At 44.9% G+C, this 57,671-nt stretch carries 42 protein-coding genes and 1 pseudogene (1 of these 43 running past the window's edge); 15 read left to right on the forward strand and 28 right to left on the reverse strand.

Translation table 11 applies throughout. From position 1 onward, the window contains the following. From ABIO93_RS13745 to ABIO93_RS13815, 15 genes and pseudogenes are all read right to left on the reverse strand, one after another. Positions 1-326 (reverse strand): annotated as a pseudogene (locus ABIO93_RS13745) (hypothetical protein); the annotation flags it as partial. Between the two features lie 111 nt (positions 327-437). Further along, a complete protein-coding gene (locus tag ABIO93_RS13750) occupies positions 438-1,514 on the reverse strand; it encodes an aldose 1-epimerase family protein (protein ID WP_348068535.1) in 1,077 nt (358 codons plus the stop codon). Between the two features lie 58 nt (positions 1,515-1,572). Beyond that, on the reverse strand, positions 1,573-2,376 hold the full coding sequence (locus ABIO93_RS13755) for an alpha/beta hydrolase (RefSeq protein WP_348068738.1): 804 nt from the start codon (positions 2,374-2,376) through the stop codon (positions 1,573-1,575). A gap of 107 nt (positions 2,377-2,483) precedes the next feature. Continuing rightward, positions 2,484-3,311 (reverse strand): sugar phosphate isomerase/epimerase family protein, encoded by an 828-nt coding sequence (locus ABIO93_RS13760; protein WP_348068537.1) that lies wholly within the window; start codon positions 3,309-3,311, stop codon positions 2,484-2,486. Positions 3,312-3,350: 39 nt separating this feature from the next. After that, a complete protein-coding gene (locus tag ABIO93_RS13765; RefSeq protein WP_348068539.1) occupies positions 3,351-4,412 on the reverse strand; it encodes a ThuA domain-containing protein in 1,062 nt (353 codons plus the stop codon). Between the two features lie 100 nt (positions 4,413-4,512). Beyond that, complete coding sequence (locus tag ABIO93_RS13770) at positions 4,513-5,364, reverse strand: sugar phosphate isomerase/epimerase family protein (RefSeq protein ID WP_348068541.1); 852 nt, start codon at positions 5,362-5,364, stop codon at positions 4,513-4,515. A gap of 98 nt (positions 5,365-5,462) precedes the next feature. Further along, entirely contained in the window at positions 5,463-6,182 is a 720-nt protein-coding gene (locus tag ABIO93_RS13775) for a DUF1080 domain-containing protein (RefSeq protein ID WP_348068740.1), read from the reverse strand. A gap of 313 nt (positions 6,183-6,495) precedes the next feature. Continuing rightward, positions 6,496-7,041, reverse strand: a complete 546-nt coding sequence (locus ABIO93_RS13780) for a fasciclin domain-containing protein (RefSeq protein WP_348068742.1) — start codon at positions 7,039-7,041, stop codon at positions 6,496-6,498. Positions 7,042-7,130: 89 nt separating this feature from the next. Continuing rightward, positions 7,131-8,285 (reverse strand): glycoside hydrolase family 130 protein, encoded by a 1,155-nt coding sequence (locus ABIO93_RS13785; protein WP_348068543.1) that lies wholly within the window; start codon positions 8,283-8,285, stop codon positions 7,131-7,133. Positions 8,286-8,385: 100 nt separating this feature from the next. Next, positions 8,386-8,997: a YceI family protein gene (locus tag ABIO93_RS13790; RefSeq protein ID WP_348068545.1), complete on the reverse strand. Its 612-nt coding sequence runs from the start codon at positions 8,995-8,997 to the stop codon at positions 8,386-8,388. Positions 8,998-9,076: 79 nt separating this feature from the next. After that, positions 9,077-9,658, reverse strand: a complete 582-nt coding sequence (locus tag ABIO93_RS13795) for an alpha/beta hydrolase (RefSeq protein ID WP_348068547.1) — start codon at positions 9,656-9,658, stop codon at positions 9,077-9,079. Positions 9,659-9,678: 20 nt separating this feature from the next. Next, the gene (locus tag ABIO93_RS13800; RefSeq protein ID WP_348068549.1) at positions 9,679-10,767 is read right to left on the reverse strand and encodes a formylglycine-generating enzyme family protein; all 1,089 of its coding nucleotides are present in this window, start codon (positions 10,765-10,767) and stop codon (positions 9,679-9,681) included. An 11-nt stretch (positions 10,768-10,778) separates the two neighbouring features. Beyond that, entirely contained in the window at positions 10,779-12,236 is a 1,458-nt protein-coding gene (locus ABIO93_RS13805) for an NAD(P)/FAD-dependent oxidoreductase (protein WP_348068551.1), read from the reverse strand. Positions 12,237-12,252: 16 nt separating this feature from the next. Next, positions 12,253-13,815 carry a sulfatase gene (locus ABIO93_RS13810; RefSeq protein WP_348068553.1) on the reverse strand — a complete coding sequence of 521 codons (1,563 nt, stop codon included), beginning with the start codon at positions 13,813-13,815 and terminating at the stop codon, positions 12,253-12,255. Positions 13,816-14,010: 195 nt separating this feature from the next. Further along, the gene (locus tag ABIO93_RS13815; RefSeq protein WP_348068555.1) at positions 14,011-14,574 is read right to left on the reverse strand and encodes a DUF4142 domain-containing protein; all 564 of its coding nucleotides are present in this window, start codon (positions 14,572-14,574) and stop codon (positions 14,011-14,013) included. A 156-nt stretch (positions 14,575-14,730) separates the two neighbouring features. On the opposite strand from ABIO93_RS13815, the gene ABIO93_RS13820 reads away from it, so the two are divergent. From ABIO93_RS13820 to ABIO93_RS13840, 5 genes are all read left to right on the forward strand, one after another. Further along, the gene (locus ABIO93_RS13820) at positions 14,731-15,174 is read left to right on the forward strand and encodes a response regulator (RefSeq protein WP_348068557.1); all 444 of its coding nucleotides are present in this window, start codon (positions 14,731-14,733) and stop codon (positions 15,172-15,174) included. A gap of 27 nt (positions 15,175-15,201) precedes the next feature. Further along, complete coding sequence (locus ABIO93_RS13825; protein ID WP_348068559.1) at positions 15,202-15,807, forward strand: biliverdin-producing heme oxygenase; 606 nt, start codon at positions 15,202-15,204, stop codon at positions 15,805-15,807. Positions 15,808-15,823: 16 nt separating this feature from the next. After that, positions 15,824-18,112: an ATP-binding protein gene (locus ABIO93_RS13830; RefSeq protein ID WP_348068561.1), complete on the forward strand. Its 2,289-nt coding sequence runs from the start codon at positions 15,824-15,826 to the stop codon at positions 18,110-18,112. Positions 18,113-18,261: 149 nt separating this feature from the next. Next, a complete protein-coding gene (locus ABIO93_RS13835; RefSeq protein ID WP_348068563.1) occupies positions 18,262-19,362 on the forward strand; it encodes a DNA topoisomerase IB in 1,101 nt (366 codons plus the stop codon). Between the two features lie 159 nt (positions 19,363-19,521). After that, complete coding sequence (locus tag ABIO93_RS13840; RefSeq protein ID WP_348068565.1) at positions 19,522-19,992, forward strand: PA2169 family four-helix-bundle protein; 471 nt, start codon at positions 19,522-19,524, stop codon at positions 19,990-19,992. Positions 19,993-20,086: 94 nt separating this feature from the next. Here ABIO93_RS13840 and ABIO93_RS13845 read toward each other — a convergent pair whose 3' ends face one another. From ABIO93_RS13845 to ABIO93_RS13875, 7 genes are all read right to left on the reverse strand, one after another. Then, on the reverse strand, positions 20,087-20,737 hold the full coding sequence (locus ABIO93_RS13845) for an outer membrane lipoprotein carrier protein LolA (protein WP_348068567.1): 651 nt from the start codon (positions 20,735-20,737) through the stop codon (positions 20,087-20,089). Positions 20,738-20,874: 137 nt separating this feature from the next. Further along, on the reverse strand, positions 20,875-23,376 hold the full coding sequence (locus ABIO93_RS13850) for a DNA translocase FtsK 4TM domain-containing protein (RefSeq protein WP_348068569.1): 2,502 nt from the start codon (positions 23,374-23,376) through the stop codon (positions 20,875-20,877). A gap of 48 nt (positions 23,377-23,424) precedes the next feature. Beyond that, on the reverse strand, positions 23,425-24,456 hold the full coding sequence (locus ABIO93_RS13855; protein ID WP_348068571.1) for a quinone-dependent dihydroorotate dehydrogenase: 1,032 nt from the start codon (positions 24,454-24,456) through the stop codon (positions 23,425-23,427). 85 nt (positions 24,457-24,541) lie between these two features. After that, positions 24,542-25,033 carry a DUF6036 family nucleotidyltransferase gene (locus ABIO93_RS13860; protein ID WP_348068573.1) on the reverse strand — a complete coding sequence of 164 codons (492 nt, stop codon included), beginning with the start codon at positions 25,031-25,033 and terminating at the stop codon, positions 24,542-24,544. Next, a complete protein-coding gene (locus tag ABIO93_RS13865; RefSeq protein ID WP_348068575.1) occupies positions 25,024-25,227 on the reverse strand; it encodes a hypothetical protein in 204 nt (67 codons plus the stop codon). Before ABIO93_RS13865 ends, ABIO93_RS13860 begins: the two co-directional genes overlap by 10 nt. Then, positions 25,224-25,424, reverse strand: a complete 201-nt coding sequence (locus ABIO93_RS13870) for a hypothetical protein (RefSeq protein ID WP_348068577.1) — start codon at positions 25,422-25,424, stop codon at positions 25,224-25,226. Before ABIO93_RS13870 ends, ABIO93_RS13865 begins: the two co-directional genes overlap by 4 nt. Positions 25,425-25,534: 110 nt before the next feature. After that, positions 25,535-27,163, reverse strand: coding sequence for a beta-N-acetylhexosaminidase (locus ABIO93_RS13875; RefSeq protein ID WP_348068579.1), 1,629 nt, complete (start codon positions 27,161-27,163; stop codon positions 25,535-25,537). Positions 27,164-27,412: 249 nt separating this feature from the next. Between ABIO93_RS13875 and ABIO93_RS13880 the strand changes: the two genes are divergently transcribed. From ABIO93_RS13880 to ABIO93_RS13895, 4 genes are all read left to right on the forward strand, one after another. Beyond that, positions 27,413-29,839 (forward strand): TonB-dependent receptor, encoded by a 2,427-nt coding sequence (locus ABIO93_RS13880; protein WP_348068581.1) that lies wholly within the window; start codon positions 27,413-27,415, stop codon positions 29,837-29,839. 273 nt (positions 29,840-30,112) lie between these two features. Beyond that, complete coding sequence (locus ABIO93_RS13885) at positions 30,113-30,826, forward strand: hypothetical protein (protein ID WP_348068583.1); 714 nt, start codon at positions 30,113-30,115, stop codon at positions 30,824-30,826. Between the two features lie 135 nt (positions 30,827-30,961). Continuing rightward, complete coding sequence (locus ABIO93_RS13890) at positions 30,962-35,905, forward strand: translocation/assembly module TamB domain-containing protein (protein WP_348068585.1); 4,944 nt, start codon at positions 30,962-30,964, stop codon at positions 35,903-35,905. Beyond that, the gene (locus tag ABIO93_RS13895; RefSeq protein ID WP_348068587.1) at positions 35,895-38,324 is read left to right on the forward strand and encodes a BamA/TamA family outer membrane protein; all 2,430 of its coding nucleotides are present in this window, start codon (positions 35,895-35,897) and stop codon (positions 38,322-38,324) included. Before ABIO93_RS13890 ends, ABIO93_RS13895 begins: the two co-directional genes overlap by 11 nt. 9 nt (positions 38,325-38,333) lie before the next feature. Here ABIO93_RS13895 and ABIO93_RS13900 read toward each other — a convergent pair whose 3' ends face one another. The 3 genes from ABIO93_RS13900 to rsgA all read right to left on the reverse strand — a co-directional run bounded on the left by ABIO93_RS13900 (position 38,334) and on the right by rsgA (position 40,536). Beyond that, complete coding sequence (locus tag ABIO93_RS13900) at positions 38,334-39,083, reverse strand: hypothetical protein (RefSeq protein WP_348068589.1); 750 nt, start codon at positions 39,081-39,083, stop codon at positions 38,334-38,336. A gap of 100 nt (positions 39,084-39,183) precedes the next feature. Next, the gene (gene mce, locus ABIO93_RS13905; protein ID WP_348068591.1) at positions 39,184-39,588 is read right to left on the reverse strand and encodes a methylmalonyl-CoA epimerase; all 405 of its coding nucleotides are present in this window, start codon (positions 39,586-39,588) and stop codon (positions 39,184-39,186) included. Between the two features lie 15 nt (positions 39,589-39,603). Next, positions 39,604-40,536, reverse strand: a complete 933-nt coding sequence (gene rsgA / locus ABIO93_RS13910; protein WP_348068593.1) for a ribosome small subunit-dependent GTPase A — start codon at positions 40,534-40,536, stop codon at positions 39,604-39,606. Positions 40,537-40,888: 352 nt separating this feature from the next. Between rsgA and ABIO93_RS13915 the strand changes: the two genes are divergently transcribed. Beyond that, on the forward strand, positions 40,889-42,112 hold the full coding sequence (locus tag ABIO93_RS13915; protein ID WP_348068595.1) for an ROK family transcriptional regulator: 1,224 nt from the start codon (positions 40,889-40,891) through the stop codon (positions 42,110-42,112). Positions 42,113-42,155: 43 nt separating this feature from the next. Here ABIO93_RS13915 and ABIO93_RS13920 read toward each other — a convergent pair whose 3' ends face one another. Then, complete coding sequence (locus ABIO93_RS13920; protein WP_348068597.1) at positions 42,156-43,412, reverse strand: glycosyltransferase N-terminal domain-containing protein; 1,257 nt, start codon at positions 43,410-43,412, stop codon at positions 42,156-42,158. Positions 43,413-43,629: 217 nt separating this feature from the next. Here ABIO93_RS13920 and ABIO93_RS13925 point away from each other — a divergent pair, with 217 nt between their 5' ends. The 4 genes from ABIO93_RS13925 (at position 43,630) to ABIO93_RS13940 (ending at position 48,144) form a co-directional block, all read left to right on the forward strand. Then, a complete protein-coding gene (locus tag ABIO93_RS13925) occupies positions 43,630-44,403 on the forward strand; it encodes a hypothetical protein (protein ID WP_348068599.1) in 774 nt (257 codons plus the stop codon). A 60-nt stretch (positions 44,404-44,463) separates the two neighbouring features. Then, entirely contained in the window at positions 44,464-45,342 is an 879-nt protein-coding gene (gene lipA / locus ABIO93_RS13930; RefSeq protein ID WP_348068601.1) for a lipoyl synthase, read from the forward strand. A gap of 222 nt (positions 45,343-45,564) precedes the next feature. Then, positions 45,565-46,845 carry a methionine adenosyltransferase gene (gene metK / locus ABIO93_RS13935; protein WP_348068603.1) on the forward strand — a complete coding sequence of 427 codons (1,281 nt, stop codon included), beginning with the start codon at positions 45,565-45,567 and terminating at the stop codon, positions 46,843-46,845. A 216-nt stretch (positions 46,846-47,061) separates the two neighbouring features. After that, on the forward strand, positions 47,062-48,144 hold the full coding sequence (locus ABIO93_RS13940; RefSeq protein ID WP_348068605.1) for an acyl-CoA desaturase: 1,083 nt from the start codon (positions 47,062-47,064) through the stop codon (positions 48,142-48,144). A 20-nt stretch (positions 48,145-48,164) separates the two neighbouring features. On the opposite strand, the gene ABIO93_RS13945 is transcribed toward ABIO93_RS13940, so the two are convergent. Both ABIO93_RS13945 and ABIO93_RS13950 read right to left on the reverse strand, forming a co-directional pair. After that, positions 48,165-51,275, reverse strand: coding sequence for an efflux RND transporter permease subunit (locus tag ABIO93_RS13945; protein WP_348068607.1), 3,111 nt, complete (start codon positions 51,273-51,275; stop codon positions 48,165-48,167). Between the two features lie 22 nt (positions 51,276-51,297). Continuing rightward, a complete protein-coding gene (locus tag ABIO93_RS13950; RefSeq protein ID WP_348068609.1) occupies positions 51,298-52,368 on the reverse strand; it encodes an efflux RND transporter periplasmic adaptor subunit in 1,071 nt (356 codons plus the stop codon). Between the two features lie 302 nt (positions 52,369-52,670). On the opposite strand from ABIO93_RS13950, the gene ABIO93_RS13955 reads away from it, so the two are divergent. Further along, on the forward strand, positions 52,671-57,671 hold the 5' portion of the coding sequence (locus ABIO93_RS13955) for an alpha-2-macroglobulin family protein (protein ID WP_348068611.1). The gene runs 1,035 nt beyond the window's last position; the window shows 5,001 of its 6,036 coding nt (coding positions 1-5,001); its start codon is at positions 52,671-52,673; its stop codon lies beyond the right edge, outside the window.

Consider the following 57,671-nt stretch of genomic DNA (forward strand, 5'->3'; position numbering starts at 1 on the left):
CACAGACGGTCGCCGATCAGCGCGCCTTTGAGTTCGTCCACTGCATCTTTCAGCAATATTTGCTGCTCTCCATTTCCATCGTCATATACAATGGCACTTAATCCCTCATTTTCACCGGTTAAGGGGCCATTTTTTGCAGGTGTTGTAGAAGATAACCAACGTTCGTCAATACCTCCACGCACGCCTCCCAACACGTAATAGTCGTCCGGGTGCAATTTGATCCTGCGGCCGGGAACACAAAATGAACGCGGTACCCAGGTCGGTGCCAAACGTAAAATTCCTTTTCCCTGCTCTAATGCCTTTTCAGCTATACTTGAAAGTCCCATTGCTATTGTTTTAAAAAAATTGGTTTAGTTAATAATCGTTTTTGCCTTGTCACACTGAGCGCAGTCGAAGTGCGCTTGTTCTCCCTTCGACTCCGCTCAGGGTGACAACTATTATGACACATTCAAAATAAATTCTTCTATTGCTTCCTTACCTGTCAATACATTCAATTCCAACTCATACGATTTCGATGCTCCGGGCTCGATAAAGATCAATGTCCCATCTTCCCGAGCTTTCGCCTGACCGGACAATGGATGCGTGCTGGGCTCAATACCGGTTACGTATTCTCCTTTTCCCCAATGCTGCCAGTTGGCCAGCCAGGGTAGTTGCTCTTTTTTAAATTTCAATGCGACGGCTAACCCCAGTTTGGAGTTATGCAGACCGCAGATACTATCGCCAAAAATATTAGCCTCCACATCAATCAATGCTACCTCTTCTCCTGAACCCAAATGACTTTCCAAAGGCGCAGGGCATTTTTTGAAATTACTCCCTTCTTTGAAAATCTTCGCATTCTCCTCACCGTGACGCGGAAACCATTTACCGTTCCATACTATATCAGTGCCTTCATCGACCAGCGGCCAGCCGAAGTTGAAATGATATAGCAGCATGTGCGGCGACGGTGTATTGGCTTTGTTACTCACCTCATCATGAATGCGCAGACCGGGCTCGCCCAATGTGGCCGAGATTGTTCTTCTCAATTCCAGACTTGGACCAAATGGTTTTGTTTCCCGAATAATGCCCGTAATACTCATTTCCAGCTTTCCAGCGCGTGGATCCGGCTGAATAACTGATACAATTTCCGCTGGCGTATTACTGATCAATCCATGCAGGCCGCGGTCTCCATAACTATCCGATTCCGGTCCACCTACGTGGGTCAGTCCACAGGTAGTGAGCAGTCCGCCGCCAAAAGTTCTTAACCAGTCAATACCCTTGTCCGAAAATGGCTGTGGGTTAGTGATCCCGCCGTGACTCAGCCACGCCAGACTATGCTCATTAAAAAATGCGTCTGCAATGTCCATCGCCCTATCGATCACTACCTTGAACCGCAAACCGGTACCAGTGTTAATCCAGGCGATCCTTGTGCCTCTTCCAGCTCCGTTGTCAATGACCGAGGTTTCTATTCCTCCCAATTGCAAATGATTGGATACTTTATCGACCCAGTCGGGATTTATTGCTTCGGCACGCTCCATTATTTTTTATTTAACCAATTAATAATCTAAACTTAAAAAAGGCATAAACAGACCTGTTTTAATGTGTAAATAGCCAGTTTCTTACTCTTTCATTAAAATCTTCCGTGTTTTCAAAGTGAAACGCATGTCCCAGCTTTTCGTATAAAAACAACTCCGAGCCCGGGATACCGTTCGCTACTTCCTCTGCCATCCAAACCGGTGTAAAAATGTCTTCTCTACCTCCGATGACCAATGTCGGCTTGTTTATTTTACCAAGATCAGGCAGTGCATTATGATTGATACAAGCTGCTGCCTGGCCTTCCAGCCCGTGCAATGGTTGCGGGTAAGGATTAAAGGCATCCTGCTTTCTGCCTGTTTCCATTTCCGCATGTTTTTCCTCATTGTCCCAAGATGATTTGGAATAAATAAGCAGCTGAATGTACAAGCTGAACTCTTCCGGCCTGAACCGCGCCTTACTATTCATGATATGCTGAAAAAGCGCCTTGGCATAATTGTCGCAACGTGCCCAGGGACACATTAATACGAGCGATTTCACTTTATCCGGGTGCCGGATCGCCAGTTGCTGGGCGATCGTACTGCCCATGGAGCAACCCACCACACGTACATTGTCCAAGCCCAATGAGTCCAGCAGACCGGCATAGTCATCAGCCATTTGCTCCGAAGAGTATGGTCCTGCTGGCTTATCTGACTCACCCACACCCCGGTTATCCCCGATAATGCAGCGAAAATGGTGCTTCCAGTCAGCAACGTGTACATTCCAGACAGCTCCCGCAGCGGTAATGCCCATAATCAGAAGAAGCGGCTCGCCTGAACCGCGTTCTTCATAGTACATGTTAATTCCGTTGGTTTTGATCGTGGGCATAATAAACAGGTAGCCCCTTCGGGGCACAATCATTTTCGTATCTTTTTTTCTATAAACAGGTGGTCCCGCTGGGACCATTGTTTGCCTTGATGGCCGACAGCCGAAGTCTACCTCAATGCTGGAATCAGGTCTTGCTGAATCCATTTTCCGTCGTGTAATGTTACAAAGTCGGGATCTTCGCGTGCTTCTTCTCCTTCATCCTCACAAATGATCCAGCCACTGTAATTGATATCTTTCAGCCATTGCGTTACGCCCAAAAGATCTACTTTTCCTTTACCCATCAATGCAAATTCCGGGTTGCCGTCCCAATCTTTGAAATGCACGTGATTGATCAGCGACTGATATTCCTTCATTTTGGTGAGCGGGTCCATACCTCCGTTGATAATGTGGCCCACATCCGGCGTCCAGCCGGTAACCGATGAATCCAGTGATTCAAGCACTATTTTGTAGTCTTCCTCAGTACGGATAATGGAGCTGTGGGGGGAATTGGGATGGTAGCTGCATGCTACACCTTTATCTGCTGCCCTTTTGGAAACTGTATTGACAATATTGATCAATCGCTTTTGTCGTTCGGCGAGATCATGACGACCGGTAGGGATTTGAACTGTATTCAAAACTGCTCCTGGAAAGCGTTCGAGCACCCGGATCGCATGATCGGCTACCTCACGCTCCCGTTCTGTTTCTTCCGCCTCATTCCAGTCCAATGCCAGGGCCAGGGCAGCCAGTTCTATTCCTTGTTCTTTCAGCTTGGCTTCCAGCTTGTCAGGATCTATCAAATCACCCATCCAGGTAAAAATCGGCTGAATGCCTGTGAAACCTGCTTTTGCGATGACTTCGATCATGTGGCCTAGTCGCCCCTGGTGCGTTTGACCGCTGTTACTCATAAACCAGGTGTAAACCTCGGAACCAAAACGAAACGGAATATTTTGTGACATTTAAAATACTGTTACTATGTTAATCAATTCATTAAATGGTCATTTGGACTTCTTTTTCACAACTTCGCCGGGCATGATCAGTGCATCCCATCCGGCTAGGTCGGCGGGTTTTACATTGGCTTTGTAGCCGCTGAAATTGAATGTAGTAGGCTTATACGGACCGACAAATGCAATGTCGTTGTCAGGCTTGATGTTCTTTTCCATACCCATCGCCCAGAACGCTGCATTCAGTACCATTCTTCTGAAACCTTCATTCAAAATGTCTTCGGAAGCGCCATGAGTAGTGGTGAATGCCCGGCCTTTTTTGCCTGATTCCACCTGGTAGTCTTTTATCCAGGCTACCGGAAGTAGTTCTTTTGTTTTGTCAGGCTCGGAAGTTACCGTCATACCATTCAGCACTTCACCCCTTGCCAGTACAGTGCCTTTTGGCTCGGCAGTATACCCGCCCGACTGTACCCACATGTCCTTTACGCCTCGCATAATCGGATGCGTAGCCTGCGGTTTTTCAATGATCAGTTTTGATGATTGTTTGTGGTTGGTACCATAATGCGAGACCCAGGTTTCACCCAGTACATATTCCCCGAATCCATCTTTCCAGTCCGTTTTAGGGCCTTTGTAGTCCCAGCTGTAATGCTCCCATTTAGGATCATTTTTAATCTCAAAAGCATGGGTAGATGTTCTGAAAGCGACGATAGGGCCTCCTCTTTTAATGTACTTGTCAATGTGCTGCATTTCTCTATCCTCGAAATGGGCAAAACGCATGAACATGACCAGCAGGTCGGCCTTGTCCAGCACTTCCAGGCCTTTCAGATTAGAACCTCCGGGCAGGATGTTACCCTGTTCGTCGAGCGCGTACACGACCGTGCAGGTAAACCCGTAACGTTTCGCCAATATGCGGGCGAGCGCCGGTAGTGACTCTTCCCCCCGGTACTCATGATCTGTGGCGATAAAAACAATGTTTTTGCCTACGCCCGGGCCTTTATCGCCTTTGTAAACGACGCGGTACTTACTAACATCATCCTCCTTAGGCGACAAGTCTGTCGCATTGGACTGGCAAACCAGGACCAGGAAAAATAGTATCGAAAATATGGTGGCTTTCATGTTTGGCAATCGGCTTTCAGCAGTCGGCCGTCGACTTTGTTGTAATAATAATATTGAAACAGTACAAAAACCGAAAGCCCATGGGCGACGGCCGCTGTCCCTACAAACCATGCTTCAATGACATTTCCCGGATAAACTTGTAACCGTTTTCGGCAATATCCCACGGATCAGAAAATTCCCGCCATACTCCAATCGCATTGGCGAAATCCGGGTCGTTTCTGGAAAAAGCTTCAATGGTAAGCCATCCCTGGTATTTGATAGCGGCTAGTGACGAAAATGCATCGTCCCACAGCACCTGCCCGTCGCCGGGTGTACCGCGGTCGTTCTCGCTGATATGCACGTGCGCCAGCACCGGAGCGATAGTTTGCAATGCAGTGGAGAACTTCTTTTCCTCAATGTTGGAATGGTGCGTGTCGAACATTGCCCTTACATTGGGATGATCGGCTGCCTTAACAAGCTTCAACAGCTGCTCCATCGTGTTGCAGAGGTAGCATTCAAAGCGGTTAAGCGCTTCGAGAGCGAACACGATATTGGCCTGAGCCGCGTAGTCGGCAGCCGCACTCAAAACTTCTCCTGCGAGTGCATACTCGCGCTCCTCAGCAGGACGGTTCACAAATACGGTATGTGCCGAATGAAAGGGTCCGCAAATAATTTTTGAGTTTAGTTCGTGGGCACGATCGACAGCCCATTTGATCTTATCCAGCGCTTTCTGACGGATCTCTGCGGATTCACTCACCGGATTATCGTCCTTTCCGAGGGTCATCACCGCTGTGGTTTCCAGACCAAGATCTTTGGTATAGTTCCCCATTCGCTGATAAGCGGTGGCATCCTGCGAACCCAGATAAAATTCTACTCCATCATACCCGATCGTTTTTAGCCTGTCAATGATCGGAAAAACATCATCGGAGACCGCTGCCGTCCAGGCAAGCACATTAAATCCAATTTTATTCATTGTTACTGGCTTTGGCTAGGGAAAAGCGGTTAGCTTTGAGCTGTTAGCTTTTAGCTATTAGCTTTTGGCTGTTAGCTTTTCGCTGTTAGAACACTTTACTATTGTTTGATCCTAAGGTCTTTGTATTCCACTTTCATAGGCGGGCCAACGTGAACCTGCACGCCTAACAATCCTTTTTTGGCGCCGTTTACGGTATCATTATCAGTCACGTCACTCATCAGTACGTCGTTGATGTAATGTTGTAAATGGTTGCCTTTTACTACGAGATGAAAAGTATTCCAGTCTTCGCTTTTAATCAATGTTTTCAAAGAATCGGAGCTTCCCAGTGAGCCGGTCACTGTAAAGCCTGTCCATGCATTGGCTTTTACATTGCTTCTCACTGCTTCCGGTGTTTTATCTCCGGTATATTCCTTAATGGTCGTTTTTTGACCACGATAAGCCAGGGTTGTTCTTTTTCTTTCCTCGTAATTCTGGCCAGTATAGTTCTTTTTTCCGTCAATGTCTGCCTGATATCCTTTCAATGCAAACGGAACATCCGTCAGCTGCTCGCTTCTGTAATTGATTCCTGAGTTACCTGCCTCTGCAATTTTGAATGATCCTTTCAGTTCGAAATCACCCGGCTCTCCGCCGCGCCAGATGATAAATGAATTGGTTTTCAACAATGTTTCCGGTGTGATCTCTCCTACCAGGCTGCCGTTTTCAACCCGCCAGTACTTTGGATCGCCGTCCCAGCCTTTCAGCGTTTTGCCATCAAATATTGAAACGAATCCTTTTTCTTTTTTTTGCGCGATGCCGCTGATCTGGCATCCAATGATCATAATGGCGGCCAGCAAAACTCTGGCACTGATAAATCTGGAATTCATTTTTGATTGCATTTATTGGTTTAGTGACTTCTGAACGACTGATTCCCCTTACAACAAGTGGAACTTTTGGTTATATTACTCTTTAAAAAGAAGAAAATAATATCCAAAAATTCCTAAAATTATCTGCCGGACTATCCTGTACTAACCTGCTTTCGGAGGTATAGACTTGCCAAGTCTCCAAGACTTGGTAAGTCTTGAGCAAAAAAGCGGGAAAGCTAATGCTTTCCCGCCCGTCACAACCACTCTCCTCAACCAACTTCACTTACCATTAAGGCATCAACACTTTGTCAATTACATGTATCACTCCATTGGACTGGTAAACGTCAGCCGTGGTTACCTTGCCCATATTACCTTTTGCATCCGTTACGATCAGGTCTTTTCCTTTCATAGAGAATGTCAGTTCGCCGCCCTGAACAGTTTTGGCCATTGCTTTGCCGCCACCGTCTTTGATCATTTGCATCACTGCTTTGGAATCTACTTTGCCTGCCACCACGTGGTAAGTAAGTACTGCAGTAAGGGTTTCTTTGCTTTCTGGTTTCAGCAGGTTATCAACCGTTCCGGCTGGCAATGCTGCAAAAGCTGCATTCACAGGTGCAAAAACTGTAAAAGGACCTGCTCCTGACAATGTTTCAACCAGACCTGCTGCTTTTACAGCCGCTACCAGTGTGGTGTGATCTTTGGAATTCACTGCGTTTTCAATAATATTTTTGGAAGGATACATTTCTGCACCACCTACCATTACCGTTTTTTCTTTTTGAGCAAATGCACTGAATGCAGTCATCATTGCAATCACCAATATGCCCTTGAATTTCATCGACGTTTTCATAGAAAAATTTTAGTTTGTTAATTTGCCATGATATACGCCGTTGTACTTCTCTTAGATTTATTTATTCAAAAACAATTTTATTGAGCAGCCGGAAGCGGGTCTCCCGGGCCCTTCATTTTAGGATCATAAACGGCTACTCCCACCCTGGAATCTGCGCAGCCGTAGTACAGCAGCCATCTCTTTTTGAAATAAACCATTCCTTCAATGAAAACGGTACCAGCAACGTATTGCCCGCTTTTCTCGAAAGATTCCATTGGACGGAAGAATGGTACGTCCAGCCGGGCCAGTACTTTGGTAGGATCGTTCTTGTCAAACAGTACTTGTCCTGCGCAGTAGCTGTTCGGTGTAAAACGTTTGTCGCCGTCCTCGCCTTTGTCATTTTTACCATTATAGAGCAGTACAATGCCTTTATCGGTGATGATAGCAGGTGGGCCGCATTCGGTCAGGTTACTGTCGAAATATCCTTTGCGTGGCGAAATCAGGTTCACCAGATTTTCGCTTTTGTCGACCACCGGCTCCCAGTTCACCAGATCCGTGGAAGTGGCAACATTCACATTGGCTTCCCCAAAATAAAGCCAGTATTTACCATTCACTTTGGCAATCACCTGCTTATCGCCTACGAGTTTCGTCAGTATCGATCCTGATTTGGACCATATTTCATTGAATTTTCCACCATAAGCTTTGGTAAAAGCCGGGCCGTGCTTCTCCCATTTCAATAAATCTCTGGATGTGGCAATGCCCAATCTGGCTTTGTCCTGGTTCCATTGTGTGTAAATAATGACATATAATCCGTCCTCGGTCACTGCTACCCGCGGGTCCTCGCAGCCTCCTGGCCATTCCATTGCTTTCTGGCTGTCTTCGGCGGGATACAGCACGGGTTCTTTTCTCCTTTTGAAAGTAATGCCGTCCGTACTTTCTGCGTATCCGATCCTGGAAGTACGCTTTCCAATCGCCCGGCCTGCCTTGTCCTCTGCGCGGTACAGCACTACGATTTTACCATTTTTAATGGTCGCAGCAGGATTGAATGTATCATTGGATTCCCAGTCGATCTGCCTTTTATTCATCGGGCACAGAAACGTGGAAGTGGTGTCGGGAGAAATCACCGGATTGACATTCGCAGGACGCTCGAAACCGCCAAAAGTCCAGTCTGGGAGCTTGTTCTCTATCTGGCCGAAAACATTTCCCGACGCTATCTGGGCAAAAATGATCAGTCCGGCAATAAAATTTTTCATATATTTTATTTAAGTTATTGAATACCGGTTCAAATATAACAACAAAAAATCCGGCCTGACCTAGGTCAAACCGGATTCGCAATGGTATTGTTTTAACGGCTTATTTGTTGGCAACCAAATTTACATCCAAAGTAAAATCATTGTCGATCGCCTTGTCTCCAAGGTTTTCAAAGAAATTAGATGAACGGAATTTGATGTCGTATTTAGTACGATCGATCTTCACTTTCGCACTAGCAGTCACTTTCTTAGCATCCGATTTTACAGTTGCAGGAAATTTCACTTCTTCTGTAATGCCTTTGATAGTCAATTTACCTGTCACATCGTAAGCGTCGCCTCCTTTTGGTGTTACCGAAGTGATCACCAGTTTCGCCTGTGGATGTTTCTCAACCGAGAAGAAATCATCACTTTTCAAATGGCCGGTCAATTTGCCATTCATGTCTTTGTCGGTAACATCCGTTACCACAAGTGATTTCAGGTCAGCTACAAAGTTTCCTCCTTTTAACTTGTCATTGTCAACAATCAGTGCTCCACTTTCCAGCGCAACTGTGCCAGCATGCGTGCCAGTCACTTTTTTTGCACCCCAAACTACCGTGCTGCTTTTTGTATCAACAGCCAGCGTTTTATCGGCCGCTTTGGATTTATCAGGACCATTAGCAATAGCAGCTACATTGAATAGCAAACCAGCTATCGCGAAAACAAACATTTTTTTCATAGTCATTCCAATTGTTTAGAGTTAAAATAGATTTATTTGTAAGATACTAAGTTGAATCTGAAAAGGCTTCAAAATTGTGTTACGTAATTTTTAAGCTCTTAGTTGCTTCGTGGTCCACCTGGTTCAGCGAACCAAGTTCCCCGAGAATATTTTTCCCTTCCTGCCAATCTTCCACCCCCGATACCGCATTAATGTGTCCTTTTTGTCCAACATTAACAAAGCCGCTGCCCCAGTTTGCAGCAAAGACTTTGGAACGTTGAATGCTGGCGTAAATGTCGTTGGTGCTGGCCACCACAATGCTTTTAAATGGCATCGTCCGCACAGGAATCGGCTTGAAACCAACTACAAAATTCAACCTTTTCGACAGCTCGGCATCTGCTGGTGCTACAAGTAATGCTCCTTTTATGTATTCCGAAAAATGCTCCTGCGCCCAATGTGCGACCGTGATACATCCCAGACTATGCGCAACGAGCACAGTAGGAACGTTGAGTTCGCTAATTTGTTTTTCCAGCTGTGCTACCCAGTCAACTTTGACCGGCCAGTCCCAGTTTTCCTGCTGTACCCTGCTAAAAAGATGCGGATACTGATTCTCCCAAATGGTCTGCCAATGTTGCGGCCCTGAACTTGCGAGTCCAGGAACGGTCAGGAAGTGGGTTGTCATATTTTTATGCTGCTTAAATCTTACTTTTTATCTCTAACACATCTGAAACCCAGATTATTACTTCCGCTCGTCACTTCTCCCTTGCCACGGCTTCCTGCTTTGTAACGAATGCAATAGTCGTCGCTACACAGGAAAGATCCGCCGCGTTGCACTTTTTTTACGGTTCCCGGCTCATCAGGATCGTAGCTGTTCGAAGGGCCTTTTGGATTATCCTTCGGGCTTTTCTGATAATAATCGGGACGATAAAGGTCTTCGCACCATTCCCACACATTGCCGTCCATATCGTACAATCCGAAAGGATTTGGAGGAAACGATTTGATGGGAGCGGCTGTCAGGTAGCCGTCTTCTTTGGTGTTTTTATCCGGAAAACTTCCCTGGTAAATGTTGGCCACCCATTTGTTGCCGGGTTTCAGTTCGTCGCCCCAGTAGTAGGTATGATTTCCCTTTCCACCCTGGGCCGCGAACTCCCATTCGGCTTCGGTTGGCAATCTCTTACCGGCCCATTTGGCATACGCCGCCGCATCTTCATACGAAACTTGGGTTACCGGAAAATTCTCTCTTCCCTTGGTCGAACTGGTTGGTCCTTCGGGATGCGCCCAGCTTGCTCCGGCTACATAATTCCACCATTGGAGTGGATTATCGAGCGAAACCCGCGTTGGAGTAGGCGTGAACACCGCCGATCCCGGTACGAGCTTGTCAGCCGGAACGCCTGGATAATCTGCCGGATTTAATGGTCGTTCTGCAACGGTTTTGTAGTTGGTTGCTTTTACAAATTCCGCGTATTCGGCATTAGTTACTTCATGTTCGTCAATGTAGAATCCATTCACAGCGATTTCGTGCATTGGGCGCGAATCGGGAAACTCGTCGGCTCCCATCAGGAATTTGCCGCCGTTGATCCAGATCATTCCTTTTGTATCGCCTTTGCCTTGCGCTACATAACTTGCGTTCTGAATCGCAGCTGCCCGGGACGGAATGCCGTCGGCAATGCAATGTGCCAGGCTATCTGCTTTTCTCTCCTCAGCCGTTTGCTTTTTCTCACACCCGAGACTTGCTATCGCAGCGAATCCGATCAGATATATCCCCAAAAAATCTTTTCCAAAAAATCTCATAACCTTATCTATTATACTCGTACTGCCAAAGAATCAATATTATTCATTTTAAAAACATCCTTCATCGCTTGCTTCGCCGCATGGTACCCGCACATTCCGTGCACGCCTCCACCCGGCGGTGTGGATGACGAGCATAGGTACACATTGCTAGCTGACGTGCGGTAAGGTGAAATACTCAAAACCGGCCTGGAATAAAGCTGCCACACATCCTGTATGCCACCATTGATATCGCCACCAATGTAATTTGGATTATAAGCCTCCATTTCACTGGTGTTCATTGTATTTTTTTCAATGATCAAGTTGCGAAATCCGGGTGCGAAACGTTCTACCTGACTTTCAATGGCGCCGGTCATATCCTCCTGCGATCCGTGGGGAACGTGGCAATATGCCCAAGCTGTGTGCTTTCCTTCGGGAGCGCGGCTTTTGTCAAAAACACTTTGCTGGGCCAGCAATACAAATGGTTTTCCAGCTGCTTTTCCCTTTGCGATGCTCTTTTCGTAATCCGCTATTTCTTCCAGTGTATTTCCTAAATGTACCGTTCCGGCCTGTTTACATTCCTCCGCTTTGAAAGGTATTACATCGTCCAGCGCCCAATCTATCTTGAAAATTCCTGACCCGTACCGGTATTTTTCCAATCTTCCACGGTATGAACTACTCAATCTGTCTCCCGCAATGTTCAGTAACTGCCGGGGGGTAACGTCCATTAGTACCACTTTCGAAGGTGGCAGCTGACTTAGATTCTGTACCGGAAATCTGGTTTCTATGACGCCACCCAATGTTTTGAAATAAGCCGCCAAAGCATTTGCAATGGACTGACTTCCGCCTTTTGGTATGGGCCATCCATTCAAATGTGCCGCTGCCATCAGCATAATCCCGAATGCAGACGTAGCCAGGTTTTCCAAAGGCTGTATCGCATGCGCCGCCATTCCTGCCCAAAGTCCCCGTGCCTCCTTCGTTTTGAAACGGTTACTGCTTCCCAATGAAGAGGGGAGCGCTTTCAAACCAAACTTTGCCAGCGCGAGCGGATTTTCCGGCCAGGCCAGCGGCCCCAGCAATGAGGGTAGCAGCTTTGGTATATCATGAACCAGCGGCTCCATAAAATCCAGATACGCCTTCCGGTCATCACCCAGGCTATCCGCCGTTTGCGTAAGGGACTGGCTCAATATCGCTGCTGTACCGTCCTCAAACGGGTGCGCTGCTGCTAATGTTGGCTGGATAAACTCCAATCCAAATCCATTTAAAGGCAAATCTTTAAAAAACGGTGAAAGCAATGCCATCGGATGAATTGCTGAACACACGTCGTGAACGTAGCCTGGTAATGTCAACTCTGCTGAGCGCATACCCCCGCCCACCGTCGGCTTTCCCTCTATTATTAAAACAGATAACCCCGCCCGCTGCATGGTGATCCCCGCTGCCAATCCATTCGGCCCGGAACCTACTACTACTGCATCGTATTCTGTTTTATACACTTTTCAATGTCGGTTATTATTTCTTAGCAGTCGCCAGAATTTTCAATGCCTCATCGTCTTTGTAAAGGCCCATTAAAGTTTTCAGCTTGCCTTTCAGGTCTGCCGTTAGTTTTTCCGTTCCCGGCTGGCCGTATACATTGGACACTTCCGTCGGGTCTTTTTCCAGGTCATATAATTCCCACGAATCAGCGCCACCGTAGAAATACGCCAATTTATATCGGCTTGTACGCAATCCAAAATGCGGAAACACGTGGTGCGGCTCGGGGAATTCGTAATAATGGTAATATGCTTCCTTGCGCCACGGTATCTGAGCAGTCGCTGCTGGCTTCAATAATGGCAGGAATGATTTCCCCTGAATGTCCGCTGGGATTTTTGCTCCGGCAATGTTCAGTACTGTTGGTGCCCAGTCGATGTTCAGGATCAGGTCGTTTACTCTGGTACCTGGCTTGATCACACCCGGATAACGGATCACAAATGGTGTTTTCAGAGATTCCTCATAGATAAATCTTTTATCAAACCAGCCGTGCTCACCCAGGTAAAACCCTTGATCCGATGCGTAAATGACTACTGTATTTTTAGATAATCCCGATTTATCCAGATAATCGAGCAGCTTTCCGATGTTTCTGTCCAGCGAATTAGCTGTTGAAAAATAATCCCTCAGGTAACGCTGATACTTCCACTCTATCAATGCATTACCGGTCAGTTTTTTGTCGGCAACCTCTTTATTGACTTTGTCAAAATAGGCTTTGAAAACCTTTTTCTGCTCAGGGTTCAGTCGTTTGTAGGTAAAATCTTTCTCATAATCCACATCCACTTTCAGGTCTTGCTTCAAACGCATTGTCTTATCAATGGTCATATCCTGCTGTTTGGCTGCGGTTCTGCCTTTGTAATCATCATAAAAATTGGCAGGCAAAGGAAACGTCACATCGTCATAAGCACCCAGGTCCTGCAAATCCGGTAGCCACTCGCGGTGGGTAGCTTTATGCCCTACTATGAGGAAAAACGGCTTGGCATTATCCCGCTTTTCAAGCCAATCTGTGGAAAACTTCGTGATCAGGTCTGAAACATATCCTGTATAATGGGTCGTATCATTAGGCTGGCCAACGAAATCTGGATTGTAATAACTTCCCTGACCAGGCAATACATTCCAGTAATCGAAGCCAGCCGGTAAACTATTCAAATGCATTTTCCCGATCCAGGCAGTCTGGTAGCCACTTTTACGAAGCGTTTCCGATAATAATGTTTGGTTAGTATTGAACTTCGTATTGTCGTTTCGCTTGTACCCATTCAAATGGCTATACTTTCCAGTCAGTAATGTGGCCCGGCTGGGGCCGCAAATCGAGTTTGTTACCAGATTGTTTGTGAGTAATGCGCCTTCCCGGGCAATGCGATCGATGTTCGGCGTTTTGGCGATCTTATTTCCGTAAGCCCCGATCCCCTGATAAGCGTGGTCGTCGGAGAAAATAAAAATAATATTGGGTCGCTGCCCCTGCTGGGCAAACGCTCGTCCCGACACAATGAGTGAAAAGAAAAACAGGCAACTTAGCAGCCGTTTGGAAAGGTTTAGCATTACAATCATGAATTACTCTATATAATTGGTAGACAAAATAAACTTATGCAAAAGGATTTAGCAAGCATTTCACAGAATTACTTGATAAAGCATTTTGACCGAGGCTAAAATTACAAATTGATCAGTTCTTTTTACCATAGGGAACGTAAAACAAAAGCCGGAACCTGCATGGCAGATTCCGGCTTTTGTTTGCAATCAATAAACTTATTTCTTAGCGTCGTGCAATGCTTCCGCCATTTCGAGATGGTGCTTCAAGGTTGGCACTTTTCCCGCAGCCCATGATTTTACGTCAGGATCTTTGGCATCTTTAGCTGCCTCTTCAAACTCGCTGATGTCTTCCTTGTGATCGTCTACCATGTAGGATAGATATGCTTTATCAAACTCGGCCCCTTTCTTTTTGGAAAGGTCGTCGTATTTCTTTTGTTTGTCGTCACTCAGCGACATTGGTAAAGTGATGTTCTTTTGGCCGGCAAGGGCTTTGAGCTCGTCGTTAGCCATTCCATGCTCCTTAGCCATAGTGGCTCCAAATTTTTTCACGTCAGCACTCGCCGCATTGGTTTGCGCCAGTTCTCCCAGTTGCACCTCAATCATCCCACCATCAGCCGCAGCTACTGCGAATTCTGAATCATCTTCTAGTTTGGTATCATCCAGTTTTTCCTCATTTTGTTCTTCCGCAACTTCTTTTGAGTCTTCGGATTTATTGCTGTTACAAGCTGAAAATACGAGCATTGATGCAAGCACGAACGATGTTAATGTTATCTTTTTCATAATTAATTTCATTTTTTTATGACATATGAAAATTAAATTTTAAAAAAGCGTGCCAGCAAAGGATTTTGATTTTTACCGGAAATTGATGATCGAAGGTTTTTCTTTATTATTGCAGTGATCTCCGATACAACGCCCCTCTATTTCTTTTAAGAACGAATGAACCCAGTGACACCTTTTCGGATCCTTCTCGCAGAGGACGATGATGACGATATATTTTTATTTCAGGAAGCACTTCAACAAGTCCTGGTACAGACCGAACTCGTTGTGTCTGAGAACGGTATGGAGCTGATGAAAATCATGCACACCGAAACTACCAAACCTGACATGATATTCCTGGACATGAATATGCCAGTGAAGAACGGACTGGAATGTCTGGAAGAAATCAGGCAGCTGAGTGGGTTTGAAAATATTCCTATCGTGATGTTATCGACTTCTGTGGCTCAGTACCTGTGGGAATCTGCTTATCAAAACGGGGCGAGCCGGTATATACAAAAGCCTACCAGTTTTGCGGGCCTTGTGGAAATTCTGGAAAAATGCATTGCTGGAAGGCTGGAAAGTGATGATACGCCGGGAGTGGAACAATTTTTGATCAGAAACTAGTCTTTACAGGTTTTCAATTAACATGCTATGAGTCAAACGGCTGTTTTCAAAAACGAGCAGGATTTATTTATCAAAAATTTAAGACAGGAAACGGCGGCCAGCCACCAACATTTAGAAGATAACACGCTTTCAAAAGCATTATTAAGTCCTACATTAGCTTTACCAGATTATCAGGCTTACCTTACCGCACTATATGCGGTGACCATTACCTGCGAAGACCAGGTTTTCCCACCCATCAGCCACATTGTCCCTGATTTACAGGATCGTTACAAATCCGGTAAGATCATTGAAGACCTATCATTTACCGGCCTTTCTGATGTTCAGATCGACGCTTTGCCGGTGTATCAATTTGAATTTTCATCGCCTGCGGAAGCACTCGGGATCATGTATGTGCTCGAAGGCTCTACTTTGGGTGGACGTATTTTATACAAGCACGTGCATGAAACACTCGGCCTGAGTTCTGAAAGAGGAGCTGCCTATTTTTGGGGATATGGCTCACAAACAGGAATGCTGTGGAAATCATTCATCTCCGCCTTTTCAGAATTTGCGATAGAGAATGATGCCAGCGGGCAGATCATTGAAAGTGCAATTAAAACGTTTTTAATGATAGATAACTGGCTTAGCAGGCAGTAATTGAATAGTTAACTCAATGAACATTAAAGATATCGTAAACCGGGATCTTGTCAATCTGACAAACTGCGAGAGTGAACCTATTCACATTCCCGGAAGTATTCAGCCACACGGCTTCTTGTTAGGCCTCACCAAAAAAAGTTACCTGATCGACTTTTGCAGCGCAAACAGTGCTGACTACGTACGACTCACGCCTGAACAGGTGTTGGGCAAATCCCTGGCCGCTATTTTCACGGAATCCGAGGCCGAAAATTTCAAAGTATATGTAGAAGCGGACGTCATCGACTCGGCAAAACCATTTGTCTTTGTTGTCAATGGTACGTCATTCAATACGACGGTGCATGAGAGCGGCGAGAACCTGATCCTCGAATTCGAACCTTTTCCCGACGGTACGCTCAACTTGCCGAACCTTTATAATCAGACGCGCAAATTCGTGTCAAGTATGGAAAGATCCAGTCATCTGACCGAGCTATGCCAGGAGATTGCCAATGAAACGCGAGCGATCACTGGCTATGACCGGGTGATGATCTATCAGTTTGATGAAGAATACAATGGCGAGGTCATTGCGGAGAGCAAAACGGAAGAGCTAAATTCTTTCGCAGGCCAAAAATATCCACATACCGACATCCCTGTGCAGGCAAGGGAGCTCTACATCCGGAATCCTCTGAGGATGATTGCCGACATTAATTACACGCCAGTACCTTTGCTAACCATTGATAATAGCATTGAAAAGAGCAACAAGTCACTCGATCTAAGTCTTTCAATACTGCGCAGCGTGTCCCCGATGCATATCGAATACCTGAAAAACATGGGTGTGGGCGCGACATTGACCATATCGCTTCTTCAAAATCAGAAACTATGGGGCCTGATCGCCTGTCACCACTATTCACCTAAGGTACTCCCGCATTATACCCGGCTTTCTGCATTGCTGCAAGGTCATTTCCTGACTTCGCAAATAGCGGTGCGGCAAACGGCCGAGGAATTTGAAGTAGCCCAGGAAGTGGAAGAAGCATTGCTCTCGTCGCTGGCGTTGCTCCATGAGAATGAGGACTTTATCAAAACGCACTTTCATATTCCCGAGCTGTTGAAACTTGCGAATGCTTCCGGTGTAGCCATGTTTTCTAATGGTGTATTGTACAAAAACGGATTTTGCCCGGAGGACGACGCTTTGAGTCACCTGATGGATTTTTTAGCAAAAAAATATCCCACCCACTACTTTCAAACCGACAGGCTTTTTGACATATATCCCGAAGCGCAAGCGATTGCAAAGTATGCCGCCGGGGTTATTTTCCATTCGCTGCCGTCAGGAAATCGGGACGGGGTTATTTGGCTGAGGCTGGAAAAAATAGAGACTATAAACTGGGCAGGTAATCCGCACAAGGCAATACTGACCAATGAGGAAGGTCTCAGGCTGTCACCACGCAAGTCATTTGAACTTTGGATGGAGGTCGTGAAAAACAAAAGCCGCCAGTGGCAAAAGTCAGAAATCAATGCAGCATCGAATTTCTCCTATGCCTTGCAAAAACACATTAACTTTCACCTGATCCGCAGACAGGAGGAAAAAAACCGGGTACTGAACGAAGAACTCAAAACAGCCAATAAAGAGTTGGCGAATCTGAACTGGATCAGCACGCATGACTTGAAAGAGCCGCTGAGGAAAATCCAGATATTCGCTTCAAAAGTATTGGACCGCGAGGATCCCGACTTATCGGCGCAGGTAAAAGACTCAGTAGGCCGCATGCGAGTGGCGGCTGAGAAAATGCAGCTGCTGATTGAGGATATCCTGGCATATTCAAAAGCCGGAAGTATGGAGAAAGTTTTTGAAATCTTTGATCTGAACATCCTGCTCGAAAACGTCATTAACGAGCTTCATGACGACATGGAAGAAAGCAAAACCCACATTACAAAAGAGCAGCTGCCTGTGCTTAAAATCATTCCTTTTCAAATTCAGCAGCTGTTTGTCAACGTCATTAACAACGCCATCAAATTCACAAAACCAGGCATAGAGCCTGAAATACGCATCACTGCCTCTGTTGAGCCTGGCGTGGACGTGAAGGGTGAAAAAGCTTCGCGGCATACAACCTATTATAAGATTAGTTTTGAGGATAATGGGATCGGTTTCGAAAGGGAATATGAAACCCGAATTTTCGAGGTTTTTCAAAGGCTTCATCCTGCGCATAAATATCCCGGAACAGGCATTGGCCTGGCGATCTGTAAGAAGATCATGGAAAACCATCACGGCTTTATCCAGGCACATTCCGAGCTGGACAAAGGCTCAGTGTTCAGCATTTACTTTCCTGTTGATTAGGACATTGATTTTAAAAAATGAGTATAATGTTCCTCAGCCAACTTCCACCCGGAAGCCTGCTGAGGATTTTTTATTGGCCCTTGACTTACTTTTTTAAACTGGTATTACTTTGGTATTACTGTCATCACACAGTTTAACATTAACCACACATGTCGGTAGCCGCAGCAGTTGGAACATTAACAGACGCACCTGTTATCTCTGCAAGACAATTCAAAAAACTTCGTAAAGATCCTGCCCTGACCGCCGCGGCGGCGGGCCTCCATTACATTCGTTCAGGTGAGGCGCCGGGCTTTTTTCGCAAAGGCAAAGGGCCCCGTTTTTATTATACAGATCAAAAAGGCAATCGCACGAACGATAAGGCTGCTCTGGGTAGGATTAAATCGCTAGTACTGCCTCCTGCATGGAAAGAGGTTTGGATCAGCAACGACCCGGAAGCTCACCTTCAGGCAACGGGCGTCGACGAGGCGGGGCGCAAACAGTACCGCTATCATCCGCACTGGAATCTGATCCGCAACCAGACCAAATACTACCGGTTGCTGACGTTTTCAGAAGCACTTCCACAGCTACGCGAGCAGGTGGAACATGATCTCAGAAAGCGGGATTTCGACTTAAATAAATCAATTGCACTAGTCATCAAGCTAATGGACAAAACCTGCATTCGTGTCGGGAACCAGCGCTATAAGGTAAAGCATGGCTCGTCGGGCATTACCACGCTTGATGCGCGTAGCGCTACGGTTACAGGCAGTAAGATCAGGTTTATGTTTACCGGGAAAAAGGGTATTAAGCAGGACATTACATTGCGGGATACGCAGCTTGCCCGATTGGTGAAACATTACAAGGAAATGCCCGGCAAACGTCTTTTTCAGTATACCACTGAAACCGGATCTAAATGTTCGCTGAATGCGGCCCAGGTCAATGATTATATCCGGCAGCATACGGGGGCCAATTTCTCAGCCAAGGATTTCCGGACCTGGATGGGCACAGTGACTGCTTTTGAATATCTGATTGAACAGCAAAAATATGAAACCCAGCGCCAGTACACCCGGACTGTCAATTCCTGCCTGGATGTAGTAGCCGCGCATTTGGGAAACACGCGAACAGTTTGTAAAAAATATTACGTTCACCCGGCGGTTTTTCGTGCCTATGAAAATGGAAAGATACAGCGGTATCTCAGCAAATCCGTTGATGGGCAGAAGCATTTCTCCGACAGTGAGCAGCACGTTAAATCATTGCTCGCTCATCAGGTTTAAATTGCCGATACTTGGATATATCGTGCAAAAACTCCTACATATACGTTGCTTCTTGAATGCCTTAATTTACCAAAAAGGCCGAATAGACAATGGCACAGCATTTTTAGGATGGCTTCAAAAGGAAAACAAAATTGATCACAAACTTAAAATTACAGTGCTATGGAAACCAATGAAAATCTTGTAGAGGTCCTTAACGACCTGATCAAAATTAATAATGATCGTATCGATGGCTATGAAAAAGCAATCAGTGAAGTAGAAGATCTCGATATTGACCTGAAAGGAATTTTTCAAAAAATGGCCAACGAAAGCCGTGAAAATATAAATGAGTTAAGTGCAGAAGTAAGAACGCTAGGCGGAGACGTGGCAACTGGAACTACTGGTTCGGGTAAGATTTACCGCGTGTGGATGGACATTAAAGCTACATTCACTGGCCATGACAGAACTTCGGCACTGGAAAGCTGCGAGTATGGCGAGGACGCCGCCCAAGAAGCCTATGACGATGCATTAGCGACTGATGTAGATCTGCCGGTAAACATTCGCCAGATCATCGCCAACCAGAAAGCAGAGTTACTGGAATCGCACAATTTGATTAAGAAATACCGTGACTTGCATCAGGCGGTGAATAGCTAATCACTCGCTCATACAAGCAAGAACAGATGCTATGAATGTAAAAGAGGTGAGACCTGACCGGTTTCACCTCTTTTTTATGGAATCGATTTAAATGTTATCTCAGGTCCACTACCTCTACACCGGGATATTGTTTGGAATTAAATGCAAAAAAACTATCAGCCACATTCACATCCGGCTGGAACTGGTCTACTTTATAAGTCACTTCCTGACCGTTTTTCTGGAAAATTTTCCAGCTGTTGATCGATTTGTCAGCTTTGTTCACTTCGATCTGTACTTTGGTAACCTGGCTGTTTTTACCTGTTGGGGTCAGTTCAACTACTTCGAGCGATTTACTACCCTCTTTTCTTTCTTTCAAAAAGGTATACTTAAATCCTTTCTTATAGGCGGAGTAGATCTTCGTAGGATCGAGGTCGCCGGTTGCAGTCGGGTCAAAGTCCTGAAGATTTACCTCGTTGGTCTCTTTAATGTAAGTAGCCATCAGTTTACCATCATTAAAAATCTCCTGTCCAGCCAATTTCAACCGAAACTTCGTCCCTTTCACAGTAGCCTCACCTTTGAGCGGTTTGCCGCCGTCAGGCAGGTACGTAAACAACGCTTTAAAGGATTTGATCTTCTGGTATTTATTACTCATTGCTTCCAGTATAGCCGACGACTTTTTGTCACCCTGCGCATTCGCATTCAAAACTGTAAAAAGTGACATTGCTGCTACCAAAAACCAATGCTTACTTATTTTTAAATTTTCCATATTTAACATTTTAATTCTGTGAGTTATTTAAAAACGGAGTGTATTGATATATAACAAAATTTAGACCAGCACGTACAATGAAGGTTTAATAATAGTCAGGAAAGAAAACTGTGAAGCAATCAATGTGAGATGAATGGTTAACTAACGCCCATTACGCGAAGGTGTTCTTCGAGCCCGCTGAGATCGTGGAACATAACGTCCCGGGCTTTACTTCCGGTAAATGGTCCTACTACACCAAGGAGTTCCAGCTGGTCCATGATACGGCCTGCGCGGTTGTAGCCTAGTTTCATTTTACGCTGGATTAATGAAGTACTACCTTGTTGGTGCGTCACTACTAGTCGGGCGGCGTCTGGTAATAATCCGTCAAAATCCTCCGGATTGAGGTCACTTTTCCCCTCCGCTGCGTCTTCACCTTCATACTCAGGGAGCGCATAAGCATCATCGTATCCGCGCTGGGCGCCGATAAACTCGCAAACATCCTCAATTTCTCTTGTATCGATGAATGGGCATTGCAGACGGATCACTTCGGAATTGATCGCCAAAAGCATGTCTCCCTGCCCTACCAGCTGCTCAGCCCCACCCATATCAAGGATCGTGCGTGAATCGATACTGGAAGTTACCCGGAATGACAAACGCGCCGGGAAGTTGGCCTTGATCAGACCGGTAATCACCTTAACGGAAGGTCGTTGCGTGGCTACTACCAGGTGAATTCCGACGGCCCGGGCAAGCTGTGCGAGACGGGCAATAGGTGTTTCCACTTCTTTGCCCGCTGTCATCATCAAATCTGCTAACTCATCGATTACCAGGACTATATAGGGTAAAAAGCGGTGTCCTTTTTCAGGATTCAGCCTTCTCTGTGCGAACTTGGCATTGTATTCTTTCAGGTTCCTAACCGATGCTTCTTTCAGCAGATCGTACCGCGAATCCATTTCAATACACAATGAATTCAATGTAAAAATCACCTTTTTAGTATCTGTAATAATCGCTTCTTCGGCATTAGGAAGCTTGGCGAGGAAATGTCTTTCGAGTTTGTTGAAAAGCGTCAATTCCACCTTTTTCGGATCGACGAGTACAAATTTCAGCTCGGCAGGATGCTTCTTATAGATCAGCGAAGCCAGGATCACATTCAGCCCGACTGACTTTCCCTGCCCGGTAGCACCCGCCATAAGCAAGTGGGGCATTTTGGCCAGATCGACAATGTGAATGTCGTTGGAAATGGTCTTACCAAGCACGATCGGAAGATCATAGTTCGCTTTCTGAAACTTTTCGCTCGCCAATACCGAGCGGATAAAGACCGTTTCCCTGTTCTTATTGGGAACCTCGATACCAATGGTACCGCGGCCCGGCATAGGAGCAATGATCCGTATCCCAAGTGCGGCAAGGCTCAGCGCAATGTCCCCTTCCAGGTTTTTGATTTTTGAAATCCTGACACCTGCTTCCGGGATGATCTCATAAAGCGTAACCGTAGGCCCGATGGTGGCTTTGATCTTTGAAATGTTGATACCGTAGCTACCCAGGGTGTCAACGATCTTGGTTTTGTTGCTTTCGAGTTCTTCCTGACTTACTTTTTCATGCTGATTTTCAAAAACTTCATTCAGCAATCCAATGTTTGGGAATTGATAGGAGGGCAGATCCAGCATTGGATCATATTGACCAAATTCCCTTAAAACAGATGCATTGATGTCCTCATCTTCTTCCGCTACCTGCCCGGTTACAGGTGCTACATCTTCTACTTCCAGTTCAAGCTTTAATGGCACAGGTGCAGCAGGCGTGACCGGAATAACAGGTGCGACTGGCAGTTCTGTGACGATTTGGACTGGTTGGGCGGTAATATTTTTTTCTAAAATGACCTCCTTCTCAACCAAAGGCTCATCTACGGCCGTGAATTCATCATCATAAGTATCATCAACAACGGACACATATTTACTTTCAGGAACTGATATCTTTTCCTCTCCTGCCACAAGTGGCTCAGTGTCCGGTTCAGGTCGAGCGTGTTTCAGCTGCCAGGCTTCGTAAGCAGATTTGGCATCATAAAAGAATACCGCGAACACAAACAATGCGAAAATAATGGGGATAATGCTACCCCATTTCAGCCAGTCAAACAAGGCAATATTGACCATGTAGCCAATCCCGCCTGAGACAAAGCTCAACGTGTTCTCCGTGTTGCTCATCAACACGACATAACCCATTAAAATACTCACCCAAAGTGTGAAAAAGATAATTTCCTTGGTCGTGCGTGTCAGCGGCAGAAGTTCTTTCCCGAATGCGATTTTCCAGCCAGCGACGAATGGTACCAGCGGAACCAGTAATGCTCCGACACCAAACCAGCGGTACACGAAAAAATGAGAGACTACGGCACCGAGCACACCGAAAAAGTTACGGGTCTGGCGACCTGCGTCACGAATAGACTCCTGCCCAAGCCCGTCGAGCACGCTTTGATCGGACAGGCCGGTGATAATGTATGATAGGAAAGATATTTCCAGAATGACACCCAGCAAAATGAAGAAACTCCCCCACGCCAAAGTATTTTTCGGACTTGTAAATAGATGCTCCCAGTCCAGAGAAACACGAAAACGGGAACCGCTTGCTTCGTCTGCTTTCTGGCGTTGTGTGTTTTCTCTTGGCTTATTTACTGACATTTATTTCAATTCTGGGATGCGTGAAGTGGTATTTTGCCTCTGGTACTCTTATTGGTTAACCATTGCTTTACAGATTTTTTTCACCAGGCCAGGCCCTTCATAGATGAAACCGGTGTACAATTGTATCAATCCGGCCCCGGCTTTTCTCTTTTCCAAGGCTTCCGCCGGCGAGGCAATTCCACCGACGCCAATCACCGGAAATGCGTTGTTTGACCGGTCGCAAAGGTAACGAATTACTTCAGTCGACCGCTGTGCGAGCGGCGCACCGCTCAGTCCGCCTGCTCCTATTTCTTCAACTTCCTTCTTACTGGTGCGGAGTTTTTCGCGGCTAATGGTCGTATTTGTTGCGATAACGCCTGCGATCCCTGTTTGTTTTACAATGTCAATAATATCATCCAGCTGGCTGAATGTCAGATCAGGGGCAATTTTTAAAAATATAGGTTTTGGATTAAATTTTTCCTTATTCTTTGTCTGCAGTTCACGAAGCAATGCGGTGAGCGGCTCTTTTTCCTGCAAATCACGCAATCCGGGCGTATTGGGGGAGCTTACATTGACTACAAAATAATCCACAGCATCAAACAATTCGCGGAAACAGATCAGGTAGTCGCTCAGTGCCTGATCATTGGGCGTGTCTTTATTCTTGCCGATATTCCCGCCTACCAATATTTTAGATTTCCGTTGTTTCAATTTTGCAGCCGCCACAGTAGCTCCTTTATTATTGAACCCCATGCGGTTGATCAATGCCTGATCCTTTTTCAGACGAAACAACCTGGGTTTATCATTTCCCGGCTGAGGTCGGGGGGTAACCGTACCAATTTCAATGAAGCCAAATCCCAATGCTTCCAGCTGATCCACCATTTCTGCATTCTTATCAAATCCTGCGGCTAATCCGACAGGATTACGAAAACGCAACCCAGCCACTTCCTGAACCAGGTCCGGATGCTCAAAAGTGTACATTGACCTCAGCATTTCAGGCACAAAAGGAATTTTGAATGCGATATGCAGCACCTCGCAGACGAAGTAATGGATTCGCTCAGCATCAAACAGGAAAAGTATAGGGGAAATGAGAATTTTATACATCCTGCAAAAATATAATGTTTAAGAGGAAGGGTTGGCGGAGAGGGGGATTTTTATTTTTTTGTCAAAAATTATGTAAATCAATAAGTCAAGCCTTGCCCTCATCATCCAGATTTTCCTGCTCCTTGATAAAATCGTCAATCATGATAACATCTCTGACATCCTGCGGGCGCCGTGCCAGAATTTTAATTTCCCGAAGGTCGTTCAAATGCAAAAAATGAATGGTAGTACCTTCTGTATTCTCAAATGTTCTGGATCTTTGAAAAACTTCCTGGAACTCGAATCGTCTATGAATTCTGGTTAGGATATCTATTTGTCCGGCAAAACCAAAGATCTGAGGTTGTGTAAAATCCAATTGTTCTAGTTTAGCTAGCTCGCTTTCATCCAGATCCATACTTCGAAACACTTCGACCAACCGTAGCCCGTTTGCCTGTGTTGGGTTGATCCAGATATCAATATCATTTGTAGCTCTATTTAATCCATTCAGATATAAGGCAAAACCTCCTACAACCATGTATTCCAGATTGTGCTGCTGTGCACATCTGGTAAAATTCAGGAAATCACTATTCTCTAAATCCATTCAGCCTTGCGAATTGTAATTTTGCGCTCTCCGTCAGTAGGCTGGATCCTGCCCAAGAAGTAACCCATCTCTCGCCATTGTTGGAAAAATTTAATACTTCTTTCCGCAGGACTTTCCTTTGCCCCATCAAGCATTGATTGGATGTAAGGATCATTTAGATCTTTAAAAATGGTTATTACCTTGTTGCTTTTCATAGTTCATTCAAAAACTGTTCAAGTGATTTTGCTTTCAGCTGTCCATTTTCGATTTGTTGAATCTCCTTATAACCCGTTTTAACACTTTCAGAAATATTAAAAGCCTCTAACTTCTGTTCAACCTCTTTCCAATCTTTCAATGGCAGTTGAATTGCAATAACCTTTCCCTTTGAGTTTGTTACGAATTGAACATTCATGGTCTTTTTCAGTGTAATAGTTTCAAGTAAATATCGCAACATTTATTCCTATAACAAAAAAGGTATCCCACCCGGCAGGATACCTTTTTTACTAAATACAAATGCTAACCCTACTTCTTCGCAGGCCACACGTACTCGAATTTGCTATTGATCGGAGCGCCAAAATAATTAACTCCCAGGTAATCGAGGCGTTTTTTATGCGTTTCAAGACGTTTACTGAAATCTTCAAAATTTTTGGACTCTTTCGGGGTCCAGCCTACTTCTGACAAGGCAATGGCACGCGGCCACACCATATATTCCACATAGGCTGGCGTTTTCATGTATTCTGTCCAAACATTCCCCTGTACGCCCAAAATGTGTTTTGCTTCCTCTGCTGATAATTCTTTGGGTGTCGGATCGTAAGAATATGACTCCGCCAGATCAGTGAATCCGCCGATTGCGATCGGTTGGGTTTTAGCATCCGCCTGATAGTGATCCAGATATACAAAATTATTCGGGGTCATAATGACGTCATGACCTTCTTTTGCAGCCGCGATGCCGCCTTCCGTGCCGCGCCAGCTCATGACGGTAGCATTAGGTGACAGCCCGCCTTCCAGGATTTCGTCCCAGCCGATCATCCGGCGGCCTTTGGAAGTAATAAATTTGTCAATGCGCTTGATCACGTAGCTCTGCAATCCGTGCTCGTCTTTCAGGTTTTCCTTCTTGATCAGGTCCTGGGCGAAACGGCTTTCTTTCCATTGCGTTTTAGGGCACTCGTCGCCGCCGATATGAATGTATTTGCTTGGGAAAAGCTCGATTACTTCTGAAAGTACGCTTTCCAGAAACTGCAGTGTCTCTTCACGAGGCATGAACACATCATCATAAACGCCCCATTTCGTCCCCACTTGATAAATCTTGTCAGGATTGTTTCCCAGCTGCGGATATGCAGCCAGCGCAGCCAAAGCATGGCCGGGCAATTCAATTTCAGGGATCACATTCACAAAACGGTCTTCTGCATATTTAAGCACCTCCTTGATTTGCTCCTGAGTATAAAAACCTTCGTAAGGAGTGCCGTCATACTTCTGATCCGAGTAATGCCCCTTCATCGTTTCACTGCGTTTCGATCCGATAGTGGTCAGTTCCGGGTATTTCTTAATTTCAATCCTCCATCCCTGATCCTCAGTCAAATGCCAGTGAAACTGATTTTGCTTGTGCAATGCAATCAGGTCAATGTACTTTTTAACAAATTCGATAGGCATAAAATGTCGGCCTACATCCAGCATGAGCCCACGGTAGGCATAGCGGGGAACATCTTTGATCGTAGCCAAAGGCACAGTCCATTTTACGCCAGGAACCGCTACCGGGCTAAATGCCTCAGCAGGTAGCATTTGCAACAAAGTCTGCACGCCATAGAATGCCCCTTTTGCAGTTTGCGCCTGAATAGTGACACCTTTTGGCGTGGACAACAGCCTGTAACCTTCTTCACCGAGACTTGCATCCGAAGAAATGGCTAATGTAATGTCGCCTTTTCCTTTCGCGGTTTTGATGTCCATTCCAGTCGCTTTGCTCAGCTGCGAAGCCAGCATACTGGCTACCTGTGACCATTTTGCATCTTCCGGGGCGCCGATTTTCGTTTTCGCTTTCATCGTCCATTCTCCTTTTGCCAACAGAATCTGCGACGGTTTGGGAATGATATTGGGTTGCGCCGAGGCTACGTGAAGTAGTCCCAGGCAAAAAAATGTGAACAGAAAATGTTTCATCCAGTTGAAAAGGTATGACTTATTAAAATTATTTAAGAACGCGCAAAATTAAGTTTGTTAGCTTTTAAAATACTACCATTCTCAATTTTTTTATAATTTTATGTAATTATTTGAAAGAAAAGGCCGTTGAAAAGATGCCCGGTAACGATATCATACCAAATTTTAAATGGCAAGGTTTTGTCATACCTGGGTGCCCCGCATGACTGAATTAATAACTTAACTCCTAATAAAAATCTAAAACCTATACCTGTGAAAAGAACCCCTTTTCTTTATTTTATCGCGTTAATTTTACTCACTAACACTTCTTTTGCTTCACTCCCTGCCACTTCAATTCCTGCAATCGGCTCCAAGACCGGGTACGTTGACGGCGGGAAATTAGTAGGCAAAATCGTCGAATCTCCCGGAAACACTGGCGTGAGCTTTGCTACCGTAGCATTACTGATGGTTAAGGATTCAGCCCTTACCAGTGGCGCAGTTGCAGACGAAAATGGTGTCTTTACCATTGCTAATGTTACACCGGGGAAATATATCCTTCGCGTTACCAATATGGGTTATCAAAACCTTTTTGTTCCAAATGTTAATGTATCCGCCGAAGCAAATCTGCTGGATCTTGGAAATATTACAATACTCCCCGAAGCTAAAAAGCTTAACGAAGTGATCGTGAGGGGAGAAAAAAGCATGATCGTGGATGATATTGATAAAAAGATGATCAACATTGGAAAGGATATGCTGGCAACCAGTAACAATGTAAGTGACCTGCTGGAAAAAGTGCCTTCTGTATCGCTCGATGAAAATGGCAATCCCCAGGTTCGTGGAAAAGGTAATGTCGTCGTTTTGATCGATGGCAAACCTTCCAATTTATACGGCAGCGACCTCCCGACCATTTTGCAATCATTTCCTGCTAATCTGATCGAACGTATTGATGTCATGACCACACCTTCCGCGAAATACGAGGGCGAAGGTGCATCTGGTGTGATTGATATTATTACTAAAAAGGCGAAGATCCGCGGAACGAATGGTGGAGCGAGGCTGACTTTGGGCAACAAAAACAACCATAACCTATCGGGTAATATCAGTTATAAAGCCGGTAAGTTCGGCCTCAATGCCTCATTAAGTGGTCAGAACAGGGAAATGACCTGGAAAAGAAACCTGAGCCGTGACAATTTTATTTCGGAAAACACATCACATCTGGAACAATCAGGAACAGGTGGCAACAAAGGCAGGAATGCATTTGGCCGCTTGGGAATGAATTACGATTTCAATGATAAGAACTCGGTGGAAGTCGGGGTGAATTATTCATTGGATGAAAACAAAAATAACAGCAGCATTCTCAACGAAACGAGCGTAACACCCGGTACTGTTTCTGAAAGGTTCCGCCGACTCAATATTGGCGACAATAACGGCAACAACATGAATTTCAGTTTCGATTACCGGAAGAAGTTCGCCGAAAAAGACCATCAGCTCAATTTCACGAGCAGTTATTCCCTCGGCTCGTCTGACGGGGAATCATACCTTTCACAGGAAAGTGTCGTTGATAGTTTGGTGAGAAATCAGCAAAATTTAAGAGACAACAAACGCAGATCACTCTTCCTGAATACCGACTATACCTGGCCAATTACACCAAAATCCACATTGGAAGTCGGTTTGCGATCACGGAGCAGCTCCAATGACAACACCAATGCCTTCTACACGATGAGCAAGGAAACGGGCGGATATTTATTTGATCCCAACATCAGTAACATATTCGGGTACAAGGATGCTACCTACACCGGGTTTATGACATTTTCTCAAAAAACCGATCTGTGGGGCATGCGCGCCGGTTTGCGAGTAACAGATTATAATCAGGAAATCAACCAGATCAGTGTGAACCGTGAGTTCAACGTGCACTTTCTGACGTTGGTACCTTCTTTGGCATTGACCAGAAAATTGGGTGAATCGTCGCAGCTGAAATTGAATTACAGCCGCCGCGTTCAGCGTCCCGAGGCTGACTGGCTCAATCCCTACACGGATGTTTCTGACCCGCGCAACGTAAAATCGGGGAATCCTAACCTGAAACCTGAGTTTACACACAAAGCCGAAATGGGTTATTCCAGTTATGAGGCTGCCGGCGGCTTCGGGCCTTCGTTGTTCATGGACTACTCCAACAACGCGATTACCCAGATCAGGACGATCGATGAAAGCGGTATTTCGCTTACTCGTTTCGACAATGTGGGCCGCGAATTATCTTACGGATTCGAAACTGATTTCTCCCAGAAAATCGGCGAAATATTGAAAATTAATGGAAGCGGCCGTGTTTTCCGCAGCGAAGTAGTGTCACAAATCGCGCAGATTGATAACCGCACGTGGAGCTACTCCGGTAACCTGAATGCATTTATCACATTGCCTCTGGACTTCCGCGCCTCCGCTTATGTGAACTACGAAGGCCCGCGTGCCATTGCGCAGGGTACCCGTGAAGGTGTTTTTATCGCCAATATGGGTATCAGAAAGGATTTGCTGGAAAAAAAGGCTACAATTTCATTCAATGTGCAGGACATATTTTTGTCCAGAGCATACAAAAGCCAGCTGAACACAGCGACTTATTCTCAAAATTCACTCTGGCAACAGACCAACCGTCTTGTGAACCTTACATTCCAATACAGGTTCGGCAAAATCACTGCTAGCGGAGACGATGCATAGTCAATATCAGGCGGTTACAAAAAAAGGAAGGGTATTAGATACTCTTCCTTTTTTATTTTTGAGACGGTTCTGGAAACTATTATTCCAATCAAATGGATTGAATATACGTAACTGGCCTTGGGTGGAATGGTTTTTGCAATCAGCGTGAATAGCAGTAGTCGATTAATTTTGCTTAATTAAACCCTGAACCTGTTTAATGATCTAATCCAGGATGAACAAAAGTTCGTCATATAAATTGGAGCACAGGTTTTAACACAATAAAAAAACATTGACATGAAAACATCATTGAAAATTTTAACATTGCTACTGCTGGTTTCTGTTGCATCAACTGCCCAGAAACTGCCCGCAGACTCTATTTTCGCCAAGTATTATCAGGCTACAGGAGGCAAAGCACTCTGGGACGGTATCAAATCCTATAACCTGAAAAGGAGCTATACGGCAGCATCCGCAGCTCCTTATGACGCCAACGTTACAGTTTCCATTCCAGATCAATCCATATCCAAAACGAAGACGATCATGAAACGCAGCTTTGTGTATACCGTAAAAGGTAACCAGGGCTGGCTGAAAGTGCCGATCGGACAAAAAATGGACGTAAAAGACCTGAGCCAGGCCGAGCAGCAAAATATGCGCATGGAAATTTACAGCGGACTGGTACCTTTTATTGATTACAAAAACAGACAACTCATTGCAACCACGGTAGGCACCGAAGCTTTGAATGGTGTACAGGTAAATCAGGTCGAATTGCAGGGCCAAGGCATGAAGTACAACCTTTATTTTAATGCTCAAACAGGCCTTTTGGTTCGACAAAAAGAGACACAGGCCGGCGTCGAAACCACAACAGATTTGTCAGATTATGCTAAATCTGCGTACGGTGTATTGTACCCAACCAAATTGGTAGAAATTAACAGTACCGATAAAAAACCGGTTACCATCAGATCCGCTGCTGCCATCAATGGCCCGGTGAGTGTGGAGTTATTCAAACGATAACCCGCATTCAGGCAGACTAAATATTTTTTTCTGGATAGTTAAATTTTCCAAAGTTTAACTATCCAGATTTTTTATCCGAATAGCCCAGTTTCCAAATCACCTGGCGAGGTTTAAGTCCAGGATTAATACGTAGGAATGAAGAAAGCACTAAAAGTATTGGCCATTGTCATTTTGACCGTATTGATTCTGGTAGGAGTCTTGATTTGGGGCATTCAGACACCTTTTGGACAGAATTTCCTAACTTCCCAGGCCAATTCCTTTCTTCGGAAAAAACTCAAAACAAAAGTCAACATTGAGAAAGTGCGCTTCGATATTCCGGATTGGGTATTGCTTGAGGGCGTTTATTTTGAAGATACACACGGCGATACGCTCGTAGCCGGCAAGAGACTTTACGTGGATCTTGATATGTACAGCCTTATCAAAGGCAATATCGGGATCAATAAAATAGAACTGGAAGGAGTTACTGCGAATATTAACCGCGTGCTGCCTGACACCGTTTTCAATTTTCAGTTTATCGTTGACGCTTTCGCAAGTACTGACACGGTGCAAACGGATACTGCTTCGGCACCAATGGAAATGCGCCTCGACCAAATCTCGCTGAAAAATGTACGGCTCTCCTACCGAGATGCCGTTACCGGCACAGACGCTGAGACCAACATTGATTCCGCACTGGTCAAGTTTGATAAATTCAACCCCAGCCTCTCCCAATACCATCCTACTACCGTCGCGATACTGAATAGTCAGGCGAAAGTGCGGATGTACAAAGCATTGAAAGTAGCGACCGCCGGGCCGGAACCAAAGCCAGATCCCGCCGATTCGCTGGATTTGAAACTGGGCGACATTGACATTAGCCAGTTTAAATTCCAGTTTGATGATGAAACATCCGGTTTAAGAAATGGCTTGACAGTAGGTAAGTTGCAAGGCCATGTGAACAAAATTTTCATGGGAAGCCAGCAGGTGGACGTGAAAAATGTGTCCCTGGAAAATCTGGCGCTTTACGCAGAATTCGCAAAAAAAGCCAAAGCAGAAGCTACCAAAGATACTATCGCAAAGGTAGCGAACGCTCCGGCTGATGAAACACCTGGCTGGAATGTTAAAGTTGGGGATATCAAGCTTGTCAATAGCGATATCCGGTACGATGACTTCAATAGTCCCAAAATACCTAATGGCCTGGATTATGCACATTTGAATATAAAGGACCTGAATGTCGCGTTACAGGAATTTATTTTCTCTCCTGAAAAAATTGCCGGTGCGCTCAAATCTGGTTCATTCAAAGACAAGAGCGGGTTTACTTTACAAGAGCTGCGCACCAATTTTGCTTACGGCGACAAGGAAACTTACCTGAGAAACCTGTTTTTCAAAACGCCAAAAACATTACTGAGAGACGAACTTACTCTGCGGTACAACAGCCTGGACGACCTTACCAAAGACATTGCCAATGTCAAGATCAAGCTTCGGCTCACAAATAGTCAGATCGCATTCTCGGACATTCTGCTACTGGTTCCAGATCTGGCCAAAACGCCTCCATTTGACAAAGAACCGAATGGTATAGTGAAAGGCTCCGGCCAGATTAGCGGCTCAGTTGATGATATGCTGATCTCCAAGGCAAGGTTCACCATGCTCAACGGAACTGTGCTCAGCGCTGACGGACGCTTGCAGGGATTACCAGACGCGAATAAGTTGAATATGGATCTGACGATCAATGAAATATCGTCGACCAAACAGGATTTGCTTAAAATGCTGCCCGATAGCGCCGTACCCGCTTCGATAGAACTTCCTGAACAGATCAAGATTTCAGGGAAAGTAAAAGGATCAATGGAAAACCTGACGTTGACGACTACGATCAATACGTCTTTTGGTATCGGTACATTCTCCGGAAACCTCAAAAACATTACTGACAGTTTGAAAGCCCAATATAATGGTACGCTGGCTTTCAATGATTTCGATCTGGGCAAGCTGATGAAGCAGCCTCCCGAGCAAATGGGTAAACTTACGCTCAGAACGGATATTGAAGGAGTGGGATACGCACCCAAAACCATGAAAGCCAGACTGGATGGTACTGTACAAAGTGCTGATATCAAAGGTTATGTGTACAACAATCTGACACTTCGCGGGAATGTTGACAATGGTATGGCCAACATTTCGGCTAATATGGACGATAGGAACATTGATGTAAACCTCACCGCCCAGGCCGATCTTTCCAAAGAATTCCCGTCGGTTAAAGCGGATGTCTCGATCGATAATCTGGATCTGACTGCCTTGCATTTGTACGCGGATTCGATGCAAATCAAAGGTGACATTCAAGTGGATATGCTTTCGACTAATCCTGAAAATCCGCTAGGAACGATCAGTATCAATGACCTGGTACTCACCCATCACCGAAGGCCCACCAGTATCGATAGTATCAATGTTCAACTCACCGATTCCAGTGGTTTGAAACAAGCCAACATCAAATCGCCTTTTTTGAAAGCTACTATGAAAGGTGATTTTGTATATACCGAGATCGCCGATGCGCTTTTGACCGAAGTAGGAAAGCATTTCAAAGCTCCTGGCCTTACTTACAATACCATTACGAAGCCCGTCAACTTTACACTGGACGCCACTGTGACCAACCATCCGCTGTTCAAAATGTTCGCGCCGGAGTTGAGAGAAATGAATGAAATCCAGTTGCGCGCGCAGCTGGATAATCAGAAAGATTCGTCGATTGTAGCGAGGTTAACCATTCCAATGGTGGATTACGATAGCATCCGCACCGAGCGGGTGTCTGTCAATTTCGCCAATGTGAAAGAGAATGCCGCCTTGAATGCCAATGTAGGATTGGTCAATACCGGTGGTTTCCGAATTCAGAATGCATCATTGGCAAGTAAAATCGTCGATAATGATGTGAAGTTTGACTTCATTGTAAAAGATTCCGTCAATACCGACCGGCATACGGTCAAAGGAGACTTGGCGGTGGCTGGAAATACATATCGTCTCAATTTGCGGGATGATCTGCTTTTGAATTACAGTAAATGGGAGACGGATACAGCCGGGTTCATTCGGTACGCGACTGACAGTTTGTATGTCAAAGACTTTGTGATCAAAAATGGTGGACAATCCCTTAAAATCAATTCCACTACTACTGCCCCAAACAGTCCACTCGACATTGCAATGAACAATATTTCAATCGGCCCGCTGATTGAAATTGCCACCCGAGATTCGACCATGGCGTCGGGTATCCTGAATGGCAAGATACTGCTGAGCAACTACATGACTGCGCCGGTGTACACAGGAGAACTGACCATTGACAGCCTCGCGGTGACCAAAATACCGGTCGGTAACCTGGTTTTAAAATCAACCAATGAAACTGAAAACCTGATCCGGGTAGATATGTCGCTGACCAATGGTGAGAATGATATGCGGGTTACGGGTGCTTATAATCTCAAATCCGAAAGTCCGATGGATTTTAAAATGGATTTGAAAAGACTGAGTGCGAAGACAATCGAAGCATTCAGCTTTGGTGAACTGCGTGACGCAGAAGGAAATCTGACGGGCGACATTGCCATCACTGGTTCGACAGACAGCCCGAAGTTAAACGGTGCTGTAAATTTTGATAAAGTCGCATTCAATGCTACGCAGCTGGGTTCGAGGTATTCATTGTCTGACCAAAAAATCAATTTCAATGGTCAGAACATTGTGTTCAACAATTTCATTATCGCTGACTCAACGAACCAGCAAATGAAGATCGACGGAAATGTAAGCATTGCCAACATTCCGAATGTGGGTTATAACCTCACGATCGCGGCCAAAAATTTCAATGTCCTGAATTCAACCCAAAAACAGAATGAGTTGTTTTTTGGTAAAGCCAATATTGATGCTAACCTGACTGTTAAAGGACAGGGTAGCAAGTCGGTGATTGACGGTAATATTAAAGTCGATCCGGGCAGTAATATTACATTCGTAATGCCGAGCGATGCCACCGAAGCCGGCGACGCAACGAAGGGTGTGATTGAGTTCGTAGATATGAGCGACTCTACGAAATTAGCGAAGATCGATTCCATTGCCACGGACATTATGGTTGATTTTGCATCGCAGATCAATCTTGAAATTGCGGTAGACGACAAATCCGAGTTCAAAGTAGTGATTGACGAATTGAATGGGGATAATATCAGACTGAAAGGTAATGCACAGCTTAATACCGGTATCGCGCCGAATGGGCAGTTGTTTCTGCTTGGGTCCTATGACCTTACCGAAGGCTCATACGATCTCACATTACAGATTCTGAAAAGGCAGTTCGAAATTCAGAAAGGAAGTACATTGATTTGGACTGGTGATCCGATGAAGGCGGATTTGAACATCACAGCTGCTTATCCTGTGATGGTTGATCCCGGTTCCATTGCAAGCAAATTCCAGGGAGCAAGCAAAATTCCAGTCGAGGTGCAGATCGTGATTACTGGAAACCTGACAACGCCTAATATTACGTTCAACATTGAACTTCCCGAAAAACAAATTGACGAGTCGATCATACGCGACATTTCCGGTCAGGCATTTTGGCAAGACATGCATAATAGTCCGTCGGAAATGAACAAGCAGGCGTTTGCATTATTGATTACTAATAAATTCATTACCGATCAATCGTCACCAGGCTTCAATCTTGGATCTAGCGCAGAAGCTGTGGCACGCCAGAGTGTGAGCCAGTTGCTGAGCGATCAGCTAAATAACCTCGCCTCTGATTTAATTAAGGGTGTGGATCTGAACATCGGCCTCAATTCCACCGCTGACCAGGTTAACGGAGCAAGAACTGACCTGAATCTTGGACTAAGCAAAGCGTTTTTGAATAACCGCCTGAAAGTATCGGTTGGTAAAAACTTCGAGCTGGAAAGCCAGAGCAACTCAGCCAGCTCAACCGAGGTGTTCGACAACATTGCCTTGGATTACTCCATTACCAAAGACGGACGCTATCTTTTCAGGGGTTATCGCAAAAATCAGTATCAATCGATTTTGGAAGGTTTCATCATTGAAACAGGGGTAAGCTTTATTATAACGGCAGACTACGATCTGTTCCGTGAAATCTTTCAAAAGCAGAAAAATGAAGAATAGTCTATTAACAATACTGATTTCCTGCATCATATTGTCGGGCTGCTCCGTCAATAAATATATCCCTGCGGGACAAAGTCTCTATGTAGGCAGCTCAGTGGAGGTTACCGCAGACAGCATTACAAAACCAAACGTTTCTGGTCTGGAAGGTCAGTTGGAAGGCATTATCAAGCCTCCACCGAATAAAACACTTTTGGGCTTTCCCTGGAAGGTCTGGTTTTACTATTGGATCGGTGAACCGAAAAGAGAGGGAGGGTTGAAAAGCTGGTTCCGCAATAAGCTAGGTGAACCTCCGAGGTTTGCCACGCAGCGCGTTGTCGATATCAACGCAAAGAATATGGTTTCCTTTCTCGATAATGAGGGTTATTACCGTTCGGCGGCATCGGGCAAACTAGTCCCCAGCAAAAAAGAAAGTCGTAGGACCTCCACATATGAGTTCGAGGCCTATGTGATGCCGAGGTATGTGATCAATGAAATAAGCTATGTCGTGCCCGACAGCTCACTGTTTAATCGTGACCTGGTTTTAGCAAAAAAGGAAACATACCTCAAAAAGGGTGATCCGGTAAGGCTTGACGTGATTTCCGCTGAGCGAAACCGCATTGATCTTGAATTAAAAGGTAAGGGCTATTACTATTTTAATCCGGACTATCTAATTATTAAGGTAGATTCTACCATTGGTAGAGCGGATTCTACGCTGGGGCTGCAGCAGGTTAACCTCTTTCTCGAAGTAAAGAAAGAAACTGCACAGAATTATCTGAAACAATACTTTATCAACCGGATTTATGTGAATACCGGTACCGAGGAAAACAAATCAGCTGATTCTGTATCCAGTCAGCCGTTACGTAGAGGTCTTAACATTACTGATCCCGGGAAACTTTATAAGAGACGGATTTTCTACGATGCGATAGGATTTCGGCGAGGGTCCATGTACACTAATACCGTACACGATATATCATTGCAGCGACTTGTAAATCTCCAAAATTTCAGGTTTGTTAGAAACCGGTTTGATCTGGTGCCACGTTCGGATTCTGCTTTGTTGGACGTTCACTATGATCTTGCGCCGTCGAAAAAGAAGTCGATACAGACATCGTTAAGTGCAAGTACTAAATCCAACAATCTTGGCGGTTCAACATTAGATGTCACCTGGCGAAACAAGAATTTTTTCAAAGGTGCTGAAATCTTGTCAATTCACGCATTCTTCGGTTTTGATGTTCAACTAGGTGGCAATAGAGGAGCAGGTGCAAATACAATTGGAAATGAATATATAAGATATGGAGCTAGTGCAGACCTCGCCTTTCCGAGGTTTATTATTCCATTTGTCAAGATCCGACCCGAAAAAAGCCAGGCATTGCCTAAAACAATTCTTTCCATCAACTATGAAAACAGGATACAACGGAATTTTTATACAACAACATCAATTCGTGGAGATTGGTCTTATCTATGGAGAAAAAATCGGGAAGTCGAACACACACTTACACCCATTTCAATCAATTTTGTTCAACCAAGGAACATCAATGGAGAAACTTTAGAAAAAATCCTTTTTAACCCTAACACTAATCCACTAGATGTCCTACGATACCTGACTATCCTTGAAAGCAAGTACTTTATCGTCGGTTCAAATTATTCAGTGTCATATAGACCTACGCCTAAGCCATTTAGTAGAAACCAGTTTGCGTTATCAGGTGGAATCGATTACGGCGGCAATTTATTAAGCTTGTTTGCAAAAAGGCCTGCGGCAGATACTCTGCCAAAAGAGTTTCTGGGTGTTCCAGTATTTCAATATATCAAGCTCGACGGCGATATTAGATATTATCGTACGGTAACTCCCGGAATAAAATGGGCAAATCGTCTATTACTAGGAGCAATCAAGCCTTATGGAAATTCAAAAAGTATGCTCACGCCTCAGTTTAAGCAATACTTTGCCGGTGGAAGTACTGGTATCAGAGCATTCAGGGCGCGATCCATCGGACCTGGTTCTATCCCACCAGATACGTCACGAACGGAATTATTCGGCTACCAACAATTTGGAGATATCAGAATGGAGTTCAATAGCGAGGTTCGCATGGCGTTCACCAAAATTATAAATGGTGCTGTTTTTGTCGATGCAGGAAATATCTGGGCATTTGGAGATAGTACCAGAGCAAGATATGATTCCAGGGGCCTAATAAGCAGAGGTTTTATGAAACAGTTGGCAGTCGGAGGCGGTATAGGCCTCCGACTGGATTTCTCTTTCCTGATTTTTAGGCTAGACTTGGCAACTCCTTTCAGAAAGCCTTGGTATAACGGATTGGCCGACCCGGACAATCCGGATGACCCGAATAAAAACAAAAACCCCTGGGTTTTCAATGAGATAAACTTCGGAAGTAAAGCTTGGAGAAAGGAGAATTTGATATTGAATATTGCGGTGGGACTGCCGTTTTAGCCATAACGTTTAACCCCATCTGTTCCAATTAACGTAATTGATATTAATGGTTTTTCCAGGCATCGTTAATACAGCTTTTAGTGTAATCTGACCTTGGGGGTTGAAAGTCAATTGCGAAATAAAAAGTTGTCCTGAAACTTCTCCTACTGGTTCTGACATAAGACTCCACTGGCCTGGCTTAACTAAGTATCCCGATTGACTCCAAACGGCATATTGATAGCCTGGTACGGAATTAAGGGTACCTAAAACTACTTGAACTGGTTGTGGGTCGGTCCAAAGATGGATTGTCCCATTATTTGTCGTAACTGAGTGATAAAACCTAACAATATAGCGTTTACCAGCATAAATAAAACTGACAGCCATCGCGAGGCCTCTTGCGCTAGGAACTATTATGAGAGGTCTTGGTGCGCTTGGTTCTGCTGTAGCAAATAAAATGCTTTGGCCACTTGAACTACCAGATAAAGTGAATGCTGCACCAGCTTTTCCAGCAAGAATTATTGGAGCACCGTCGTCAATTGTGGGAGTTGAAGGTAGAATGAAGTTTAAATCTCCCCCTGCACCACCGTCACTTTCCGGATTATCGGGTTCAAGAAAAGTCGGATCTGAAATGTTCGAGTTGGATAAGGAAGAAATCTCGGCCGCAGATAAAGTATTTGATTTCTTTCCATTTGACTGAACCTTACTCGAAACAATCTCCTCTGATTGACAGGATAACAGGAAGCAAAAGACCACGCAGGCTTGTAAAAATAGTTTGTTCATCTTGATATCATTTTAGTTTGGCCCAAATCTAAAATGATATGTACAGATTTTTTTTTGCGCTTATCCTGAGGCTAAGCAAGCGATTATCGAGAGGCTAATTTTATAACCTAATCTCCTGACAAAGCTCAATCAAGATCCCATTAGTACTTTTAGGGTGCAGGAAGCAGACCAGCTTATTATCCGCACCTTTTTTAGGAATGTCATTCAGGAGAATAAAACCTTCTTTCTGCAAACGTTTCATTTCAGCGATAATGTCTTCTGTTTCAAAGGCGATGTGGTGAAAACCCTCGCCCTTTTTTTCTATGAACCGGGCAATGACGCCGTCGGGGGATAATGATTCCAGTAACTCTATTTTGGTTTCATTGATCTGGAAAAATGAGGTAGCAACACCTTCCGATTCTACCGTTTCACGTTTGTAAGGTTTCGTGCTGAAAATTGCAGAAAAAAGCTGTTCTGCCGCGGCCAGCTCTTTTACGGCGATACCAATGTGCTCTACATTTTTCATAGGATCATTATCACATTATTTGCGGTTATCCCCGCCGCCGACCATACTCAGGTAGCTTTCGTAACGGCTCATTGCAATACCACCTTCCGAAACGGAGTGCTTCACCATGCAGCCGGGCTCATTGATGTGCTGGCAGTTGTTAAATCGGCATTGGTTCAGCAGCTCGCGCATTTCCGGAAAATAATGACTGATCTCCTCTGGCTTCATATCCGCCAGGCCCAGTTCTTTGATCCCGGGAGAATCGATGATAAATGTGCCCGGTTCCAGCTCGAACATTTCCGCAAATGTGGTGGTATGTACACCTTTATTGGCAAATGTGGAAACTTCCTGCGTTTTAATGTCCAGGTCAGGGGCAATGGCGTTGACTAATGTGGACTTCCCTACTCCCGAATGCCCGGAAAGCAGCGAAACTTTCCCTTTGAGTAATGCTGAAAATGGCTCCAAACCTTCATCCGACAGGGCGGTAGTCGCAATGCAATGATAACCAAGGCTATCATACAAATCCATTAGCTCCGACTGAAATTCCTTCATATCGTCATTCAGCAGATCCTGTTTGTTAAAAACCAGTACGCCGGGAATACGGAACGATTCAATCGCCACCAGAAAGCGATCAATGAAACCCAATGATGTTCTCGGAAATACCAGCGTAGCGATCAGGATCGCCTGATCAACATTGGCGGCGATGAGATGCGAGAAAGCAGATTTATGCACCGATTGACGGACCACGTAATTCTCGCGCGGCAAGATCTCGTGTATGATCCCGAAATTCTGCACATCGTCTTCTATCTCAAAATTGACATAATCACCTACCGCAATGGGGTTGGTAACCTTTAATCCCAAATTCTTAAATTTACCTTTCAACCTGCATTGCCAGATGTGACCGTCCCTGCTGTCTCTCACATCATACCAGGAACCCGTGGAGCGCAGCACCAACCCTTTTACTAACATGCTTTGATCAATTTTTTCAACAATTAGCGAATTTAAGAGGAGTTTCGCAGAACAATGCAAAAATTACAGACTTGCACCAAATTGTGAGAACCGAAATTAAGTAGTTTTCTTACAAAGACTGTTTTTTACGTTAAAACAATCATTATAGACAAAAACGTGTCAACTGCTTATCTTCCGGTTCTACATCTCAACCTATCCTTTAACAGGAATATCGTCTGACCTCAGCCTAAAACACAAATAATAATATTTTTTAATATTACGGGGCATTTTAACACTTTTTCCATACATTAGTATCCTTTGATTATAAAGAATATTAAAAAACACATCACAGTAAAATATCTTACCCCCCATAATGGACTTAGTTGTAGAAGAACCGAATTCGGTCATTGATATCCGTAAAAACCGTATCAGAAGTAACCTGTTGCTTCATCTATACCAATCGGGCGATACTTCAATCAACAAAATGGCAAGGCTGTTCCATGCCAGCATTCCGTCCGCCACCGGTATCGTTAACGAACTGATGCGAGAGGGCTGGATCACCGAAACCGGAACTGGTCCGGCCAGGGCGGGCAGGCCACCGGTACTGTACGGGCTTAATGCCAAGAAGTATCTGACATTGATCATGGACATTAACCGCCATGACACGCAGCTCGTCATTTTCGACTTGCATAATCAATTGATATTGAGGAGAAAAGTAGACATTCGACTGGACGATTCTGCAACGTTTCTGGAAGAGCTCTTCAAATCCACGGATGACTTTTTGAAATCCAATAATATCAGTCATAGCAAACTTTGGGGCATTGGAGTTTCGATGCCGGGACTGATCAATTCATCGCAGGGCATTAACCTCACCTACCTGAACCTGACACCCCCGGGTGTTCCCTTGGTGGCGTTCCTGAAAAAGCATTTCCAGCTGCCTGTTTGTCTTTTCAATGATACCAAAGCGACTACCATCGGCGAACACCGGTTTGGATTCGCGATGGAAAAATCGCAGGTACTGACCATTAATATTGACTGGGGTGTAGGGCTTGGCATTATCATTAACGGAGAGGTTTTTAACGGCGCATCGGGCTTTGCCGGAGAGCTGGGCCACATTCAGGTCAAACCAGACGGACTGCTTTGCCATTGCGGAAAAATAGGCTGCCTGGATACCATTACCTCAGCCCTGGCCTTGATCCGTCAGGCGAAAGAGGGTATCAGCAGCGGCAGGGCCACTATCCTGACCCAGATCGTTAACAATAACCTGGACTTGCTGGATACTTCCCACATCATTGAAGCGGTGCACGCGGGCGACGAGTTTTCTATTGATCTGTTGAGTACAGTCGGTACTGAGCTGGGCAAGGGACTGGCGACAGCAGTACATTTGTTTAATCCGGAAGTGATCATTGTGGGCGGCTTGCTGGCTGAGGCAGGGCCATTTATTTCCAATCCGATTGAGCAGGCCATTAACAAATATTGCCTGTCCGACTTTAAAAATTCGCTCTCGATCCATATCTCCAAGCTGGGGGCAAAAGCGCGCTTGCTGGGTACTCAGGCCCATTTATTTGAACATCTTATTGCGAAAGAATTCTCCTGATATTTCACATTGGGCTGATGTCCGCTATTTAAAATCAAGCGACTCAGCCCAATGTCTCCTTCACTTTTTCCATGATCGTATCGGTAGCGCCAATACCCGACAGAACATATTGCTCATTTACTTTCCCGGCGCTAATTCTCATTTCCGGGTTTCCAATCCATTGATTCACAATATCTTTGGCAGACTCTACGTCTGACACGGCCACTGCTCCACCTTTTTCTTTGAGATCTACCGCTTCCTGAAACCGGTGGTATCCTTTGTTGCCAAAAACAATGGGTAATCCGAAAGTAGCTGCTTCCAGAATATTGTGAAGGCCCGCACCGAACGAGCCGCCAATGTAAGCCATATCACCATACCTGTACAATGATGACAGCATGCCGATGTTATCAATGATCAGATAGTCAAACTGCTCAGAATCTGTCGTCTTTTGCATTTCAGAATAGAGCAACGACCTGCCTTCCAGACTATTTCGCCAACCGGAAATTTCCTCTTTTTTAATCTCATGCGGAGCAATGATCGCTTTCAATTTGCCTTTTGAACTATTCAAAAGCGGTATCAAAACCTGCATATCCGACGCCCATACCGAGCCTGCCACCATGCATATTTTTTCATTTCTAAAAAGGGCGATTGCGGGTAGGTCGCGGGCATTATCAGCAATGGTTTTAACACGGTCAAACCGGGTGTCACCAGCAATACTGCATGATACAATACCAGCCTTCTGAAGCAATGCTACCGACTGCGCATTTTGCACAAAAATATGGTCAAAGCATTCCAACATTTTACGAAAAAACCCAGCATAGGCCCTAAAAAACACCTGACCAGGCCGAAAAATAGATGAGAAAGATAGAATGTAACTACCGTTTTTTTTGAGCTCAGTCAGGTAATTAAACCAGAATTCATATTTGATAAAAAAGACGATCCGGGGATTAACAATTTGCACAAAACGCCTCGCATTAGCCGATGTATCGAAGGGCAGATAACAGATATAATCCGCGCCGCTATAACTTTTTCGGATCTCGTAACCGGACGGAGAAAAGAAGGTTAGTAAGATAAAATGACCGGGGTACTGGTTTCTGTAAGCCTCCATAACCGGCCTTCCCTGCTCGAATTCGCCCAAAGAAGCCGCATGAAACCATATGACCGGCCTACCGGCAGCGAGGCTTTGAAACGACTTTTCCATGTCATCGATGAGCCCTTTCCTGCCTACCACACCAAGCTTTATTTTCCGGTTAAAAGGTGCAACGAATTGGATTAAAAATGCAAACAGATTGATTGTAAATTGATAAGCGATTTCGACCAAAGGATTCTGATTAAAAGGATATTATAGAAAAATTTAATTTTAAAAACCGCATAGGTCCGCAGTCTTTGGCAGGCTTTTATATTTCTTTTTTCGTTTAAAGAACATAAATGTACAAAAAACCGTTAAAGTGCTGTCGGTATACAGCACCATACGCTATTATTTTGTACTTTCACTGTTCATACGACACATACATAGTCACAGAGAATTTATTTATAATATGATGCGTGTAAAACTTTTACTTTCAGTATCTATTCTGTTTGCACTATCGACAGATATATACGCTCAACGCCGGACAGCGAAGACAGAGGACAGCGAGGAGAGCTATAAATCATTCACTTCTGTGGGAATTACGACTAACACCAACTCAGGGATCCTGGGAGGGGCCGTGTTTCGTCAGTCATCCGCGATATCTTCCAAGCTTTTTGGGAAAAACCAATACAGATACCTGGCGCTGGAACTGGTGAACGTAAAACATCCGAAAGAGCTTTCAACTCAGGATTTTGTAACGGGCGCAAGGCTTGTTTACGGAAAGCAAAATTATTTGTTCGTCCTCAGACCGGAATACGGCCGGGAGCTGACATTGTTCAACAGACATGAAGACGAAGGTATCTCCATCAGCGCAATCGTAGCGGCGGGCCCTTCTTTAGGCCTTGAAAAGCCATACATGGTTCAGTTTCAGACTTCCGATGGTCGTGTGGTGACCGAGCCTTTTGATCCCGTTAAACATGCAGGAAGCTCTCAGACTACGGGTATTGTAGGCGCAGGAAGCTTTTTTCAGGGATTTGGTCAAACGAAAATCGTTCCGGGGCTTCACGTCAAAACAGCTATGAGTTTTGAGCTAAGCGCATTCAGAGAAAATGTGACGGGTGTGGAAATAGGTTTCATTGCGGAAGCATTTTCCAGGAAAATTCAAATTATGGCATTTGCTGAAAACAGGGCTATCTACACATCAGGCTACCTGACCCTTTATTTTGGAAGCAAAAAACGATAATTAATTACTAATTGACTTACCGGCCCTCATTGATCGGTTCGTCAGAGATTACAGATTGATATGATTGAATTACCAGTGATCCCTTCGGAGCGTAAAAAAAGACCCGATTGGTTAAGAGTGAAACTTCCGGCAGGACCTGAATTCAGAAAAGTAAGGCAGCTGGTTGATAATTATAAACTACATACGATTTGTGAGAGCGGGAGCTGCCCGAATATGGGTGAATGCTGGGGCGCGGGTACAGCCACATTCATGATCCTTGGAAATGTTTGTACCAGAAGCTGCAGTTTCTGTGCGGTAGCGACGGGTCGGCCCAATGAATACGATGCCGATGAACCGAGACGTGTGGCGGAGGCGATCAAACTGATGCAGGTTAAACATGCCGTCATTACTTCCGTAAACCGTGATGAATTGAAAGACAGAGGCGCCGAAATATGGTACCAGACTGTGCGGCAGGTGAAGGAAAATACGCCTGAAACTACCATTGAAACATTGATTCCCGATGTAAAAAACAACTGGGATGCGCTGATACATATGATCGAAGCGGGCCAGGAAGTGGTTTCACATAACATGGAAACGGTGGAACGTTTATACCGGTCGGTACGTCCACAGGCGAAATATACAAGAAGCCTGGAACAGATCAAACGGACCAAAGAATTCGGTAAGCGTACCAAATCCGGGATCATGCTTGGCCTGGGTGAAACCATCGAAGAAGTTCACAAGGCAATGGATCATCTGGTAGAGAATGGTCTTGATATCCTTACATTGGGACAATACCTGCAGCCTACCAAAATGCACCATGAAGTGATCGAATGGATCACGCCGGAAATGTTTGAAAACTACAAAGAGGAAGGCCTGAAAAGAGGGTTGAAATATGTAGAATCAGGCCCGCTGGTGCGTTCCAGCTACCATGCAGAACGTCACGTGAATGTTCCGATCTAGACATTGATTTTGTAAAACATAAATTAAAAACCCTGCTTATAGAAAGTAAGCAGGGTTTTTAATTTAACAGAAATCTCAGTTGCATTCAAACCCAATAGACTAAGCCTGCTTTTTCCATGATTTTAATTTGGTTAATGTCTTAAAAAAATTCAATTTTGTTTTTTAATCCATACACTAATAGCACAGTTCCAGACGGAATTAACCATTAATATTTTTTCATTTATGCCATACTTATTCACCTCGGAGTCCGTATCTGAAGGACATCCTGACAAGGTAGCCGATCAAATATCAGATGCTTTAATTGACAATTTTTTAGCTTGGGATACCAATAGTAAAGTAGCCTGCGAAACATTGGTAACTACCGGACAGGTGGTACTTGCCGGAGAAGTGAAAACCAATACTTACCTTGACGTGCAGAAAATTACGCGTGAAGTCATCAGAAAAATTGGTTACACGAAGAGTGAATACATGTTTGAAGCCAATTCCTGCGGAATTTTATCAGCCATTCATGATCAGAGCGAAGACATTAACCAAGGTGTTGACAGAGCGGTTGCTTCTGAGAGTTTCGAAGAAAAAGCAAATGCACAAGGTGCTGGTGACCAGGGGATGATGTTCGGCTATGCAACGCGTGAAACTGAGAACTACATGCCGCTTGCATTGGATCTTGCCCACAAGATTCTTCAGGAAATGTCTTTTATCCGCAATAACGAGTCCAGCCTGATACCTTACCTTCGCCCAGACGCGAAATCACAGGTGACGATCGAATACAGCGACGAGAACGTGCCATTGCGCATTGACACGATTGTGGTTTCCACGCAGCACGATGACTTCGATTCGGAGGCTACCATGCTCGCTAAAATAAAGGCCGACGTGATCAACATTGTGATCCCGCGCGTGAAAGCAAAACTTACTCCTGAATTACAGCAGCTTTTCTCGGGAGACATTACCTTCCACATCAATCCTACCGGAAAATTTGTGATCGGTGGCCCGCACGGGGATACCGGATTAACTGGCCGTAAAATCATTGTAGATACCTATGGCGGAAAAGGTGCGCACGGTGGTGGTGCATTCTCAGGTAAAGATCCTTCCAAAGTAGACCGTTCTGCGGCGTATGCGACCCGTCACATTGCTAAAAACATGGTTGCGTCAGGCCTTTGCGATGAAGTACTCGTTCAGGTTTCTTACGCGATCGGTGTGGCTCAGCCATGTGGTTTGTACGTCAATACTTATGGTACATCCAAAGTAGCAGGTAATGATGGTGAAATTGCTTCGAAGATCGGAGAGATTTTTGACCTTCGTCCCTATGCGATCGAGCAACGCTTGAAACTGCGTAACCCTATTTATTCCGAAACTGCTGCTTACGGTCACATGGGCCGTAAAAATGAGATCGTTAAGAAATCATTCAAAGGAGCAAACGGTGAGGAAAAAGAAGTTGAAGTTGAATTGTTTACATGGGAAAAACTTGATTTTGTTGATGCGATCAAATCAAAGTTTGCGCTGTAAATCTTCCTGGATATGATGAAATAAGGCCGGTCAGTCACCGGTCTTATTTTTTATTTTATCCAAACATTAATTTTGTTCTGAAAGTTGCCATTTTTGCGGAATTATAATCTAAAGAATCAACTAATCTTTACCTTTAACTAATAAATCCAGAATACTACCGTTCCTAAGGAGCCGAGTAAAAATTCCATTAAACGATCCCGACGCATCTCCCTATCTATGAAATATCAGAAAATAAAATTTAATAATGTTGAAAAAAGCACCTTTTTCCCTACACTCCGACAGCGTGTAGATCAGCATTTCTCCGCAAACAATTTATGTAAGTCGGGCGGGAAGAAGATCATTTATAAGGCCTTTTTCATGCTAAGCCTGTATCTAATTCCTTATCTGTTAATTCTCTCTGGTTATTTTTCGGGTCTTGCCATGTTCGCGCTGGCCATTATCATGGGCTTTGGCGTGGCGGGAGTGGGAATGTCCGTCATGCACGACGCGATCCACGGTTCACTGGCAACTTCTAATATTCTGAACAAATTTTTCGGGGCTTCCATTTACCTGCTCGGCGGCAATGCTTACAATTGGGAAGTACAACATAACAGGTTACACCACACATACACCAACATTCACGAAGTTGACGAAGACATTACGGGTAAATTCCTGCTTCGGTTATCATTTCAGGAGAAACAAAAGAGCATTCACCGTTTCCAGCACATTTACGCCTTTTTTCTGTATAGTCTGATGACTTTTTCGTTTCTGTGGAAGGATTTTAAGGAGATCTCTCTTTTTAACAAAATGTCCAAAACAGGGATGACCAAACCCTTTCCAAAAAGAGAACTGGTGAAGCTCGTGGCTACCAAGCTTGCCTACGTGGTCTTTATCGCGGTTATCCCGCTTTATTTTACCTCAATAACGTTTGGAGAATGGACCATCGGCTTTTTTGCGATGCATTGCACTGCTGGAATGATCCTGAGTACCGTGTTTCAAATGGCACATGTGGTGGAAGGTGTAGAACAGCCAGAACCTAATTGCAGAGGCTGCGTAGAAAACGCCTGGGCGGTGCACCAGCTGCAAACTACTTCAAACTTTGCCGGGAAAAACCGTTTTTTATCATGGTATATCGGCGGGCTGGACTATCAGATTGAACATCATTTATTCCCTTCTATTTCCCATATCCATTACCATGCATTGTCTCCGATTGTGCGGGAAACTGCGATCGAATTTGGATTGGATTACAATGCCAAGGCAAATTTCGCCGACGCGCTTGGTTCTCACATCCGAATGCTGAAAAGTATGGGCGCCAGATAGCCCATACCGTCTGTCTTCTATTATTGCGCCTGTTCTTCCAGTTCGCTTTCCCGGGCAAGCCGTTCTATCATTTTCATCTTCTCAAAGTTTTTGGGTCTTGAAAAGAATGTATAAATGGCCGGGATCACATATAATGTCAGGACCAGCGAAAACAACAGTCCTCCCATAATCACAATACCCATCGACATCCTGCTTTTACCTGCGGAACCGAGCGCCATCGCAATCGGTAAGGCTCCGAGAACAGTAGCAAGACTAGTCATCAAAATAGGCCTGAAACGCAGCGTTGCAGCTTCCAATGCAGCCTCACTCACGCTCCTTCCCTGTTCCCGAAGCTGATTCGCAAATTCTACGATCAAAATTCCGTTTTTAGTCACTAAACCAATCAGCATGATCATTCCGATCTGGCTGAAAATATTCAATGTCTGGTCAAAATACCACAATGAGAACACCGCGCCGCCAATCGCTAGCGGTACCGTGAACATGATGATAAACGGATCGATGAAACTTTCAAACTGCGCCGCAAGGATAAAATAGATCAATACCAATGCTAAAAAGAACGAGAACATCGTATTCGAAGAGCTTTCCGCGTAATCCCTCGACGATCCACTCAAAGCTGTCTGAATAGACTCGTCTCTGAGCTTATCCCTGATCCGGTCCATGGCCGCAATTCCGTCACCGACGGTTTTTCCAGGCGCCAGCGCTGCCTGCACAGTGGCGCTCATGTAACGGTTGTAATGGAAGAGCTGCGGCGGGCTGCTTTCCTCTTCCGCCTTCACAATGTTGTCCAGCTGCACCAAATTGCCATTACTCGTTTTGACAAACATACTTTTCAAGTCTAACGGCTCATCACGGTTGACACGATCATACTGTCCTATCACCTGGTACTGCCGGCCATTCATGGTAAAATAGCCAAAACGCTGCCCTGCAAAAGCCAGCTGCATGGTTTGCGCAACATCCTGAACAGAAACGCCCAATGACTTGGCCTTCTCCCTGTCAATCCGGATCTGGATTTCCGGCTTGCTGAATTTCAGGTTAACGTCTGTAATCGCGAATGTGGGATCATTAGAAGCCTCCTCCATGAATTTGGGAAGGTACTCCCGCAGTTTTTCAAAATCAGGTGCCTGAATGACATACTGGATCGGTAAGCCGCCCCGGGAGTCCACAGATATCGTCTGCTGCTGTACCACGAAAGCCTTCGCGTCCGGCATCTGTTTCAGTTTTTTATTGATATAATCCGCAATCTCCTGTTGCGATTCTTTACGAAACTTCTTGTCTACCAATGCGATCCGGCCACTTCCCGTATTGGCTGCTCCAAGACCGGAGTTACCAGGCGAAGTAATCAACATCAGTCCTTTCCGGCCTGGCATCGAATCCATGAGCATATCACTCACATTCTTTACGTATCTATCGGTAAATTCAAAGGAAGAACCCTCAGGTGCCGTCATATTGATACGGAACCAGTTGCGATCGTCGAGCGGTGCCAGCTCCGATTGCAGGTCTTTTCCAAAAAACCAGATCATGCCTACTGTGATCAACACAATCGGAACGGCGACCCAGCGCATTTTGAGAAACTGACCCAGCGCATTGCCATAGTTCTCTGTAATTTTCTCAAAAAACGGCTCTGTCTTCTCATAGAACCAGCTCTTTTTGTGCGTTTTACGAACCAGGTAAGCATTCAACATCGGCGTTAATGTCAGCGAAACGAATGCGGAGATCAAAACAGCAGCGGAGATCACGATACCAAATTCCCGAAAGAGCTTTCCGACAAAACCTTCCATAAAAATCACCGGAAGAAAAACCGACGCTAGTGTGATGGAGGTTGACAAAACCGCGAAAATGATCTCATTAGCACCCTTTATGGCCGCCTCAATGGGGCCCATACCTTGCTCTATCTTCTTGAAAATATTCTCCGTGACCACAATACCATCATCCACGACCAGTCCGGTTGCCAGTACGATCGCCAGCAACGTGAGCACATTGATCGAAAATCCCATGATATACATCACGAAAAACGTCCCGATCAGCGACACCGGAATATCGATCAACGGCCGAAAAGCAATAAGCCAGTCGCGAAAAAACAGGTAGATAATGATCACCACTAGGATAATCGCGATCAGCAATGTTTCTCCAACTTCTTCGATAGACCTCTCCACAAAAATCGTATTGTCGATCAATGTGTCCAGCTCGTAATCCTTCGGCAGCTCCCTTTTGATATCTGCCATCCGTTTGTTGACCTCCTCGGCAATGTTGAGATAGTTGGCACCTGGCATCGGCGATATCGCCAGACCGATCATCGGCACATTATCCAGCCTCAAAATCGTCTCTTCATTCTCAGGGCCCAGCTGAGCGTACCCAAGATCCTTTAAATGAATGGTTTGTGTAGCAGAATTCTTAATGATCAGCTCATTAAAATCCTCTTCTGTACGAAACCTGCCAATGGTCTTGACCGTCAGTTCCGTGTTATCCCCGGCGATTTTACCACTTGGCAGCTCCACATTTTCCTTATCCAGCGCCACTTTTACATCTTGGGTAGTAATACCCAATGCAGCCATTTTCACTGGGTCCATCCAGATGCGCATCGCGTATTTTTTCTGACCGAAAATCCGTATCTCACTCACGCCCTCAATGGTTTGCAGGCGCTGCGCGATCACATTTTCGGCATAGTCACTCACTTCAAGGTGCGACCTGGTATCACTTTTAAATGTCAGTACAATGATCGGTTCCGAGTTGGCATCCGCCTTCGCTACCACCGGCGGGCCATCAATATCGAGTGGTAAGGTCCTGGAAGCGGAGCCTACTTTGTCCCTTACATCATTGGCAGCACGTTCCATATCCACACCAATGTCGAATTCCACGGTGATTTGACTGGTTCCCTGGCTGCTGGTGGAGTTAATGGACTTAATCCCTTCGATACTGTTGAGTTGCTTTTCCAGCGGCTCGGTGATCTGGGATTCGATAATGTCTGCGTTGGCACCGGTGTAACTCGTTCGTATGGACACTACCGGTGGATCAATGGAAGGAAACTCCCGCATCCCCAGGAATTTATAACCCAAAAACCCGAAAAGGATGATCAGCAGGTTCATGACAATCGCAAGGACCGGCCGCTTGATAGAGAGAGTTGAAATACTCATAATGGAGAATGAATGTGGTTGCTCAATTCACCTTAACTGGGGTGTTGGCCTTAATGGCGATGATGCCGGAAGTGATCAATGAGTCACCGGGCTGTAATCCTTCGATTACCTGAATTTTTTTATCAGTTCTGAGGCCGGTAGTAACCATCACCTCCTTTGCTTTTCCGTTTTTAACCAAAAAGACTTTTTTACCTTTCAAAACAGGCACAATAGCCTCAGTAGGAATCATCATTGCCTTTTTGTTAGCATCCAGGTCTGCCAGAATCTTGACAAACATGCCGGGGAAAAACCGGCCGTCGGGATTTTGTGCAATAGCCCGCACCCGTAATGTCCGCAGATTTTCGTCCACCTTCGGGTCCACTGCCAGAATCCGCGCATTGAAAGTAGAAGGATCTCCGTCCAGGTTAAACTTGACCACATTCCCAACTTTGATGTTCGGGGTATATTTTTCGGGAACCGTGAAATCAATTTTGACTGGATTGCTCTGAACAATGGTTACGATGGGCGTACCCGGTGACATATATGCACCTTCGCTAATGAACTTAAGTCCTATTTTGCCGCTGAAAGGTGCGCGGATCTCTGTTTTAGCGAGCTGTGCCTCAATCACTTCCCGCTCTGCTTCCAGCACCCTGATGTTGTTCGAAGTCACATCGTATTCTTCCAGGTTAATGGCTTCTACATTCAAAAGCTTCTTCTGGCGGGCTTCTATTTTTTTACTAAGCTCCTGATTGTAAGTTACTTTTTGCAGCTGCGCTCTCAATTCCCTATCATTGATCTTCGCAATAAGCTGGCCTTTGGTAATATATGCGCCTTCCTGAATATCCAGCTTGATCAGTTTACCCGAAGTTTCAGCCATCAGGTTTACCTCTTCATTGGGCAAAACCGTTCCGGAGGCGAAAATCTGATTTTCAATCGTTTCTCTGTCAACGACATATACATTGACTGGCACAGCGCCACCACCCGAGCCTGCACTTTTCCCTTCGGCTCCTTTTTTTACTTCCGAGGGTTTATCTTTCCCCGGTTTTGAGAACACAAAAAGTTTCCCCAAAATCAGGATGATGATAATTCCTCCAACCAACATAATGGTACGCATAGATCAATTAAAAATAAATTTCGTTCAAATAGAAAACTAATAAATTATATTTCTGTAATGTGTTAATTAAAGATACTTCATATTGTACAAAGCGGCAATTAGTTAGTTTTATACTTTTCCGGTAATCCTTCTTTCTAGTCACCATTGGATTTTCAATACGCCCTTTGGATAATCTGTTTGTAATAAATTCTCCGTTTCGCTTACATTTATTATTGTCTGAAACATTTCTTCATCTGGCTACAATGAAAATACCTCCAAAGCCACTCGGCTACTTACTTACACTCATTATCTTATTTTTAACTATGCACACTAGTGGTCAGAATATTATCAAAACTTATGACAATCAATGGAAAACCGTTGAGGCTTATCAAACAAAAGGCTTGCCCAAGTCTGCCCTGGAAGAGGTAAAAAAGATCTACCAGCTTGCTAAAAATGAAAAACAGGACGCCCAGGTGATCAAGGCGGCTGTTTTTATGATCAGCCTGCAAACAGAAAATCAGGAGGACAACGCCATTGCCGCTATCCGGGAGCTTGAAAAAGAAGTATCAGCAGCCGCAGAACCAGCAAAATCCATTCTGACAAGCCTGCTCGCGTCCCAGTACTATCATTATTACGAGAACATTCGCTGGCAATTGTACAACCGGACTGCCACTACGGGTTATGCCAAGGAAGATGTCAGTACGTGGGGAACGGAAGATTTTCATCAAAAAATAACGGCTTTATATCTCGCGTCCATTCAACATGATGCGCTGTTGAAAAAAACCAAACTGGAACAGTATGAGGCGATTATTACGAAAGGTAATGTAAGAAAGCTCCGCCCCACGCTTTATGATCTGCTTGTTTTTACGGCGCTCCCCTACTTTTCGTCAGACGAGCGGAACATTAAGAAACCTGCCTATGCATTTGAAATCAACACCGCATCCGCATTTGATCCGGCGGCTGATTTCATTCACCGGAAGTTTGAAACGAAGGATTCCACGTCGCTCGAATTTTACGCATTACAGTTATACCAGCGGTTAATTGCTTTTCATATTAACGATCCGCAACCTGACGCGCTGATCGATGCGGACATTCAAAGGATCCAATATGTGAAGCAAAAATCTGTTCATCCAGATGCTAATGAGCTTTACTTCATGGCTATCAATCAAGTGGCCGAACAGTACCAATCGACGCCAGCGGCCGCGCATGCGTGGTTTTTAAAAGCAGCGTGGTATCAAGAACGTGGTAGTTCATTTAAGGTCAGTGGAGATACTACCAATCGCCTTGAACTGGTAGAAGCGGCAAGAATTTGCGAAAAAATCACAAAAGAAAACCCGGACACAGAAGGCGGTAATAATGCCTATAATTTGTTGAATTTGCTTCGGCAGAAAGAACTTCAATTTTCAGTCGAAAGTATCAACATTCCAGACAAGCCTTTTCTCGCTTTTATAGAGTTTAAGAACTTCACAAAACTGTATCTCAGACTTATCAGGTACACGGATGAGATCAGTTTCAAAAATCGGCAAAACGATATCCGTGAAACCTGGAAACTATTGGTAAAAGCTCCACCAATCAGAAACTGGGAGCAAAACCTGCCTAATACGAAAGATTACCAGAAACATGCTGTCGAGATAAAAGTGGATGCGTTGCCCGTAGGTCAATATGTACTGCTCGCGAGTTCAAATAGCGATTTTAGTGAAAACAAAGCAATTGTCGGCGCGAGAGTGTTGTATGTCAGTAACATCAGTTACGTGCGAAAAGAGGACGATTACTTTGTACTAAACAGAGATACTGGCAAACCGCTGGCGAAAGCAAGTGTAAGAGTGTGGCTAAGCAATTATGATTATAAATCAAGGAGTTACAAAAAAGAAAAAGGGCCTCATTACGTAACAAACGAAAGTGGCCATTTCAGCAATAAAATCATTGATGAGAACAAAAGAGTAGACGACCAGATCCTGGAAATTACGCACGAAAAGGATAAGCTTTTTACTGAGGATCCGATTACCACTTTCTATTTTGATGAGGAAAGTAACGACGCCACAAGTAATGAAACAACATCCATTTATCTCTTCACCGACCGAAGTTTGTATCGCCCTGGACAAACTATTTATTACAAAGGACTAGTGGGCTTAGGCAATGCCGTATTAAAAGACCAAAAGCGAAAAATTGATATTGTTCTGCAAGACGCAAATGGTGAATCCATTGAAAAGGTAACGAAGACTGTCAACGAATACGGAAGCTTTTCAGGCTCATTTGTACTTCCACAAGGCACATTAAACGGACAATTCTCTATCAAAGCAGACGATGAGCATACGGTTCACTTTCAAGTGGAAGAATACAAAAGACCCAAATTCCTGGTGCAATTCGATACGTTGAACAATTCTTACAAACTAAATGACACTATTAAAATCGCGGGCATAGCCACGGCTTACGCAGGGAACCAGATTGACGGCGCGAAAGTGTCTTATCGGGTGGTGCGGAATGCGAGATTTCCTTATTACGGGCGTTCGTATAAATGGTGGAACCGGCCTTTGATGAGCGAAAGTCAGGAATTGGCACATGGCGAGACGATAACCGATGCATTAGGCCGGTTTGATGTCAGCTTCGTAGCACTACCGGATAAAAAAACGGATAAGAAACTCGATCCGGTTTTCAATTACACCATTTATGCTAATGTGACAGATTCAAATGGTGAGACCAGAAGCGCAGAAACGGTCGTTTCGGTTGGCTACAAATCAGTTATCCTAAAATCTGACATTCCTGAAAAGCTTGCAGCCGATAGTCTTAAAAACCTGTCCGTCCACATGGAAAATATGAACGGGAAATTTGTTTCCTCCGAGCTGAATGTTAAAATCACCAGGCTGATTCCCGAAAAAAGATTGATCCGCGAACGTTACTGGGAGCGGCCGGATCTGTTTGTCATGACTAAAACCGAATTCGTAACTCATTTTCCGAACGATGAATACAATGATGAAACTGAAATGGAGACCTGGCCAGAACAGGATATAGTGGCTCAAAAAACCGCGCGGCCCGCCGAAAATCAGAGATTCCCTTTGACAAATAAATTCGAACCGGGTTTTTATAAGATTGAAATCAATGCAAAGGATGAAAACAACGAAGAAGTTAGCGATGTGAAATACATTGAGCTCACTGATCCTAAAGGAAGTAAACTTCTACAACCCCAATATCTGGAAATAGGAAGCAGTTCGTCCATTGAACCAGGCGAAACGACATCGATCCACCTGGCGACTTCGGCTGATGATCTTTTCATTATAGGTAATTCCAATAAAAAACCGCTATCAAAGGAATATTGGTATTTCAACCTGAATAACCAGAAAAAAACGCTGAATTTCTCGGCGACAGAAGCTGACCGCGGCGGATTTGGAGTTTCCTACATGTTTGTGAAGCACAACCGCATTTACCAGCATCAGGAAGTGATCGAAGTTCCATGGACGAATAAAGATCTAAAAATCACGTATAAAACATTCCGCGACAAAACATTGCCGGGCAGCAAGGAAACGTGGGAAATCAGGATAGCAGGTTACAAAAAAGACAAAATTGCTGCGGAAATGCTGGCTGGCATGTACGACGCGTCGCTCGACCAATTTTATCAGCATCAATGGACGAAGCCCAACCCTTGGCCAGTTTCTCCGGATATAGCCCCGTGGAATGGTGCCGGAAACTTTGTTTCGAAGGATGCCGAAATACTCGACTTATCGTTCAATTCTTACAAGAGCTTTGACAAGAGATATGATCAGTTGCTGGGTGCATATTCTCTCATAAATTATGCACGCGGAGGTGGCGGTGGAAGGAATGTGCGTAATAGGATGATGATGCAATCGGGCAACCCTGTTAGTAAAAAAGGCGTTACGACAGAAGATGGCATCATGTACGCTGAACCGATGTCAGCACCGATGGAGGAAAAATCGGCAGTAATAGCGGGTAAGACCCGCTCAGAGGAACCAGAACAAAAAGCTGAAAAACAATCTGAAAACGCACCTTCAATCCGCAAAAACTTCAACGAAACCGCATTCTTTTTCCCAGACCTGAAAACCGACGAAAATGGGGACATTTCATTCTCATTCACTATGCCCGAGGCATTGACCCGGTGGAAATTTCAGGCGCTGGCACATACCAAAGACCTTGCACTGGGATATAGCAGCAAGGAAATAGTAACCCAGAAAGAGCTGATGGTACAACCTAATGCGCCGCGTTTTCTGAGGGAAGGCGATCAGCTGGGCTTTCCCGCGAAAGTCGTAAACCTGACTGATCATGCTTTGACTGGTACAGTTTCGCTTCAATTGATGGATTCAGAGACGAATCTGAGCATCAATGATCTGTTCAAGAATGCAGTAGCCGAGAAATCCTTCGAAATTCAAGCCGGACAAAGCAGTACCATACCTTTTCCGATTGAAATACCAAAAGAATACACCAAAGCGGTCACTTGGCGGGTGGTGGCCAAATCGGGCAACCTGTCGGACGGAGAAGAGAACATTTTGCCCGTGCTGTCCAACCGAATGCTGGTTACGGAAAGCCTGCCGATAGCGACTCGCGGCGCGGGAACCCGGAATTTCAAGTTCGAAAAACTGCTCAATTCTGGAAGCTCGCAAACATTGAAAAGTAAATCGCTGACCGTAGAATATACCAGTAATCCTGCCTGGTATGCGGTTCAGGCATTGCCCTATTTGATGGAATACCCTTACGAATGTGCGGAACAGACGTGGAACAGGTACTATGCGAATGCGCTCGCAACACATATCGCAGGCAGCAGCCCTCGCATTGCCAAGGTTTTTGAGAAGTGGCGCACCACAGACACCACTGCGCTGATGAGTAATTTGCAAAAAAACCAAGAGCTAAAATCGTTATTGCTGGAAGAAACGCCGTGGGTACTGGCTGCCAAAACGGAGGCTGAGCAAAAAAAGAACATTGCCCTGCTATTTGATCTCGTCAGAATGAGCAACGAACTGACGACCAGCCTGGACAAACTCGTACAACTGCAAAGTTCCAATGGTGGTTTTGTGTGGTTCAAAGGCGGACCAGATGACCGGTACATGACCCAGTACATTGTTTCAGGAATCGGACATTTGAAAAAAATCAATGCGCTGCCCAAAGAGCATAAAAAAAAGATCAATAACATTCTTGAAAAGGCGGTTCCCTATCTCAGTAAACTGTTTAAGGAAGATTATGACCGGCTTGTGAAATCGAAAGCGAACCTGAAAGAAGTCGTACCCGGTCCTTTTGAGTTGCAGTTTCTATATATGCGAAGCTTCTTTCCGGAGTTACCAGTCCCGGCAGAAATGGTGAAAGCATACAACTATTACCGT

The sequence above is a fragment of the Dyadobacter sp. genome (assembly GCF_039919315.1).
Classification (GTDB): Bacteria; Bacteroidota; Bacteroidia; order Cytophagales; family Spirosomataceae; genus Dyadobacter.

What these genes read in the sequence shown, in the direction of transcription:
- lipA (WP_348068601.1), top strand. Translation starts at nt 44,464, where the DNA reads ATGATTGAATTACCAGTGATCCCTTCGGAGCGTAAAAAAAGACCCGAT.
- ABIO93_RS13895 (WP_348068587.1), top strand. Translation starts at nt 35,895, where the DNA reads ATGAAGAATAGTCTATTAACAATACTGATTTCCTGCATCATATTGTCG.
- ABIO93_RS13780 (WP_348068742.1), bottom strand. Translation starts at nt 7,041, where the DNA reads ATGAAATTCAAGGGCATATTGGTGATTGCAATGATGACTGCATTCAGT.
- ABIO93_RS13825 (WP_348068559.1), top strand. Translation starts at nt 15,202, where the DNA reads ATGAGTCAAACGGCTGTTTTCAAAAACGAGCAGGATTTATTTATCAAA.
- ABIO93_RS13835 (WP_348068563.1), top strand. Translation starts at nt 18,262, where the DNA reads ATGTCGGTAGCCGCAGCAGTTGGAACATTAACAGACGCACCTGTTATC.
- ABIO93_RS13820 (WP_348068557.1), top strand. Translation starts at nt 14,731, where the DNA reads ATGAACCCAGTGACACCTTTTCGGATCCTTCTCGCAGAGGACGATGAT.
- ABIO93_RS13755 (WP_348068738.1), bottom strand. Translation starts at nt 2,376, where the DNA reads ATGCCCACGATCAAAACCAACGGAATTAACATGTACTATGAAGAACGC.
- ABIO93_RS13870 (WP_348068577.1), bottom strand. Translation starts at nt 25,424, where the DNA reads ATGAATGTTCAATTCGTAACAAACTCAAAGGGAAAGGTTATTGCAATT.
- ABIO93_RS13850 (WP_348068569.1), bottom strand. Translation starts at nt 23,376, where the DNA reads ATGTCAGTAAATAAGCCAAGAGAAAACACACAACGCCAGAAAGCAGAC.
- ABIO93_RS13945 (WP_348068607.1), bottom strand. Translation starts at nt 51,275, where the DNA reads ATGAGTATTTCAACTCTCTCTATCAAGCGGCCGGTCCTTGCGATTGTC.
- ABIO93_RS13860 (WP_348068573.1), bottom strand. Translation starts at nt 25,033, where the DNA reads ATGGATTTAGAGAATAGTGATTTCCTGAATTTTACCAGATGTGCACAG.
- ABIO93_RS13765 (WP_348068539.1), bottom strand. Translation starts at nt 4,412, where the DNA reads ATGAAAGCCACCATATTTTCGATACTATTTTTCCTGGTCCTGGTTTGC.
- ABIO93_RS13815 (WP_348068555.1), bottom strand. Translation starts at nt 14,574, where the DNA reads ATGAAAAAGATAACATTAACATCGTTCGTGCTTGCATCAATGCTCGTA.
- ABIO93_RS13855 (WP_348068571.1), bottom strand. Translation starts at nt 24,456, where the DNA reads ATGTATAAAATTCTCATTTCCCCTATACTTTTCCTGTTTGATGCTGAG.
- ABIO93_RS13770 (WP_348068541.1), bottom strand. Translation starts at nt 5,364, where the DNA reads ATGAATAAAATTGGATTTAATGTGCTTGCCTGGACGGCAGCGGTCTCC.
- ABIO93_RS13845 (WP_348068567.1), bottom strand. Translation starts at nt 20,737, where the DNA reads ATGGAAAATTTAAAAATAAGTAAGCATTGGTTTTTGGTAGCAGCAATG.
- ABIO93_RS13810 (WP_348068553.1), bottom strand. Translation starts at nt 13,815, where the DNA reads ATGATTGTAATGCTAAACCTTTCCAAACGGCTGCTAAGTTGCCTGTTT.
- mce (WP_348068591.1), bottom strand. Translation starts at nt 39,588, where the DNA reads ATGAAAAATGTAGAGCACATTGGTATCGCCGTAAAAGAGCTGGCCGCG.
- ABIO93_RS13790 (WP_348068545.1), bottom strand. Translation starts at nt 8,997, where the DNA reads ATGAAAAAAATGTTTGTTTTCGCGATAGCTGGTTTGCTATTCAATGTA.
- ABIO93_RS13885 (WP_348068583.1), top strand. Translation starts at nt 30,113, where the DNA reads ATGAAAACATCATTGAAAATTTTAACATTGCTACTGCTGGTTTCTGTT.
- ABIO93_RS13785 (WP_348068543.1), bottom strand. Translation starts at nt 8,285, where the DNA reads ATGAAAAATTTTATTGCCGGACTGATCATTTTTGCCCAGATAGCGTCG.
- ABIO93_RS13915 (WP_348068595.1), top strand. Translation starts at nt 40,889, where the DNA reads ATGGACTTAGTTGTAGAAGAACCGAATTCGGTCATTGATATCCGTAAA.
- ABIO93_RS13750 (WP_348068535.1), bottom strand. Translation starts at nt 1,514, where the DNA reads ATGGAGCGTGCCGAAGCAATAAATCCCGACTGGGTCGATAAAGTATCC.
- rsgA (WP_348068593.1), bottom strand. Translation starts at nt 40,536, where the DNA reads ATGTTAGTAAAAGGGTTGGTGCTGCGCTCCACGGGTTCCTGGTATGAT.
- ABIO93_RS13900 (WP_348068589.1), bottom strand. Translation starts at nt 39,083, where the DNA reads ATGAACAAACTATTTTTACAAGCCTGCGTGGTCTTTTGCTTCCTGTTA.
- metK (WP_348068603.1), top strand. Translation starts at nt 45,565, where the DNA reads ATGCCATACTTATTCACCTCGGAGTCCGTATCTGAAGGACATCCTGAC.
- ABIO93_RS13760 (WP_348068537.1), bottom strand. Translation starts at nt 3,311, where the DNA reads ATGTCACAAAATATTCCGTTTCGTTTTGGTTCCGAGGTTTACACCTGG.
- ABIO93_RS13890 (WP_348068585.1), top strand. Translation starts at nt 30,962, where the DNA reads ATGAAGAAAGCACTAAAAGTATTGGCCATTGTCATTTTGACCGTATTG.
- ABIO93_RS13775 (WP_348068740.1), bottom strand. Translation starts at nt 6,182, where the DNA reads ATGATCATTGGATGCCAGATCAGCGGCATCGCGCAAAAAAAAGAAAAA.
- ABIO93_RS13795 (WP_348068547.1), bottom strand. Translation starts at nt 9,658, where the DNA reads ATGACAACCCACTTCCTGACCGTTCCTGGACTCGCAAGTTCAGGGCCG.
- ABIO93_RS13940 (WP_348068605.1), top strand. Translation starts at nt 47,062, where the DNA reads ATGAAATATCAGAAAATAAAATTTAATAATGTTGAAAAAAGCACCTTT.
- ABIO93_RS13950 (WP_348068609.1), bottom strand. Translation starts at nt 52,368, where the DNA reads ATGCGTACCATTATGTTGGTTGGAGGAATTATCATCATCCTGATTTTG.
- ABIO93_RS13830 (WP_348068561.1), top strand. Translation starts at nt 15,824, where the DNA reads ATGAACATTAAAGATATCGTAAACCGGGATCTTGTCAATCTGACAAAC.
- ABIO93_RS13865 (WP_348068575.1), bottom strand. Translation starts at nt 25,227, where the DNA reads ATGAAAAGCAACAAGGTAATAACCATTTTTAAAGATCTAAATGATCCT.
- ABIO93_RS13800 (WP_348068549.1), bottom strand. Translation starts at nt 10,767, where the DNA reads ATGAGATTTTTTGGAAAAGATTTTTTGGGGATATATCTGATCGGATTC.
- ABIO93_RS13875 (WP_348068579.1), bottom strand. Translation starts at nt 27,163, where the DNA reads ATGAAACATTTTCTGTTCACATTTTTTTGCCTGGGACTACTTCACGTA.
- ABIO93_RS13840 (WP_348068565.1), top strand. Translation starts at nt 19,522, where the DNA reads ATGGAAACCAATGAAAATCTTGTAGAGGTCCTTAACGACCTGATCAAA.
- ABIO93_RS13925 (WP_348068599.1), top strand. Translation starts at nt 43,630, where the DNA reads ATGATGCGTGTAAAACTTTTACTTTCAGTATCTATTCTGTTTGCACTA.